This window comes from Arthrospira sp. PCC 9901, from assembly GCF_059013425.1.
Genome location: NZ_CP102296.1, coordinates 57,672 through 115,342, shown reverse-complemented (window position 1 = coordinate 115,342; position 57,671 = coordinate 57,672). Strand labels below are relative to the sequence as shown.

Below are 57,671 nucleotides of genomic sequence, written 5' to 3'. Positions count from 1 at the left end.
CCGAGGGCGGCAATACGTCCGCGAATTTCTGCTTCTGAACCTAATAAGGTAATATCTGCGACTCCCCGCCGCCACAAAATCTCAGCGGCTTGTAAAATCCGATCTTCGCGTCCTTCGGGTAGAACAATATGCTGTCGATTAGCTTTAGCCCTTTGAATCAATTGATACTCAAACATGATCGGAGTCATGCGAGAGGGACGGGAAACCTGTATGCGCTCCTCAATTTGACCCAAGTTGACATGAGTTTCAAATAACCCCAAAGCTGAGGCAATTTTGCGATCGTTGTCCGGGGTAATAGCACCATGTACCCGGTCTACATTCATGGCAGTTTCGTAGGTATCAGTCTTAACTGTGATCATGGGAACTGCCCAATGGGGACATCCATCGATGAGGCTTTGGATAGTGGCTGGTAGTTCCAGACCGCCACTAAGAATAATTCCGGCAATATTAGGATAGTTCTCGGAAGTAGCGGCGACGGCGCAGGCGAGAATAATATCAGCCCGATCGCCTGGGGTAATAATTAGGCTACCTTCTTTGAGGTATTTGAGGAAATTGGGAACTTGCATGGCGGCGACGCGCAAATCAAAAACCTCGCGGTTAAGGCGATCGTCGGATGGGCCATAGATTTGTTGACCGCCGAGTTTCTGGGCAATTTCGGCGACTGTGGGTTTAGCTAAAATAGGTTCTTCTGGAATGACAAATAGGGGATCTGGAAATTTCCAGAGAGTTGTCAACTGTTCCATAATTCCTGGAACATTGTGGTTATCGACACGGTTAACTACAGTAGCGGCGATCGCGCAACCTTCTTCAATAAAGGCTTCCCGTTCGGCTAGTAAGGCACTCATTAATTGATTGGGGGTTTTACCGCTACCGCTGGCTACAATCAAAATGGGACAACCTAGGTGGTTAGCAAATCGGACGTTAAAATCAAACTCGAAGGCGGAAGCGATATCAGTAAAATCGGTTCCCTCGCAGACTACAAAATCACAATCTTGCTCAACGGCTTTATATTTTTCGATGACTTGCTTAATGACTTCATCATAGCGACCCTCACCAATCAAATTTTGAGCTTCTTCGTGGGTGAGAGCATAGTAAGATTCATAGGGTAGGGCTTGGTGTAGGCGACTGCGAACTAATTGGATATCTCTGTCAGGAGTGGTGTGACTACGAATAATGGGACGGAAAAATCCCAATTTTTGAATTCGTTTGGAAAGCAATTCTATGATTCCGAGTACGACTAGGGATTTGCCACTCCCGGGTTCAATGGTAGCAATGTAGAGATTCTCAGCCATTCGTTTTTCACTCCTAGTTATCTCCTTCGCTCCCATGCTACACCAATGAAAACTTACCCGATCTGTGGGGGGATAAGGACCGGGTGAATAGGAATTATGGACTGGGCGCTAGTGGGTTAAGTTTAGCGCCATTTGGCGATCAGTTTGCCGGGTTTACTGGGGTCTCCGCTCAATTCTACTCCTCGGTCATTAGCTGCTAAGTGACGCAGGATTTTATATAGGGTTTCTACCTGTTCCTGGGCATCTATTTTGGTGGCTAAGTCGGAGATAGAAATACCTTGGCTATGGCTGCGTAAGGCTTGTAAACTTTGGTGTTGTAACTCTAGGACTTGGGCGGCGGCTTTTTTCCCGGCTTCGACTCCCGGTTGGTGATAGGCGTTGATGTTGACTAGGGAAGCATATAGACTGACAGCACGTTCATAGAGAGCGACTAGAGCGCCTACAGTGTATGGATTTACTTCGGTAATAGTTACGGTAATGGAGTCTCGTTGGTTGTCGTATAGAGCCTCTCGTGTGCCTTGTAGGAAGCCTGAGAGATAGTCTCCGGCGGTGACTCCGGGTTCGATTTCTGGGGATTGTCCTTGGCGATCGCGTAGGACTTCGATAAAGGTGGCGAAGAAGTTAGGAACCCCATCTCGAAGCTGTTGGACGTAGGCGTGTTGGTCTGTGGAACCTTTGTTACCGTAGACGGAGATACCTTGGTTGACGATGTTTCCATCTAGGTCTTTTTCTTTTCCCAAGGATTCCATGACTAATTGTTGCAGATAACGGCTCAAGAGTATGAGTCTGTCTTTGTAGGGGAGAATTACCATATCTTTTTCACCTCGGCCACCTCCGACGGCATACCAACATAGGGCCAGCAGGGCGGCGGGGTTGGTTTTGATGTCGGGTTGGCGGGTGGCTATATCCATGGTTTGAGCCCCTTGGAGTAGGGCATGAATATCTATGCCTTGTAGGGCGGCGGGAAGTAGTCCTACGGCTGACATTTCCGAGGTGCGACCACCGATCCAGTCTTCCATGGGGAAGGTTTCCAACCATCCTTGGCTGGTGGCTTCTTGGTAGAGTTTACTACCGATTTGGGTAGTGGCGATCGCTTGATCGGGAAAGTGGAGGTTTTGCTTGAGTAAGGCTTGTTTAACTTCCATCATGCCGTTACGGGGTTCTGGGGTGCCGCCGGATTTGGAAATTACTAAGATTAGGGTACTCTTTAGGCGATCGCCTAGTCGTTGCAGAATCCGATCTATGCCATCGGGGTCACTATTATCGATAAAGTGAATGTTGATCAGTGGGTAATCTGGGGCTAAAGCATCAGCCACAAATTGTGGTCCTAGGGCTGATCCTCCAATACCAATGGAGAGTAAATCTGTAAATTTTTCGGCTTGGGGGGGTTTAATCTCACCCTTATGGACTTTAGCGACAAAGGTTTCTATTTTGTTAACTGTGTCGATAATTTGCTGTTTGATTTGGGGAGTAGGTGCTAGATCCGGGTTTCGCAGCCAATAATGGCCTACCATTCGCTGTTCATCTGGATTGGCGATCGCCCCACCTTCGAGGGCTTCCATGTCTCGAAATGCCCCGTCAAACTTGGGCTTCATGGCTTCCAGAAAAGCCTGATCAAACCTAATCCGACTGATATCGAGGTACAGTCCTATTTCTTCGTGGTAGTACAGCCAGTCTTGGTATCTTTGCCAGAGTGTAATGGCATCCATAATCACTGTTTCCCCGTTATGTACAAGTTGCCAGTCCAGAACATCTATGAGGGTTTAACCGCTTTTACCCTTCCGCAATTCATTGATAGAGCCTTATCTATCAGCACATATTCTACAACAGTTGTCAAAACTTAAACATGGGGTTTAGGCAGAATTCTCAGAAACTTGACGATTTGGCCCGTAATCTCTAGGCCGATTAAATAGCGATCGATGGTGAATCGATAAAAAATACCAGTCGAACCCACCGCACGAAATTCCGGTAATTCTTGTAAGCGATTAATTTGGGGAAACTTGACGAAAACGATTTGATAAACTCGCCAATAGGCATCCGTGTCTAAGGCAGTTAAGTCTTGTAAAAAAGAGCGTGCATAACGAACTTCAACATTCACGTAAACCTCTTGGGAGCGTGGAAGCCCCGTGTCTTTAGACCGGGGAGGAAACGCGACAGGGGGACTTTAGTCCCCGTCAATCTTTCAAGCATAGGCGTAACCATCCTTCCTGTGAATGGGTTGGCAGTATTTGTGGCTGATGCCTGCCACCCGTACAGAAGCGGTGGTAATATCAAAACTACCAGACGCACGGCAGAGAACCCGTCCTAGATATGAGCCAATTTTCTTCCCCGCTGTGACCGTAGCCGTCACCATGTCGCCAGTCTGAAAGCCTTTATGAATTTGCCTCCTGGAGCGGTGACGAGTAGGGAATCCGTACTTATTCGTCCCGCACATCTGACGGGTTCCATGCCCCTTTGCTAAAATCAGCAACGGTTTTGAAGTCAGAACTTCGAGTGATTCGACTGGTCCAACACAGGCAGCATCAAGCCAGTGAGCTTTAGGTAGGTTGAGCCTCAGTCGATTGAACTTCGTTTGTCCGCCCGTTCCTGTGGTAACTGGGAGTCCTGTTGCTTTCAAAGCATTGAACAAAGCCCATCGGGTCGAGTTAACGGCTGCTGCATCTTTAAGCGGCGATTTTACCTGCCTGAGAAGACGACTCAGTACATCAGGCTGGCTCGATAAAAAATCCCGAATGTCCCCATTGCCTTTGGCTTGATTGCATGAGTGGCAAGCCATCGTCAGGTTAGAAACCCGGTCAGAGCCACCCTTAGACCGAGGCTGGATATGCTCAACTTCGAGTGGTACATTTTGAGCCCCACAGTAAGCACAGGTTCTGCCCCACTTCTCCAACAGGTATTCCCTGACTTCGTAGCCTTGTAATGCTCCCTGCTGATACTCAACACCTGATATCTCAGGGTTTTCCATCAATTGCAGGTCGAACCGTACTAGCTCTTGAGCAATGCTGCCAACTGGGGCAAGTCTACGAAATCGGTGAACCCAGGTCATTAGAGTATCTACTCGATGCTGCCAGCTGGGAGCTAACCAACCTTCGGGACGAGTCCGATTCAAGAACCGAGCTGGTCGATATCGGGTCTTGCGGTTTCGTCGAGAACGTCGGAGTTGACGACGAGAGAGCAATGCTTCTTTAATCTGCTGTCCTCGGTGCTGCAACTCGGCAGCAAAGATAATATGATTCCCTTGCTTTAAGGCAATTCCAGTGACTTTAGAGCCTGGGTCTAATTTTAGTTCGAGGAGTTCAGGATTAGCGTCAACCTCCTTGTTTAGAATAATGGTGAATGGGTAGCGTCGAAATACCGATGCTTTCCCGGCTTTGAGCAGTGATCGTGCTACCCCTGGCTTGCACGGTGTCAGGGGCTTGCGGTTGGTATCTAAAACGAAAATATGGTTAGACATTGTTGCGTCTGTTCTGATTGCTCGTAACGTTTGCGCTTGCGCTAACGCGCACGCTGCGCGAACGCTAATGTTCAGAGTCGGTACTTTCCAAATCGCACTGTCTTAACCCCTTAGAACTGTTTAACGATTTGGTTCTAGGGCCTGGAACTAGCACGCATTCCAGGGTAGGAACTTTAACTCTTGCTCTGAACGTAGCCAGTTAAGGCTTAAGCTGGTCAGCTACCTGAAAGCGGGGGGCACGAAGCCCCCGTGCTTCAGCCGGGGGTGCTGACGACATAACCAATATCAAATGCTTTCTATATCGGGATTCAATCCATGGGGGGCTAGGGGGACACGCCCATAATCAAAATACAGCACTTGTAGGGCTTCTTCTCTCGTCAAGGCATCTCCTGGCCTTAATTTTTGATGGGCATTATCAATGGCTTTGAGCATGAAAGCATCCTCATAGAGGGGGGTCAGAAACTCCCAGGCAGTTTTCAGGTCCTCGTCTGATATTCCTTCTATTAAACGGTGTAGTTTTTTTCTCAAAGATATCATGACTGTGGCCTCCCTTTCCATGATTTCAATCTACCAGAAAACTATGAAAGTTGATCATAATATCAGCCCAAACTAGATGCCCACACTACCTGAGTAGTTCTTGAATTATATTGTAGTGGGAGCATCAATTAACAATTAACTATAAAAACTGCATCAGGAAACTGGCAAGGCCCTTAGCACCTTTGGGTAATACCCCGCAATGAATCCATCAAGTTCTGATATTCAGGAGGATTAATCAACCCTGAACTGTAAAACTGTGCTAGACAGCTATTTAGGGCATTAAATGCTGTTTCCTTATCAATCCAGGACTTGCCCCCAAGCAGTGCCTCTTCTGGAGTGGAGTAGTCGTTATTGGAAGTTAGATGGTCACCGTAGGGCAGGATGATCTGCCACTTCCAACGGTGACGGAAACTGAGACTTGATATCAGTAGCCCATAATAATCCTTGTGCATTGATTTTTGTTACCTAGGCGACAAAACTTAATTTTTATTTAACAATTGTATTATATTTTCTAATCAATATCAAGTTTGGGCGGCGTGATACCAAATCTTCACGAGTCGGTCAGATCCGCCACTAGCTATGGTTTTGCCGTCAAGACTAAATGCTAGGGATAATACGTCTGCTGAATGGGCGGCGATGGTTTCTAATAATGTGCCGTCGCTGAGTTGCCAAATGTCGATTTGGCCTTTACTGTTGCCAGTAATTAACTCTGTACTATCGGGTTTAAAGGCGATCGCAAATATATCGGCATCATCAGCCCGCAGGGTACGCCATAGCTTCCAGGTCTGGTCTTGTTGATGCCATAGACCGATGGAACCATCCCGACATCCTCCGGCTAACATTTGACCGTTAGGACTAAAAGCAACGGTTCTCACCCAGTCAGACCAACGGGGTAGGCTTCCTAATTCTTGTCTTTGCTGTAGGTTCCACAGGCGGACAGTTTTATCCCTAGAGGCGCTGGCTAGGGTCTGACCATCTGGGGAAAAGGCGAGTCCATAAATGCGATCGCTATGACCATAGAGAGTGTAGGAAGGCTTCCCTTTTTTGAGATCCCAAATTTGTATGGTTTTGTCCCGGGAGGCGCTGGCTAGAATATCTCCCTGGGGGGAAAAGGCCACCTGTTCCACAGCATCTTGATGACCAATGAGGGTATACCAGCGTTTACCTTTTTTGAGATCCCAAATTTCCACAGTCTGATCACGACTACCACTAGCTAAAATGTCTTCCTTCGGGGAAAAGGCGATCGATGTTACCCAATTTTCATGACCAGTTAGCGTGTACCAACGTTTCCCAGTTTTGAGTCTCCAAATTTCTATAGTCAGATCTTGGCTACTGCTGGCCAGTATTTCCTGATCAGGAGAGAAAGCTACACAGGTGACTTGATTACGGTGTCCTGTCAGCGTATGTAGAAGTTTCCAGGTAGGTGATGACCGTTGAGGTTGAACACGGCTAGGTTTTGGTGGAGTGGGTGGCTGAGAAGTTCTAGCCGTGGGTGGTGGGGTGATTTGCTGACTGGTTCTAGCTGTCCGTGGTGGCGGTGGGGGCAGTGGTGGCCGCGGTACTCTCACCGATGCAGCCGGGCTAGGGAGTGCCGTATTATCAAAGTTATTAATATTAATGTTGTGCAGAATCGTCGGGGGTAGTCCACTAGGATGCAGCGCCCTCAGTACATTCAGCGGGGAATTATAGCGCTGGGAAGGTAGGGAAGCCACCATTCTATCTAAAACTAAGCCCAGTTTATTACTAACCGTATTTTCCTGTAAATAATCTCGCCAAACCCATTTATCTTGGTGAATATCATAGAGGTCAAAGGGCGAGATTTGGGTGAGTAAATATAAGCAAGTCACCCCCAAACTATAAATATCACTAGCATATATGGCTTGACCCCTAGTTTGTTCTGGAGCCACATATTCAGGACTGCCGATAATAGTTCCTGGTCCTGATAAGTTGGTGCTTTGTACTACTTTCGCCGCCCCAAAGTCCACTAATACCAACTTACCCGATGTCGAGCTATTTACTACTGTTTGAGATTGAATAATATTGGCGGGTTTAATATCCCTATGAATGACGTTATTTTGATGTATAAATTCTAAAACTGGCAAGAGTTCATCAAGTAGTTGAATGATTTGAGTTTCGTTAAAAGTTCCCTGGCTAATTACTAAGTCTTCTAAATTGGGGCCGTTAATATATTCTTGGACTAAGTATTGATTATTGTCCTGTTGAAAATGTGCCAGCAAATCTGGGATGTGGGGATGTTTTCCTAGTTCATCGAGACGTTGGGCTTCTTGGTGGAATAATTCCGCCGCTTTGCGAGTAGTTTCTACCCCTTGGGTTTGGGGGAAAAATTGCTTAATGACGCAGGGGGGATGGGAGGGTTTATCGTGATCAACTGCCAAAAATGTTTTCCCAAATCCGCCATGACCAATAGGTTTAATAGCCTGGTATCTCTCCCGTAGAAACAGTTTAGCACCACAGGTGAGGCAGAATTTAGCATCATCTGGATTTTGGGGATGAGAACATTGGGGATTGAGGCAATAACTCATGGTAGAAAATAATTACCAGGGGACTAGGTTGGGGTTTTTATTCTGTTTCTAAGCGGAAGGTTTGACCATTATGATTGGTGCGGTAAAGCCAATGGCGCTGACCATCAGACACTCGGACCCGCCAGCCATCTACTAACATTTGACCACATAATTCGTCTGGCTGGGCGAGTCCTAAACAGGTATTTGGCCAAGTCTGTCTTTCGGCGGCGAGGATTTCGATTTCATCTGGGGAACTTCCAGTGCGATCGATGACATCTTGGCGCAATTTGGTGGTAATTTCCGGGGGGAGATCGGCTAAATTTTGGGAGGTTTCATCCATGATCATCACGGCTTCAGGGTTTTCTACCATAATGGGGTCTGGAGTAGCAGAGTCGGTTTTGACTAAAACCACATAGGCGACTAGGGCTAACACGCCTATCAGTAGGGCGAAGATGACCCGGGGAGGTTGTAGGTAGATGGGTCGGTCTGGCTGGTCTTGGTTGGCAGAATCCTGGGGCTTAGGTTTCATAACTAGGACTCGCAAAAACTAGATGATGACGCTTGGAAATATTATAGCTTAATAATTATGGGGGGGAAATGATACAGTATTAAATTAAGTACAATTGTGGGGGGTTGATGTATGGATGTACTATTAGAGGGGGGTGCAGTCCTGGAAAAACGGGATTATACCTTGATTGTGGATGTCAGCGAGAGTATGGCAATGGCTGGCAATAAAAAGGGGCAGTCTCGCTGGGAGTTAATGCGACAATCGATTTTAGAGTTGGCAACCTATTGCGAACATTTTGACCCGGATGGGATTACTTTATATTTATTTGCTGAAGAGTTTAAGCGCTACGATCGCATTACTTCTGACCATGTGGGAGAGGTTTTTGAGAATCATAAACCAGCCGGAAAAGCTGATTTAGCCTCGGTTCTCAAAGATGCCACTGATAGTTATTTTGCTAGACGGGCGACGGAACAATCACAGCCTAATGGTGAAACTATTTTTGTGGTGACGGGTGGGGAGATTATTAATCCGTTATTGGAGGTTAAACGCATCTTGATTAATGCTTCCAATCAATTAACCCATGAGGAAGAGTTGGCTGTGGAAATGATTAGGGTGGGCTCTAGTGAAGAGGCTACGGCGTTTTTTAAGGTGCTTGATGATGAGTTAACGGCGGCGGGCGCTCGTTACAATATTTGTGATACAGTGAGTTTGGAAGATATGGAAGAGATTAGTTTGACGGATGTTCTATTGCGGGCAATTACTGATTAGATTTTAGGGGATTTCCTGGAAATAGGCAACCATTGGGGTTGCCTTGATTGATGTTATTGCGGATGCCATTTGATATTGCAACCAATACTGGGTTTTTGGTCGCTGTTGATGGGTTTGTCGGCGATAATGGCATCTAAAGCCGCCCGCAAATCTGCCCCGGTGACGGGTAAGTTATTCCCGGGGCGACTGTCATCTAATTGACCGCGATAGACTAATTGGCGATCGCTATTAAACAAGAAGAAATCGGGGGTACAGGCTGCTGTATAGGCTTGGGCTACTTCTTGGGTTTCATCGTAGCAGTAAGGGAAGGAAAAACCTACTGTTTCCGCTTGGTTTTTCAGGTGTTCGGGTCCGTCTTGGGGATGGGTTTTGATGGAGTTGGCGCTAATGGCAACTATTCCTATTCCTAGGGGTTGATAATCACGTCCTAATTGGGCTAGTTCATCTTGAATATGTTTAACGAAGGGACAGTGACAACATATAAACATGACTAGCAAGGCTTTTTTATCCTTAAATGTATCGACGGATATCATTTCCCCAGAGGTCACGTCTGGGAGTTGAAAATCTGGGGCGCGCGTCCCCAAACTTAACATGGTTGATGCTGTTAAAGCCATGATTCAAGATTCCTAATTTCTACTATTGGATAACATCTGTTATCATTATAGCTGATCATTCTCGACTCAGGTTAGGTAACGCCATGGCTGATAACTAGGATGTTTGGGGGTGGCGGGTAAGTTGACATGAAGGGAATGTGATATGATCTCAAATAGCCACCCATAAAATGGAGAGAGCTATTATGAGCGATATCATATCCCTAAATACTTCAACGGCTATTAAGTTGGATGATTATATCCAATATGCGGAGGGGGGAATTGTTAGCCGGGTTTTGCTGAAAGATGCTCACTGTCAATATACCCTATTTTGTTTGGGGGCTGGCACGGAAATTTCGGAACATACGGCTACCAAAAACGCGACGGTTAACGTTTTGGCAGGTCGCGGAATTTTAACTCTGGAGGGGAAAGAGATTACCTTAGAGGCGGGAGTGTTTGTATTTATGAAAGCCAACGCACCCCACGCCCTGAAAACTGAGGAAAATCTGGCATTTTTACTGACTCTTTCGGCTGGTAATGAGTAGGGAAATTAAGTGACTTTAGCGCCTTGGGTATCAATTGCAAGCGATCGCACATCTACCCCGATGTTATAGCCCCTCCAAGCCTCCCTCATGGCAGATACACATAAGTGGGTGTGGGGGGGGTCTGTGAGGGCTAGAAGGGTCGGTCCTGCCCCGCTAATGGCTAATTCGTAAGCGCCTGCATCTAAGGCGGCTTGTCTGACGGTATCATAACCCTGAATCAGAGATTGGCGGTAGGGCTGATGGATTTTGTCAGCCATAGCCACGCGCAACCAGTCTCCCTGTCCGGTTTCTAAGCCTCGGACTAATAAACCTAGGTGGGCGGTGTTGAAAATGGCATCGGCGCGGGTATAATGGGAGGGGAGGACGCTGCGGGCTTCGGCGGTGGATAGTTCAAAGTCGGGAATAGCGACGACGGGGACTATATCTTGATGCCAAGGAATTTCGCAGATCTGCCAGCGGTGGTTATGGTCGGCTACTGATAACTGACAGCCCCCCAACAGGGCGGGAACTACGTTGTCGGGGTGTCCTTCTATGGCGATCGCCATTTCCATAATTTCTGTTGGAGTTAGGGGGTTTCCGGCTAGGGTATTTGCGCCCACTAAACCCCCCACAATTGCTGTGGCTGAACTTCCTAAACCTCTGGCGAGGGGGACTCCTAGTTTGATGTGAATTTTGACGGGAGGGGGAGTTTGATTGATGTGATGGTAGAATTTGAGAAAGGCTTGATAAACTAAGTTGCGATCGTCTGTGGCTACGCGATCGCTTTCTAGTCCTTCGGCAGTAATTTGGTGGGGTTTTTCTGTATCTGTTAAAGGTGAAAATTCTAGGGTATTATATAGGCTGAGGGCTGCACCAATACAATCAAACCCTGGTCCAATATTGGCGGTGGTGGCGGGGACGGTAACGGTAATTGGGTGAGACATTGAAAATGATGAATATGGGCTAATTTTGTGGGAAAATTAGGGATTTTATCCCTGGCTTGTAGTTATGCAGACCATGGCTAGTTATTCTGGGTCTTGGTTGGCTGCATTTTCGCCAATATTGAGATTCTTTTTAGACTCTTTTAATTCTTTCCAGAGTTGTTTGATTCTTTGGTAAGCAACTTCGGAACTCAGTTTACCATTGGTTTCTAACGCACAGATATAGTTAATCTTATGTGCAAACTCTTGAAGGTTAGAGTTAAACATCATATTTTGGGGGCTAAATTCTCCACGATAACGGGTTTTTGGGTAAATAAATTCGTCTTTTTCGTTCATATATTTAGGCTGAATATGTTAGTTGGTATCCTGGGGGAAAGCTACTACTAACTCCCTCAAAAAAAATGCTATTCTGGCTACATTTTTAGGTGCTAGTAATATCATTAATGAAAATCAAGGACTGACACTTAGGGGGTAGCTGGGTTTAAGTCTGACCGTGGTGATTATAGTATTTCAGGCGGGTTATACAAGGGAAAGGATTATATTTTTGACCAGTATTTATACTGACTCAATCCGATTAAATGATTAACTAAATCCGGGTCAACTTAGCTGAAGACCATATAGCATTATGTATTATATGTTAGGCGATACCAAAAGGGGAGTCAATATGTCTATGGGTTTAGACAAACTCCCCATGGTCAAAGAGGTTTCTAGCCTATTATAGGTTATTGTGGCGCACCATATCCCCCGCCGCCGGGAGTTTGGATGGTCAACACATCCCCTATACCCATAAGGGCGATCGCCGTACTACCGAGATCTTCAACAGTCCCATTTTGGCGAGTAATGGAATTACGCCCCACCATACCCGGTTCACCCCCAGCCATACCAAAAGGTGGAATGATGCGATGTCCCGATAGGATAGTGGCAGTCATTTCCTCCAAAAATCGAATTTGGCGGATAATACCATTACCACCGCGATAGTTTCCGCCGCCGCCGCTGTGGGGGCGAATAGCAAAAGCATCGATCAGAACTGGATAACGCCATTCTAACACTTCTGGATCAGTTAGGCGAGAATTAGTCATGTGAGTATGTACCGCGTCGGTCCCGTGAAAATTTGGACCTGCGCCAGATCCGCCGCAGATGGTTTCATAATACTGATAGCGATCGCTTCCAAAGGTCAAATTATTCATAGTTCCCTGGGAAGCCGCCATAACCCCCAAAGCGCCATATAAAGCATCAACCACAGCCTGAGAAGTTTCGACATTTCCCGCTACTACAGCCGCCGGAAATTTGGGGTTAAGCATACAGCCTTGAGGGATGACAATTTCCAAAGGTTTTAGACATCCAGCATTGAGGGGAATACTATCAGCCGCCAAAGTCCGAAATACATACAAAACCGCCGCTTTACAAACCGCCTGGGGTGCATTAAAATTACTGTCCAATTGTCGAGAAGTTCCGGTGAAATCTATTTTGGCGCTGCGGTTTTGGCGATTAATGCTAATCGCCACTTGAATAACTCCCCCATTATCCAGAATATAAATAAACTGACCATCCCGCAGAACATCAATAGCCTTTCTAACGCACTCCTCAGCATTATCCTGGACAAATTTCATATAAGCCTGGACTGTAGCTAACCCATATTGTGCGACCATTTTCTGTAATTCCGTCACCCCTTTTTCATTAGCCGCAATTTGTGCTTGTAAGTCAGCAACATTAGTCTGAGGGTTCCGCGCCGGGTAGGGATGATGAGTTAATAATTTCAGCACTTCTGCTTCTCGGAATTTGCCACTATCAACTAACTGGAACTTATCGATTACAATCCCTTCTTCCAAGACTGTTTGACTATGGGGCGGCATAGAACCGGGTGTTATCCCTCCCAGGTCAGCATGATGACCGCGAGATGCTACATAAAATAAAATGTTTAATCCGGCGGTATCAAATACTGGAGTAATGACGGTAATATCAGGTAAGTGAGTCCCGCCATCATAGGGATTATTTAGCATATAAACATCCCCAGATTTGAGAGTTTCGGCTTTGGCTTTAATTAGGCTGCGGACACTTTCTCCCATAGAGCCTAAATGTACAGGAATATGGGGAGCGTTAGCTACGAGTTCCCCCAATTCATCGAAAATTGCACAGGAAAAATCTAGGCGTTCTTTAATGTTAACTGATGATGCGGTATTTTGTAGGGTAATTCCCATCTGTTCAGCGATAAACTGAAACAGGTTTTTAAAAATTTCCAGACGCACGGGATCTGGTTTATTGGTCAAGGTATTGGTGTCAATGGGGGAGGTTTGGGGCTGGGAAATTTTGGCTAAAACTAAGTGATTGCGTTCGGTTAATTGGGCAGACCAACCTGGTTCAACAATATTAGTTCCGGTGGCTTCAAGAATAATCGCGGGTCCGATTACTTCATCTCCTGGCTGTAAAATCTCTCTGGGAAATACGGGGGTTTGTTGCCATTTCTGATTAGCAAACATAGGGACGGTAGCAATAGGAGATGGGGGTTGATCATTTCGACGAGATAATATGGTTTCCGGGGGATTTTCCATCTGGCGGACTACTTCGACGGATACAGATTCAACTATTAATTTTTTGTCGGCTTTGACAAAACCATAACGGGTGCGGTGTTCGGTTTCAAAGGCGGCTTTCATGGGTTCGACTTGGGGGGAAAATGGGACGGTTAGGGTGGAGTCAGTCCCCTGATATTTTAAATTAGCGCGATAAAAAACTATGTCGTTGGGGGAATTGTGGGGGTCAAGTTCCGATCGCATTTCGGTTTCTAAATCGGCTAAAACTGGGGTGATATCTGCTAATAAATGTTCGTTTAGCGTGGCTTCTATGGCTTTCTCGCGGATGTTACCTACATCTGCTAGGGCCATGCCATAGGCAGATAAAACGCCAGCGTAGGGATGAATAAACACCCGTGTAATGCCTAATGTATCTGCGATCGCACAGGCGTGTTGACCTCCTGCGCCGCCAAAGCAACAGAGGGTATATTCGGATACGTCATAACCCCGCTGTAGGGATATTTTCTTAATCGCATTAGCCATATTTTCTACGGCGATCGCAATAAAACCCGCCGCCACTTCTTCCGGTTGGCGAGGGTCTCCGGTGGCTTGAGTAATATCTGCGGCTAACTGGTTAAATTTGGCTTTAACTACTTCTGCATCAAGGGGTGAATTGGCTTGGGGTCCGAATACTTGGGGGAAAAATTCGGGTCTAATTTTGCCTAACATTACGTTACAGTCAGTAACTGTTAAAGGTCCCCCACCACCATAGCAAGCGGGACCTGGATCAGCACCCGCAGACTCTGGACCGACACGATAGCGGAAACCGTCAAAGCATAAAATTGAACCTCCCCCGGCTGCTACAGTATGAATAGAAAGGATAGGCGTTCGCATTCTGACTCCCGCAATTTCGGTCTCAAATTGTCTTTCATATTCGCCATTATAATGCGCGACATCTGTGGATGTTCCACCCATATCAAAGGTGATAATTTTGTCAAAACCTGCCTGTTTACTGGTTTTCACTGCGCCGACAATGCCGCCAGCAGGTCCTGATAAAATGCTGTCTTTTCCTTGGAAGTTTTGGGCGTTAGTTAAAGCACCATTGGACTGCATAAACATTAATTTAGGCAGGTTTTTTGGCGGGCTAGATACTGCATCTTTTGAGGGCTGGTTGCCATATAATTCCTGGGCAACTTTATCAATATAACGCCTTAAAATGGGTGATAGGTAAGCATCCACTACGGTGGTATCTCCCCGGCTGATTAGCTTCATTAGGGGGCTAATTTGGTGGGATGCGGAAATTTGGGTAAAGCCAATTTCGGCGGCGATTTCGGCGATTTGTTGTTCGTGTTTGGGGTAGCGGTAGCTGTGCATTAGGGCGATCGCACAACTGCGAATTCCGTCTTGATAAGCCTTTTTTAGGGCGATTTTTAAGGGTTCTAATTGGAGAGGTTGCAGTTCTTCCCCTTGGGCGCTGTAGCGTTCTTCTGCTTCGATTACCCTTTCATATAGCAAAGATGGTAAAATGATTTCTTGGGCAAAAATATCGGGGCGATTTTGATAGCCAATGCGGAGAGCATCTTTAAAGCCTTTGGTGATGATTAATAGGGTGCGATCGCCTTGGCGTTCCAGGAGTGCATTGGTTGCTACTGTGGTTCCCATTTTTACCTCAGAAATACAATTTTCTGGGATGGGTTCATGCAAACCAATTCCTAAAATTTCTTTGATACCAGCTACCACAGCATCCTGATAACGTTGAGGATTTTCTGATAGGAGTTTATGGGTCACTAAACTACCGTCTGGTTTGCGCGCGACAATATCTGTAAATGTACCGCCTCTATCTACCCAAAATTGATATTTATTTCCTAAGTTTTCAGCCATTGAATAATTCCCAATCATGTGAATTGTTGACAGTTACTCTAGTCCCATTCTATATAGCCATTCTCAATCAATACAGAAATCAGCCCCCACCCCCCCACCTTCTCACCTTCTGGGAGAGGGTGGTTAGGGGGTTAGGTGATCTGGTCTTATTTATGAGACAGTTGCTTTAGTCTTTGGTCGGGAGGTATGACTATATATTCACCATAAAAGAGACTAAATTCGATGGTATTGTGTATCAGTTTGATGAGACGATCGCCCCAAAGATGCGATCGGGATAATAACCGATGATTTTGCCAATTCTGTTGTTTCACCATAAAAACCCCCTGAATCAAAAATTGGGTATAAGTAGGGTCTAACCTACTGACAGACTCAATAGATATCCCTCAGATATTGGGTTGACAAATAAACCCCGGATTATTTACAATAGCGGGATTCTAACCAAATTCTGACATCTTGTTCCGTATAAAAACGTTGATTGCGCCGAGTGAAAGGGTCATAAACATCCCAGACTAAATCACCATCTTGATCATAACTTTCAGAGATTCTGATATCCCCGCCACCCAGCAGAAAATTACACAATAAACTAGGTATTTTTTGCCACCAATTAACAATACCTTTTTTGGGGTAAATGCCGGAATAATTAACCAAAGCATTACCCGTCAATGGCATGGTACTACAAGCAGTTCGTTCCGTTGATTTCATCGCCACAATTCCTCCATGAATATTCAGTTGTAACAAACCATAAAGTAGAGGAGATGCTAACTTTAAACTCCCTTATTTATCGCGGTTCACATAAATAAGCGATCGCCAAAATAAGTAAATTTCGATCACTCTATAAAAAGTATGACCTACCCTAGCCAAAAATAACAGATGCAGTTATGATAAATTGTAGCCATAACAGTTTAATTTTTAGCAACTGTTATGGTAAGAAAATCAGCAACTGTATCCTTGTAAGGGATTTGGAGGTATGACCATGAAAGCCAGACCCGTGGAAAAGTCTCCCGGAGTGAATTTGTATGAACAGGTAGCCAACCGCATTCAGTCCCTCATTAAAGAAGGGACCCTGAAACCAGGCTCGCGCATTCCCTCAGTCCGCAAAATGCACCAACAGATGAGTGTTAGCATCACCACAGTATTAGAAGCCTATCGCCTCCTCGAAGACAGAGGGCTAATTGTCGCGCGTCCTCAGTCGGGGTACTATGTTCGCCATATTCTGTCACTTCCACCCGCAGAACCCACCTCCTCAGCCCCTCCGGGACTAGCCTGTAACGTAGATACCTCAATAGCTTTTAAGATCAATAAAGTCCTACGGGAACCAGGAATGATTAAACTCGGTGCGGCCGTCCCTGACCCGGAACTATTCCCCCTCGCCGCATTAAATCGACTGATGGGACAGGTAATGCGTCAAAACCCAGAAGTCTGTCACTCCTATAACGCGCTACCAGGGTTGGAACCTTTACGCGATGAAGTAGCCAGGAGATTAATGGATGCGGGTTGTTCCCTCACCCCAGACCAAATTTTGATTGTGAATGGGACGACAGAGGGGATGTATTTATCTCTACGCGCGATCACAAAACCGGGGGATACAGTGGCGATCGAGTCCCCATCCTATTATGGATTGTTAGAAATTTTGCAATCTCTACACCTAAAAGCCTTGGAACTTCCCACCCACCCGCGATCCGGCTTATCATTACCAGATTTGGAAAACGCCCTGAGTCAAGGTCAGGTGGCTGCTTGTGCGATCGTTTCCAATTTTAGTAATCCCCTGGGAAGCTGTATGGAAGATAGCAAGAAAAAAGCCTTAGCGGAAATTCTGGAACGCTACGATATTCCTTTGGTGGAAGATGACGTTTATGGAGATTTAGGTTTTGATGAGATGCGTCCGAAGGCGATTAAAGCGTTTGATAAAAAGGGTTTGGTTTTATATTGCTCTTCTTGTAGTAAAACCATTTCTCCCGGTTTGCGGGTAGGTTGGGTGGTCGCTGGTCGTTATCAAAACACCGTCGAACAACTCAAATTGTTTACTAACATTGTCACAGCGGCAGCTAATCAATTAGCGATCGCTGCCTTTTTAGCCAATGGAGGTTATGACCGCCATCTCCGACACCTACGACGGGCTTATGGGGAACAGGTTTTACGAATGACTCAGGCAATTTGTGATTATTTTCCCCCAGAAACTAAAGTAACGCGCCCCACAGGAGGTCACGTCTTATGGGTAGAACTTCCACCCCATTTTGATGCGATCGCACTTTACCAGGATGCCTACAAACGCCAAATTAGCATTGCTCCTGGAACCATGTTTTCTGCATCAGGAAACTATCAAAACTGCTTTCGCTTAAATTGTGGTTTACTTTGGTCTCCCAAAATTGAGATGGCTATGAAAACTTTAGGAGAATTAATTGCCAATCAAGACTCTGATAAGACTCGGTTACGTCCATTGTTTTTGGCTTGATATAATCCCCTGTCTGCACTTAAAATCAGGTCTTCTGGTGATAAATCATCCCCAATAATTTTAGTGGCAACTCCCGCACTTAGCGTAATACATGAACTAATCTCAGACCCGCAGTGGACAATGTTTTTACCCAAAACATTCATGCGAATTTTGTTCGCTACATTCAGGGCTTCTTTTAATTTAATACCCGGTAGGATAATTGCAAACTCTTCCCCTCCGTAGCGGGCGGCTAAGTAGGGCTTCTGCTGATGACAAGCCGTGATAGCCTCTTGAATAGCATTGGCGATCCGTTGCAGACATAAATCCCCCGCTAAGTGACCATAATTATCATTGTAGGGCTTGAAAAAGTCTATGTCTAAGAGAATTAAAGAGATGGGTTTTCCTTTTTGGGTTTGTAAAGTATGTTCCATATAAAGATAGAACTTCCGTCGATTGGCTAATTGCGTTAAATCATCCAAAAAAGCTAGTTCTTTCAGCTTTCTGTTTTCTTGCTGTAGCTGCCGAATCCTGATATTTTGATAGTAAATCTTACGATATAGTTTCCGCACACTTAGAGCAATATTGTGGAGGATGTTAATGGGATATTGATCAATATTCTCCATGGTATTACTATCAACTAAAATGTCCTGAACTATTGGGCGATTTAGGATGTCAATATTCATGGTAGTATTCTCTTGATATTTCCGCGAAAACTGGGGATGTTCATGATGCAAGTTTTGGTGATTATTTAAACCCAACTTGCTGACCATTTTAGTTAAGATAACTTCCAGCTTGGACTTCAGATTAATTTCCTGGAAATATCTTGACTTTTCGACGGAAATAAGATTTAATAGTTGTGGGTTCAGAATCACGGTTAACTTACCTATCTCTCGGTTTCAACAATATCGATTATTGACGATCTGCCGGAAAATTGCCGTGACGACTATCCGCCGATACCGTGATAATCCTGAAAAAGTCTCGTGATCGGCTATTGATGGTGATTGTGATCATTTGACCAAATTTATGTGACTGTGATCACAATGGGCTAAAAACCTGTCTGAGGGTAGATACGGAGAAATTCCCACCCAAAATGGCGAAGCAGGTTAATATTGTGGTAGACACTCATGAGGCAATCAATATATGTCACCTTGGCCAAGCCTAATCACTGCATCTGCGCTTATCCTATACCTGGTTGTTACCGTCAACGTAGGTAGGGCTAGAATGAAATATAAGGTTATGCCTCCTGACATGACAGGCGATCCCAACTTTGAAAGAGTTTTGCGGGTACAGCAAAATACCCTAGAACAGTTAATTATTTTCCTTCCGGCTTTGTGGCTGTTTTCTGAGTTTGTCAGTCCCTTAGTGGCTGCGGGTTTGGGTGCAGTATGGATAGTTGGGCGCATTCTCTATGCGTGGGGATACTATCAGGTGGCGGAAAAGCGGATGATTGGCTTTGGGGTCAGTATCTTATGCTTATTTGCCCTACTGGGAGGGTCTCTGGTCGGAATTATCATCCCCTTGGTTAAACAACTGGTCTAAACTGATGGAGTAAAGGACATGGCAAAGAGTCAGCCAGAAGAGCCGATAATGTTTAGGATCAGCGATCGCCTCTTTCAACAATTAACCGAATTTACCGAAACCCTAGAATCCGAGGATATGAACCCGCGTCCCAATTCCGAGGGCGATCGGACAGTCAACCCGCCACCGGACTTAACCAGTTTACCGCTACCCTCGGAGTCCCCCAATTCCCCATCTGAATAACTTAATTAACGAATGGCTGATCTCGAACAATTAAAATCTGCCTTGGTCAGGACTAAAAATCCTAACCAAATATCTGCCCTAATTGTTGATTTCACCCACCAAGAAATACTTAGTGTCTACCATCAACTACCGTCCCAAAAGCAGCAACGAATTTGTCAAATTTGGGCGATCGAATTTGAATCAGGGTGACAATTAGTAAGGGTAAAGTGCATCCATGTCAGAACCCAACAATCATCCTTCACCATTACAGTATCAAAATGAATCTCCCCCTGATTCCTCCGCTTTCACAGAGGAAGAAAACGAGATACCTACAGTCACCGACTCCGAATCTTTATTTAATCACACATCAGGCTTAGTTCCCTATCTGGGTTGGGTGAGTGTTTTCTCATTAATTGTCGCTATGGTCATGTTTGGAAATGACCTAGGGGCGATCGCGATTATTTATGTAATTATCACCATTTTCTGTGCGGCTTTATCCTACCGATATCCCCGCCAAGGATTATGGGGTTTACTGATTTATTTACCTTTGGCGGGGACGATCGCCTATTGGGTAGGGGATGATCGACCTATTTTTCACTTACTGAAAAATATATTATTTTACATTCCCGCACTCTTAGGAATGCTGGTTGTTCTAATTCGTGAAGGCAAAGAAATTCTGATTAATAAAAATCTCAAAATCCCCCTATTAATCTTTGTGGGGATTGCTTTAATTAACCTAATTATCGTCAATGGAGGGCAACATTTTAGTGATGACCCTAGGGGAATTCCCATAGTTATGGGGATTTTCGGATTAGCCATCTTAATCGGATATATCCCCCTAATCACCTGTGGATATTACCTGATCCGTAAAAGTCAAGATGTCTATTTCCTCAATCGTTTACAGGTAGTTTTAGCCATAGTATGTTGTCTGCTAGGTATCGCTCAATTTTGGTTAGTCATCACAGGCGTTTGTCCAGACAATAGCGGCTTAGAACCCCATCTTTTACTAACAGCCAACCTACAGCGCAAGTGTCTAGTTGGGGGTTCTTTGGGCTACCTACCAGAAGCCAATTTTATCCGACTTCCCGGAACCTTTGTCTCCCCATGGCATTGGACATGGTTTTTAATTTCCAGTGCCTTTTTTGCTTTTCTAACTGCCCTCAATGACCCGAAAATAACTTGGCAGATAACTGGCGGATTTTCCCTATTCTTAATCATGATAAATGCAGTAATATCAGGTCAGAGAACCGCCTTTTTGGGCGTACCTGTGGTGCTGATATTATTAATGGTTGCCACCAGTCATATATCCCGTTGGAAGCGATTATTAATTAGCTTTTTAGCCATCGGACTATTTTTGTTAACTACCCTCGTCATATTTCCCAATCTAGCCGAGGGACGAATTGAAAGTTTGACCGGACGCTGGACAGCATCTCCCCCTCCCGAATTTGTCATAGATCAAACTCAGTGGACTCTCAGAAATAGCGGAGGCTTATTAGGTAATGGACTCGGACGAGGGACTAATGCCACCCGCAGTCTAGGTAGCACACGGCTACTAGAAACCTATTATTCTAAACTCATCTACGAATTAGGCATCATAGGAGCGATCGCCTTTTTAATATTGGTAACCACCCTGATGATCGAAGGTTTCAAATCTTATCATCAAGTCCGCAATTCTCATCTGAGAAATGATGGTATTGTCTTCTGGATTTTTATGATCATCATCGGTTACAACCCCTACTGGTATCCTCTTGATACCGACCCCGTTGCCGTTTATTACTGGTTGATTGCTGGGGTGATGTTGAAAATCCCCAGCCTAACCGAATAACCGTTGTTGCTTGTTTAAATCAGCTTCTCCCAGATAAATTTGGCGCTGACCTTTGGGAATAGTAATCCAACCCAAATCTTGTAGGCGGTTAGTCAGATTAGAAATACTCACCCCCAACTCATCCCTAATACTGTAGAGATGAGACCACTTACTGAGATCGCGACCCGATCGCTTTTCCTCTAAAATATGACGAGGCATCAGCAGACAACTGGCAAAATATTGAGCCTGCCATTCAATGGAAGCAATTTGAGAGGAAACCGCACCACTGCGACAGACAAATGGTTCCTGGGCTGTTGAGGATGACCAACCGTAATTTCCCAGATTCAATTCTAACTGTCGAGCTACCCCGTCCACCTCATCCTGATTAATATGAAGGACCCAGTGTCCGATTTCATGGGCGATCGTAGACTCGATAAACCCTTGGGGTTTTTCTAAAATCTCTTCGTTAATCTCAATTTGTCTAGAGGCGGGAATAATGCGGGCGGCGATCGCCCCTTGTTCGTCCGCTGGTATGTAATCCCATACTACCCCCAAATCCAAAAAGTCCGCCACCAAACTCGACTCAAAAGGCCACTGAGGAGCAAAATTAGGGGTAGCCGCCATGCGCTGAAGAATCTGATCAGCGCGACGTTCAATAGATTCTTTCGCATAAAAGCGATAGGGTTTGAGAATACTCACTTATCTTTCCCCGAAGCTGCATCAAATACCTGTTTAGCAAAATTAGGGTTTTCCTGAAGTCGTCGAAATAGCGCTGTGATCTCCCGGTTATTCTGTTTGAGGAAATTCTCGTAATGGTGGGGAATGCGTCCCGCCAAAAAGATTAACTCCTCCTCATCTATGCCCAAATTTCGCGCTAAACCTCGGATTACCTCCTCTTTGGGGGCATAATCAGCGCGATCGTTCTCTAGCTTTGATAGATAGGTAAAGTCCACACCAAGCAACCCCGCCAGTTCTCGCTGGGAGTAGCCCCTATCCTTGCGAGCCTGACGGATCAATTTACCAAAAGTTTGTGTTTCGTCCACGGCATTGTCCTCCTGGTCTCTATTATAGGACACCTTGAACAAAATTTCAACTGACCACTTGACGAAACCATCAACACTTGTTAGTATAGATGTAGTTGAACAAAGCATCAACTGCCAAAGCTCTACTGATAGCGCTCAACTGTCAATAAAACCACATTATGCCATAGATGTAGAGTCTAAGGCTTCCAGATGTTGGGTGAAATGGCGAACCGGAGGACAGATCCCATGCTCAGGACTTGGACTGATACCCATTACCAACTAAATGATCACGACTGGCTCTATATTGCCACCCATGAGGAACTAGGTTCAGCGTCCCTAGTCTGTCCGGGTTATACGCGCGACGGTACAGGATTTAGCATTCATTTTACTGCCGCTCACACGGACACTTTAGAGAAACTGATCGCCGCCTTAAAGATTTTGAAAGCACAACCCCAACCATTATCTACTTATCCCGAACCAGAAAAAACAGTTTCTGTGATTCGCTAAACGCTGATTTTGTCCAAATTTTCACGAGCTGGAGAAACCATGAATAAAACTAACGAAAAACCCACAATTTCTGTATTTGGAAGTAAGCACAAAGAAGCGATGCTAGTGCCGGAAATGCCGATCGCTGTCCGTAATAATTGCCAATCGGGAAAATGGATGATTGGAGATGAAGAATATGGCTCTAAATGCTCGATGACGATTATCAAATTTAGCAAATTTTTTGGCAGTTTAGGGCAAACTAACAACACATTATGGGGACAAATTTGGTTTGTAGCTGAATCGGGAGAACTCCCCCAAGGTGTTGTATTGGTCACTTATATTAAAAGTCGCTCTCTCAGTGATTTTAACCGGTTGGTGGCTTCTGTACAAAGCCAAGGTGTAGAACCTGCTATGGGGATTTTTGTGCCGGAATTTGTCCGCCATTCTGGTCAGAAACCGGATGAAAATGGAGTGGTAAAACCGATTAATTACTATAGTTTAAAGTGGTCTTGGGTAGAACGTAGTGATTGGTCGATTTTAGAACAGGCGGCGGCGGTTTTAGCTGATCCGGCTAACCTGTCCCGTATGATTGATTTGGAAGGAACCCGACAAATGATCTGTTTGGATAATTTGTCACCCCATGAAGTGGCTTGTTTAATGGCGGCTCATTCTCCCTCAGATCGCGACAATGAGATGATGTTACCTCCGGTTAATGATCAACAAGTTCCGGTAGCAGTGTCTTAGGGATTGAATCGGATGGATAGCTTAACTCTCCTCTTACCGAGGGGAGGGTTAGCCAGTTGAAATTTAGAGGGTATCTGATGAAAAATGTAGTCCGGTTAACGCGAAAGGATTTGTGGGAACGTCAACTGCTGGAAAACTTGAGTTTAAGCGATCGCCTCCGAAATCATACCCTAGAAGATATTTCCAGTCTATCTGATGATTTGCAACATATTAGTTTTGTGGTAAAATCAATTCAGACAAACTATCAGGCTGTTCTCGAAGAAAATCAACGTTTGAAGTCTTTGCTAATCGGATTAATGGATGGTTGCTATTGCTGGGAAGGTAATCGCTGCCCCAATTTCCGCGCCATTTTAGCAACTTTAAACCCGGATAAACCCGCTAGAAGTGAGCATCAAAACAACTCAGATATAAGTATCGCTAAAATCCGGAGATTTGTCGATACCCAAGAGAGTTAAGTTAGCCATTTTTGGGGTATTTTCTGACTCTAAAATTAGCATTTGAGGTGAAATAATGAGCAAATTAGCATCTTTAGAAACCCAGTCTCAAATTATGGCGGCGTTCTCTAAAATTATTAGCGATCGCCAAAATATAGTTTCCAAGGTAGCCACGAAAGAAGAACAAGCCGAACGGGAGAAACGGAAACAGGTTCTGGAACAGGCGGCGACTTATACGGTTGATAGCCTGGTGAAAGGATTAGCAGATTTACAGCTAGATTTTAGTGGTGTAATCACGGAACTCTCGGAAAAACTGGAAACCGAATCTGCGAAATTAGATGCGATCAAACGGGGTATTAGTATTCAATCTCAGCAACTGGAGGAACTCCAGAAAATTCGGGTTGTGGCTGATGTTCTGCATCTTTTAACCCAAGAACATCAAGAAAAGATGAACTTGTTAGAGGAACAAGCCAGCCAACGCCAAGAAAGCCTGGAAAAAGAGATAGCTAGGGAACGTAAGTTATGGGAAAAAGAGGAACAGGACTTTGAAGCGGCTGTGGCTGAATATCAAGAAAATACTGCTAAACATCGTCAGCAGGAAGCGGAGGATTATAGCTATAATTTACAGCGCCAGCGACAAATTGAAACTGATCAATATGAGGAAGCGAAACGTCGCATAGAACGTGGGATTCAAGAAACCACTAAAGAGAAGCAGAAAAATTGGCAGGAAAGGGAAAAAGTGTTGAATGCGGAACAGGCTAAATTTGAGAGCGATCGCCAACGGGTGGCGACCTTTGAGGAAGAGTTAAAACAGGCTTTAAATAAAGCTAAAGAAGAGGCGATTCAAGAAGCTACTCGCGAGGCGAAAGTGAAGGCGGATCTGTTGGCTAAGGAATGGGAATCTAACCAACAGGGATATCAATTACAAGTGGCATCTTTAGAAGCGACTATTGAGCGACAAAATGAACAAATCACGAATTTGTCGGCACAATTACAGGAAACCATGAAACAGGCTCAAGATTTGGCAATGAGAGCGTTTTCTGGGAATCGTAACAATCAATAATTTCGGAAATATTAAACTCGCAAAAATCGGAGATAAATGATCATGGCAAAAATTAGCGATCGCAACACAAAAGCCGAAATTTTAGCAGCCTATCATGAACTGCAAAAAGAACAGGAATCCCTGAAAGCAGAGATTAGTAAATCCCCCGCCGCCGCGCCACCGCCGCCGCCTACACCCCCAGCAACTACACCCGTGAAGACGGTTACACCACCCGCACAACCTCCTAAGTCCAATAAGTCAAAATTGCAATCTACCCTAGATAACTTAACTATACTTCAGTCAACTTTTGGGGGGGTAATTAGTGAATTATCAGACCAGTTAACCTCAGAAGCTACCCGACTGCAAGAATTACGAAATGGGGTAGCAGAGGCGGAACAGCATTTGCTAGAACTGCATAATATTGAGTCAATAAGTGATGATACTTTAGATGTTTTAATTGAGCAGTATCATCAGAGTTTTAAAGAATTTGAGGAGGAATTAAGCGATCGCCGAGAGACTTTAGAACAGGAATGGCAAGGACAACAAGCCACCTGGAAGAAGGAAAAAGAAGAACATCAACAGTTAGTTAAAGAACGCAATCAGACGGAGACTAAAAACCGGGAACGCGACCAGGAAAGTTATCAATATAACCTCCAGCTTGAGCGAGACTTAGACGAAGAACAATATCAACAAAATCAGGCGGAACTCTACCAACAGCTTGAGGAATTGCAACAGCAAAAGCAGCAAGAATGGTTAGAAAGAGAAACAGCGATCGCTCAACGGGAACAAGAACACTTAGAAGTTAAAACTAAGGTGGCAGAATTTGAGAAAAACCTAGAAGATGCCATTAAAAAAGGTAAGGAAATGGGGCGGAATATCGGCAATTATCAAGCTAAAATCAAGGCGGATTTATGGGGTAAAGAAGTGGAAGGGCAAAAACAGTTCGTAGAACTGCGAGTTAAATCCCTCAGCGAAACCATTAGCAATCAAGAAAATCGCATTCAAAGCATCTCCAAACAACTAGACTCCGCCCTAAAACAAGTTCAAGATTTAGCGGTGAAAGCGATCGAAGGTTCCTCTAATTCTAATTCATTCCAAGCCATGAAAGAAATCGCCTTAGAACAGGCGAAAAATCAACAAAAGGGTAAATAGTCCCATAGGGGCGGGTTAACTAACATGAATCAACCCGCCCTAATTACTGTAGGCAGATATAATTATGAATTATGAATTAATCAAGGCAGTTTGATTATCTATTGTTGAATATCAGATATAGTTTGTGTTCCCTGACTGGAAGTTACATAACCCAAAAATGCCTGGACTGGTGGACTTGCTGGATTTTTGTAAACATAAGATAATGGTCGCTGATAGGGATAGTTAGTAGCTTCTGGTGTCACCCCATCAATAGCGACCACCCGCACAGTTTGCTGATTTACCACCTGAGAGTAAGTAGCATAACCAATACCATCATTATTAAGCTGTCTTAGCATTCCAGTAGTTTCGTCACGGGGAAGAGTAGTGATATTAGATGTAGTGCCAAAATTCTGACCTTGGAGAGCAATTTCTTGGAACATTTGATGAGTTCCACTAATGGGAGGTCGGTTAATAACTCGGATAGTTGCATCAGGACCACCAACTGCTGACCAATTAGTTATTTTTCCGGTAAAAATCTGCTGAATTTGGTCTGAGGTTAACCCCCGTCGGAAAGGGTTATTAATAGACACTACTACAGCAATTTGATCTGTAGCAATGGGAACCTCAACTAACCCTTGATTTTTCTCTTCAGAAGTCAGGGGACGAGAAACCGCAGCCAGGTCAATTTGTCCGGCCATCAATGCTTGTATACCTTTCTCAGTTCCGGTAGCTTGGGTATTAACTATGCTTCCGGGAAACTGTCTTTCAAAACTTGATTTTAAGCCTTGATTAAAAGCGACCATTGCGGTAGAACCATCTATGCTGATAGTTGTACCATTAGGAACTGATGTCGGTAGGCTAAAGGTGGTATTATTAGAGGTTGGTGGAGGGGATACGGTGGAAGGTGGGGACACTGTGACTGTAGTTAAATTATCAGGTTGTGGAGAGGAGTTTTGGCTCAAATACCAATAACCTACACCCCCAATGATGATAAAAATGACAATGTAAACAACGGGAGGCGTACCAGTTCGTTTAGCCATGATTTTGGGTAATAGTTAATTATGATTAATGGTGGTTAACTGTCTAATCTTTTCCAACTTTCGGAAATAGTTGTTTCCCCAGAGTCTTGGTTGTTGCTAGTGGCTAGTTTCCCAGCCTTTGACTCTGAGGATAGTTCACTCTCGGCCGATGGTTATAGCGATCGCCATTGTACCGGACTACTGATAATCCCCCAACATAACCGCCATCCTGATTTTGTCTTAGGTTGTTTAAATCATGGTTAAAAGCAGGTTAATTTTCGCTGGTGGCTTGAGTGGCCATGGTCTGGCTGTAATTGTAGTTATTGTAATAGAGAACAGCCCGATCTTGAGCAGTTAGATAATTAGGGTCATCAAAGGAGACTTCCTGCATGAGTTGGCTGGCGAGCTGCCAATTTCGCGCTATGGTTTCCCAGTCCTGTTTTGATTGAGCAGTTTGGGTTAAATTGGCTGCTTCTATGGCTTTGCGGACGGCTTCACCAAAAGGATCTGAATTAACTAGGGGTTCTGTGGGTGGGTCTATCTCTGCTGCTGGTGCGGGTTCTGTGGGTGGGTCTATCTCTGCTTGTGGTGCGGGTTCTGTGGGTGGGTCTATCTCTACTTGTGGTGCGGGTTCCGTGGGTGGGTCTATCTCTACTTGTGGTGCGGGTTCGGAATTAATTAGGGGTTCTGTTGTTTGTTGGGTTGTGGTAGCGATTAGACTTTGGGAATTGGCGACAATATTGGTCACTATAACTTTGATGTATTCTAAGTTCCTATAACCTATGGGCAAGCTAATCATAATGATACATGAAACGGCGGCAATGGAGGCAAATTTTAAGATTTGTTGGCGAGAAATGTGCTTTCTGATTAAGAATTCCGCCTGATATAAATACAGGGTTGAAATAAAGGAAACTAACATACCTGAACTAACTACCAATTCGGCTGATTCCCAATATCTTACATGACAATAAGAGCTGTATATGGAACAGCTTTCAGGATAAAAAGGCACAACAACTATCAGAAAGATTAATGTAGCTATCAATAAGACAATTACAGCTAGTATGCCTTCCCAAATACTCTGTGAACCGGGATATTTGGAGAATTTGCGAGGTTTTTTAAAAGCGGATGTTATGAAATGATGGCTATAGGAAAAAACGGCAATTGCTGCAATTAAGCTAATGGCTAAAATCAACAATGCTAGGTGATGATTATTTGATATGTCATAGATAAAAGAACTCCAAAAGCCCCCCCATCGCGCGAAAATAGTCAAGACAATAAAAGCCCATAAAAATAAGCAAGTTGCCCTTAACCAGGAACTAGGATAAGGGAACCATCGCGGCCATTTAAAGCGATATGCTGATAGCTTGGGTGGTTTATGAGGGGGGGTTTGAGTGATGTCAATACATTGAGTCCATGCGGGGTTAAATTGCCCTAATTCTCGACCTTGAACGACAATGTTGGTAATATGCTGAGGCTGAATTTTACTAACAATTTGTTTAAGTAAATGAACGGAATAATCCTGAGGAGGAAGTTCTGGAGATTCTAGGGTGATTTCGAGATAATCATTTTTGAGCTGGGTGTAAACAGTGGTATCCTCAAGGGGGAGGAGGTGTTGAATTACGGATGCGATCGCCTCCGGATCACCCAGCCTAGCTTGTTTAATGGAAGGTTGATTTTGCATAGCCCCTGATTGCCTGCTATTAGGGGTCGAGAATAGGGTCGCCTCTATCCCCTCCCATTCAGAACCGTGCGTGAAAGTTTCCCTTCACACGGCTCCTGGTTAGACTGCTCCATTGTTAGGGATACAGCGTTGGCGTTGTCTAGCGCCGTTTTATCATCGTGACAATGGCGATGCAGTAGTTGAAGGTTTTTGTATTCATCCTTTCCACCTAGGCTTCGAGGTACATTGTGGTCAACTTCAACTAGGTCTGATGGGGTAAAGTATTGCCCGCACCAGGCGCATTTGCCTTTTTGCTTTTTAAGTAGTTTTGCTACCCTGTTTGGCGTGTCGATTGCTTGTCCTTTTCTGGTCGCCCAGTAAGTCCAGTTTCCGTCGTATGGTGTTGCGTCGGGGCGTACTAGGGTGTGTCTGACAATTGGAGTGTAGTTATGCTTCCATAATCTATGTCCATCCTTGGTACAGAATGACCAAGTTTCATGTCGCTCTTTCCCATTGCTAAGTTTTACCGTTCCATTTCTGAAATAGTTTCTTAGTTTTTCGTAGTCCGCCTTTCCACATCTTGAGACTGTCCATGCTCGTAACATTTGCCAGATTATATTATCTAGCTTTTGGAAGGTTTCCATCGAAACTACTCCTGAGTAGTAGTTTGACCATCCCCGTATTATCGGGTTGAGTTTACTAATCAAGGCTGATTGAGGTGCTGTTTTATGTTGTTTTATTGCACCTTTAATCACTTCTGTGTGAGCTTTTACTGCCTTTTTGCTGGGTTGTATGTGGGTTTTATGACCGATTAATCGGCTTGCCATTCCACCTGTTTTTCCAGATTTATATTTTCCTACTGGATATTGCCTGATATTGAATCCTAGAAAATCAAACCCTGGTTCTTCTGTTTTGCCATCATATTCAATGGGTTTGAGCGTATGGCAGATTCGAGTCTTTTCAGGTTTAATTTCTAATCCTACAGGTTTTAACCATTCGGAGATTGCAGTTTTGCACTGTTCAATGATTTTGAGTGATGGTGATATGACAACAAAATCATCGGCATATCTGATTATTGTGGCTTGTACCACGTTTCTCTTTTTGGGATACATTGTTTCAATTAACCTAACCATACCATCCAGTGCGATGTTGGCTAGGAGTGGACTTATGACCCCTCCTTGAGGTGTCCCTGCTTCTGTATCCTCAAATATACCGTTATCTAGCACACCCGCTTTGAGCCATTGTTTCAGGTCTTTCTTTAGGCTGCTTGGACAATGAATTTTGGATAGTAGGTAATCATGGTTTATTCGGTCAAAACATTTTGCTATATCAGCATCCAACACATAGTAACTATCATGCTTGATACATAGATAGATTCGTGCTATTGCATCTTGGGCTGACCGACCAGGTCGGAATCCATAGCTTGTGCCTTCAAGTCTTGATTCCCATTCGGGTTCAAGCGCCGATTTAACCAAGGCTTGCCTTGCTCTATCTTGGATTGTGGGTATTCCTAGGGGGCGTTTTTCGTCCCTTCCAGGTTTTGGTATCCACACCCGTCGCAGTGGTTTTGCTTTGAGGTTATCCTTGATGTTCTCAGCGAGTTCAAACCTTTGTTTTGGGGAGATTACTTTAACTCCATCAATTCCAGCCGTTTTTTTGCCTTGATTATCTTGGGTTACTCGCCGTACTGCTAAGAGTCGGGCATAATATGATTTCACCAGTAAACGTTGCAACTTTCTAGCCTTTGCATCTTGTCCCGATTTAGCTGCTTGGAATATTCTCTTTTGGAGCTTAAAGACGTATCGCTGGACTTTTGCCCAGTTGATACCTCTCCATACATTCGTAGTCTTAGTAGGTCTTCTTTTGTCGAAGCCTTTACCTTCTCTCGATTTCGTCATTTTGACCCCTACTTGGCTCTATCCTTACAATCAAACCGTGACCCGTTAGCATATCCCTACCGTTACAGTCGGGCTTTGGCTTCTGGTCACATCTCACATCCTCTGGGACTTGCGGTTACACTTATCCCTACTGATATCTCGACCAGATAATCAGAGCCCTAGAGGACTTAAAACGTTCCGTTTATATGGGCATTCTATCCTTAGATTTGTCCTATCCACCGGGGTACTTTAAAGGTCTGTGTAGGTGTCCAATCGATGACCCTACTTTTCCCCTTACTCTTTTGAGCGCAGCGTATCAACCTGTTTCGCTGCTTAATCGTTACGATGGTTCACGCCGGACATTCGGTTTCCCTAATCATAGATAGTTGGCAGTGGTCGGATTATTGGGAATAGGTTTCCCCTCACGCCTTCCGTTCCCCGCTTCAGTCCTAAGTTTGTGATTCCTAAACCTGGGGGTGGCTATCGCCGTTACTCTCACCCTGATTTCTCTTCATTCCTGTGCGGTTTCCCGTCTTTCCTTGGGTTCGGTTTCCCGTTCCTTTGATTGTTAAGAAATGTTAAGAATTGTTACAGAGCTTGTTGACCTTGAGTTCCCTGCCTTGTTTTGTATATTTCTATACCAACGTTGGGACATATAAACAGTTATGGGGATGGTCAGGAGTGCGCTCCTTTTATTCAACCAGGGGGCTGAAGTCCCCATCAGGCGGTTATTTCAGCATTGCAGCCTTATTTCATGCCTGAACGTCTCGCACCGATCATCCAATTATAACAAGGTCAGCACCCCCGGCTGAAGCACGGGGGCTTCGTGCCCCCCTTTCAGGTAGCTGACCAGCCTAAGCCTTAACTGGCTCCGTTCAGAGCAAGAGTTAAAGTTCCTACCCTGGAATGCGTGCTAGTTCCAGGCTCTAGAACCGAATTGTTAAACATCTCTAAGGGGTTAAGGACGTGCGATTTGGATAGTACCGACTCTGAACATTGGCGAAGCAAACATTACCCCGCAAGGGAGTCGGAGCCAACCATAGCTCCATGGAGGGGCAACCATACCCCTCCACCCCGCAAGGGGGTGCTGGCGGCTAAAGCCGCTTGAGTCGGTTTTCCTCTCCGTGATCAATCACGGAGCTTCCAACCCTCCCAGGAGTTTTACGTGATGATGCGGGGTGATCATGGAAGTGGGAAAAAGTGGTTAGAGTAGGCTTTGCATTGTATCCCAAGTCAATCCTCGTTGAATATATTTAGGGTTGGCGGGGTCATAGGGACTGACGAGGCGATCTATCTCCAAAATTTCGGCATGGTCAGGTAAAACGGGAATATCCGGGTCAAAAGCAGTAGGTCGCATGAGAGAACTAGAAAAACCCTTAAAAATGGCAATCTCATCTAATTCGCCGTCAACTGAGACCCGCACGAGCAAAACTTCCCCAGGATGTTTTTTGGTGTAATTTTCCAAGGTATCTTGCATCAGATTAATTTCCGGTAGCAGAACGTCCCTGTCTTCCGAGACGAATGACAACAAAATAGGCAAAACATCCGACATAAATTAAGAGGCCGACAATTGCCAAAAAGCCCAAAAATGGGGGATTCCAACCGGGATGAAAAATCTCTTTATACATCCAAGGGGGGTCAAGCCAAATTCTACAGCCGGGGTCAGCCAATAAATCCTCAGCGCCTAAAAAAGCACATCGGAGGGAAGGGAGAAAAATCAAGGCCCCGATCGCATTATAAACAGTAATAGCCCATCGCCAACTGGTGAGGGTCAATTTTAAGGGGGAAGGCTGCATATCCTCGATTTCCTCATTGAGATCGACCCAAAACCATAAACTAACTGGAATGAGGATACGAGAAGCGATCGCACAAATAAAACCTATGGGGATAGCGGCGATCATCAGATAAAGGGTAATCATCAACAGACTAGCGACCCGCCAATAGATAATCAACAGGTGAGTAATAGCTTCCAGCTTTTCCACCAGAGCCCAAATCAGTAAAATTAGGGGAAGGATAATCGTAAATATAACCGCGAGTCTGTAATCCATCCAAACCCAAGTCTCCAGACTTGACGGAGTAGCAGCTATGGATATGGGGTTTAACATTATATCTTGATAGAGAGTGCTGAGACAGTGCAGGAGCGACCCAAAACAATTTTGGTTAGTTTTTTCCCAAAACCGAAAAAATATGACCCATTATGGGTCAGGGATGCCCCTAGCATGGCGATTTAGCCAAGGCTAGGGGAGTTAGGTAAACCAGGGGAAGTTAATCGTCGTAAACCCGGCACTCTGCGGCTTCTGGGTTATTGTCACAATAAACCTCAAAAGAGCTTTTCTGGGGTTTTTGCTTTTTATGAGCCGCCGCCGCCTGAACTTCTTCTACAGCATCCCAAGCCGCCGCACACTCTGGGGAGGTTCCGCCTTGGGTATCGCAGACGTTACGGGCTTCTTCCCGTTCTTTTTCGATGATTTCGTCAATGTTGTTGTTCATATAACTTCTTGTCCAATCTTACAAATTTTACCAAAAGCCTGACCCAATCAACTATGATAGCAGGCAATCATTGAGATAGTTCCCTACATCAGATCGATTTAGGCTGCCCATAGTTTGTAATAGATCACTCGAAAGCGTCAACCCAAAATCGGAAGTAATCTTTTAATATTTCTCGTAACCCACCATAAATCAAGTCAGCACCCCCGGCTGAAGCACGGGGGCTTCGTGCCCCCCTTTCAGGTAGCTGACCAGCTATAGCCTTAACTGGCTCCGTTCAGAGCAAGAGTTAAAGTTCCTACCCTGGAATGCGTGCTAGTTCCAGGCCCTAGAACCGAATCGTTAAACATCTCTAAGGGGTTAAGGACGTGCGATTTGGATAGTACCGACTCTGAACATTGGCGTTCGCGCAGCGTGCGCGTTAGCGCAAGCGCAAACATTACCCCGCAAGGGAGTCGGAGCCAACCATAGCTCCATGGAGGGGCAACCATACCCCTCCACCCCGCAAGGGGGTGCTGGCGGCTAAAGCCGCTTGAGTCGGTTTTCCTCTCCGTGATCAATCACGGAGAGGAAAACCCTCCCAGGAGTTTTACGTGATAGCAACTTTAGGATAATGATAAATACAACAGGACCCATGGAGTGGGTCAGCGCGATTTCCACTCGTCCATCGTTAGAAGCAGCAGTGACGGAGGTAGTTAAACAATGTCAAGAATCGCTGAAATCGTCGCCAGATCTAGGTTTGGTGTTTATCTCTTCGGCGTTTAGCAGTGATTATCCCAGACTCATGCCATTATTAGCGGAACAGCTTTCGGTGCGGGTGCTAATTGGCTGTACAGGTGGCGGTATAGTTGGTATGCAGACGGAAACACAGGTAAAAGAAATCGAGGGTAAACCCGCATTATGCTTATGTTTAGCCCATCTTCCGGGGGTTGATATTTTTCCGTTTCATCTAAATACCAATGATCTACCTGATTTAGATAACCCCCCAGAGGACTGGGTAGAATTAATTGGGGTTCATCCCCAAAATGACCCTCAATTTATTTTGTTGATTGACCCGTTTTATGGGAAGATTAATGATCTACTCCAAGGGTTAGATTATGCCTATCCAGCATCGCCGAAAGTGGGAGGATTAGCTAGTTCTGGGATGATGGGTCGGGCGACGGCTGTATTTTGTAACGGCGAGATGTACTCTGCTGAAGCTGTGGGAGTGGCCTTAACGGGAAATATTGTCTTGGAAACTATTGTCGCCCAGGGATGTCGTCCCATTGGGGAGCCTTATCGGGTGAGTGAAGGGGAAAGAAATATTATCTTGACGGTGGAGAAATGTTCGGAAACTGATGGTCTGAATATTAACGATCGCCGTGAAGTTGCGCCTTTAGAAGCACTACAGGAATTGATAGCGGAATTGGGGGAAGATGACCGCAAACTGGCTCAAAATTCGTTATTTGTGGGTGTGGCGCGCGATGAGTTTAAAGCTAAATTAGAATCGGGGGATTTTTTAATTCGTAATTTGATGGGAGTTGACCCCAGAGTGGGGGCTATGGCTATAGGCGATCGCGTTAGACCAGGACAACGCATTCAGTTTCATTTGCGCGATAGTCGCACTTCTGCGGAAGACTTGAAAGGCTTGCTAAGTGGTCACCAGAAGCTGACAGAAACGACGGCACCAGTGGCCACTGAAGGGGCGCTGATATTTTCCTGTTTGGGACGGGGAGAAAATCTTTATGGTCAGCCAGATTTTGACTCGAATCTGTTTCGGGAGTATTTTAAAATACCCCTAACGGGATTTTTCTGTAATGGTGAAATCGGACCCGTGGGAAATGCTACATTTTTGCATGGGTATACTTGTGTGTTTGGCATTCTGCGTCAACGGTAATATTTGAAGATCACATCATGCAAATCCAAAAAGCGTTAGTAACAGGGGCTTCATTCGGTATTGGTGAAACCTTTGCTAGACAAATAGCAGCCCAAAAGGGCGATCTGGTTTTGGTAGCCCGATCGCAAGATAAACTGGAAAACTTAGCCGGGGAGTTACAATCCCAATATGGGGTAAAAGTCCAGGTAATCAGCCAAGACCTCACGGAAGCCAACGCCGGACAGGTAATCTTTGACCAGGTGGCGGGGGGACCTGAGACGGTGGATCTGCTGGTGAATAATGCCGGGTTTGGGGACTATGGACCTTTGGATGAGCGATCGCTCACTAAACAATTGGCAATGGTGCAACTCAATGTTACCGTCCTGGTAGAGTTGACCCATCTATTCTTGGGGGTGATGAAAGCCCGCCGCCAAGGGGCGATCGTCAATGTATCATCGATCGCCGGATATCAAGCCCTACCCTATATGTCTGTATACTCTGCCACTAAAGCCTTTGTGGTCAACTTTAGTCAGGCTATATGGGCGGAAAATCAGGATACAGGGGTGCGGATTTTATGCCTTTGTCCTGGCCCGACAGAATCGAATTTTTTTGAAAATGCCGAATTTCCCCAGTCCATGAAAAGCGCTGGTAACAATTATGCCAGCGCCGCCGAAGTGGTGAAGGAAACCCTCTCTAGCTTAGACAAAAAAGACTCTACCCTGGTGACCGGAGGCATCTCTAATCAGATTATTGTCAACTTACCTCGGTTAATGCCCAGAGATATCATAGCCAGTTTGGTAGAAAAGCAATTCCGACCCAACGGGTAGCTTGACCCTGTGTTTAGCCTAATTTATCAATTCAATAAGCTGTGGTAGATGTTTTCTGCCACAATGGTTTGTTAAACCGTTTGTGCTTTGTGCAAATCGGAGCAGATTTCAAAAAAACAATTTTGGTTATGAAGCGTTATCGTTCAATTTTGGCTTGTGTTTTGGCATTTGTAACCGCCTTCGTGGTGGGTTGCAGTTCTCCTGTGGCGGTGGAACCTCCCAGCTATAGCAGTATTCAGCTTGAAAAAATCCAGGAGTATAAGTCTAATATCGCGGCTATACGCGATCGCTCCACCACAGAACTAGCAGGTTATATCCAAAAGGGTGACTGGATCAATATCGATAATTTTGTTCACGGTCTCTTTGGTACTGTACTTCAGGAAATGAACTATGTAGTTCGCAACCTACTTCCCAATGAACAACCAGAAGCCCGCAAGTTGTCCCGCGAGGTGTTTGAGCATTTACAGGATATGAGTGAGGCGGCAGCTAAAGCCGATCGCCAACAGGCTGCTATCAGCTATCAGGAAGCCCTGAAAGACCTGGATCTGTTTTTGAGCAAATTTCCCCAAGTTTAGGGAATAGGTAGTTAGGGAAGGCGGTATAGTGGCTTATGACTAGGGTTGTGATTGTCGGGTGTGGAATTATCGGGGCGGCGATCGCCTATGAACTTAGTCTGGTGTCGGGGTTAACCGTCACCGTGGTAGATCGTCATCCACCCGCTACCCAGTCAACCGCCGCCGCTTTGGGCGTATTAATGGGGGTCATCAGTCACAAAACCAAGGGGCGGGCTTGGGCTTTACGGCGGGAGAGTATGGCTCGCTATGAAACCCTAATTCCTGAATTGGAAGCCTGTAATGGGTATGCCATTCCTTTTAACCGCCAAGGGATTTTGATGTTAGGGTTTGAGGGGGAAAATTGGCATCGTTGGCAGGAATTAGCTACTATCCGCCGTGAACAAGGTTTTCATCTGGAGTTAATGGATCAGCCAACTGTGCGATCGCATTATCCCCAGATTGATTGTTCGCGAGTCACAGGGGCTATATATTCCCCAAGCGATCGTCAAGTTAACCCCACAACCATAACTAAGGCTTTGGTCGAAGCCGCCCAAAAAAATGGGGCTACATTTAACTTTGGTGTTAATGTCGAGGGCTGGGAAATTACCCAGTTGGGTCATGGTCAGAAACTCTGTCAGCGCCTAAATACTGACTCTGGAAGCCTTCCGGCTGACTGGGTGGTGGTGGCGGCGGGTTTGGGGACTACACCCCTACTCCAGAGCCAATCTTTGCCCTCTGGGGTAACAATTAAACCCGTCCTCGGACAAGCCCTCAAGTTCCGCTGTCGTGAACCTTTGGGGGGTAATCATCCCCAACCTGTGATTACAGGGGATGATGTGCATATTGTACCTTTGGGGGGTTCTGAATATTGGGTGGGTGCAACCGTGGAATTTCCAGACCCCAGCGGGGAAGTCCAACCCCAACCACAACAACTTGATTCTATTCTCCAAGGGGCGATCGCTATTTGTCCCGCCCTCGCCCAAGGGGAAATTATCCACCAATGGCATGGGCTAAGGCCCCGTCCCGAAGGTAGACCCGCCCCCGTTATCGGTCCTTTGGCGGGTTTTGCTAATGTCCTACTCGCTACGGGACACTACCGCAACGGCGTGTTATTAGCCCCAGCAACTGCTTTAGAAATACGTCAGATGATTAATTGTGGCATTTAGACCGCCAAAAATTCTTTAATTACTTCCCGACTGAGATCTTCGGTTAAGCCAGAGGCAACTATTCCGCCTTTTTGCATGGCATAATAGCGATCGGCTTGGCGGACAAAGTGTAAATGCTGTTCCACCAATAGCACAGAAATTCCCCTAGTTTCAATAATCCGCCGCACCGCTGCTTCAATTTCTAGGATAATTGAAGGTTGAATGCCCTCTGTGGGTTCATCTAAGACTAATAGACGTGGCTTTCCCATTAACGCCCTGGCGATCGCTAACTGTTGCTGCTGACCACCGCTAAGGTCTCCCCCCATACGAGACAGCATAGTTTTTAACACTGGGAATAAATCAAAAATATCCTCTGGTATTTCTCTTTTACCTCTCCCGACTTCCCCAGAGGCTTCTAAGCCTAACAGGAGATTTTCCTGCACCGTGACGCGGGGGATAATTTCTCGCCCTTGGGGAACATAACCAATGCCTAATTTAGCCCGTTTGTGGGTGGGAATTTGGGTAATGGGAACATCGGCAAATTTCACCTGTCCGGTGCGAGGTTTGAGTAGTCCCATGATGGTTTTTAATAAGGTAGTTTTTCCCACACCATTACGACCAATTAGACAAACCATCTCCCCGACCGGAACACTTAAATCAACATCGCGTAAAATGTGGCTTTCTCCGTAATAAACATTCACACCAGAAACCTGTAACATTAGGTTGGGTGGGATAATATGGGGTTGGATATCGGCTTGAGTTGATGTCATTTTACTTACTCCTCTTTTCCCAAATAAACCTCAATCACTCTGGGGTCATTTTGCACCTGTTCCATATTTCCCTCAAACAAAACCGAACCTTGATGTAATACTGTCACCTGACGCGCTATTTGTCGGACAAATTCCATATCATGTTCAATCACAATAATTGAGTGGCTTTCCGCTAAGGCTAACAATAAATTACCGACGTTTTCCGTTTCCTCATCAGTTAGTCCCGCCACCGGTTCATCAACTAATAATAAATCGGGGGACTGTGCGACTAGCATACCAATTTCTAGGCGCTGCTTTTCACCGTGGGCTAAAAATTCCGCTTTTAAATCTCCTTTGGCTGCTAAACCCACCGTTTCCAACAGTCCCGCCACCGTTCGTTTTTCCCCAGAAATAGGGCGACGAAATAGGGTGGGAAACACATTTTTATTTTGATTAACCACCAGATCCAAATTTTCGGCTACGGTCAAATTTAGATAAACTCTGGGAGTCTGAAACTTGCGACCAATTCCTAGCCGGGCGATTTTATATTCCGGGATATTTCGTAAATTCCGCCCCTTAAATTTAACTTGTCCTTCGGTGGGTTGAACTTTTCCGGTGATGGTATCTAAAAAGGTGGTTTTTCCCGCACCATTAGGGCCGATAATTACCCGCAATTCCCCAGCTTTCATGCTAAAGTTAAGGTTATTGAGGGCTTTAAAACCATCAAAATTGACGGTAACATTTTCGATTTCTAAGATGTTCATTGCCAGTCCATTAATCCACTCAATATTAACTCTCAAGTTCTTCGCGTTCTAGTTGCAATTCTGGGTCTTCTTCTAGTTGAGGGTAGGTCATTATGGGCTGTCGGAAACCTAATAGCGATCGCATATATTCCCAACCATCTGTCCGTAACCATCCCACTATACCACTAGGGAGAACTGTCACCACAATTAAGAATAATGCGCCTTGAAAAAACAGCCAAACTTGGGGGAATTGTTCACTGAGGAAGGTTTGACCGAGGCGAACTAAGACAGTTCCCAAAATCGCCCCCACCAGAGTCGCCCTACCGCCAACGGCGACCCAAATCACCATTTCAATAGAAAAGGCTACCTCCATAAAACTAGGGGTGATAATACCACTTTGAACAGTATATAATGCCCCAGCAATTCCGGCGATCGCCCCAGAAATAGCAAAGACCAAAACCTTAAACCCGGTGGGGTCATAGCCGGAAAATCTCACCCTATTTTCATCATCTCGAATGGCTACCAATAAACGCCCAAACCTCCCACTGGTCAGCCACCGACACAGTAAATAAATTAAAATCATCAACAGAATAGACAATTCATAAAATACCAGTTGGGCGGCGGGGGAACCCGCCTGAGTCCCAAAAATCATAGTGGTATCTGTTTTGAGTCCATTGGTTCCGTTGATATATTTTTGTTGACCGTTAAACAGATGAAAAAATACCAGCAAAGCCGCCTGGGTGAGGATGGAAAAGTAAACCCCTTTAATGCGGTTACGAAATACCAAATATCCCAATATTGCCGCCACTATACCCGGAATTAAAAAGATGGCAACTAGGGTAAACGGAAAGGAATAAAAGGGTTCCCAAAACCAGGGGAGTTGTTCAACTCCATACAGCATAAAAAAGTCAGGTATTTGACCTTCTGGAAGCTGTAACTGTAAATACATAGCCAGGGCGTATCCTCCCAGGCTAAAAAAGATGCCATGTCCTAAACTTAGCAGCCCTGTATATCCCCAGATTAAATCAATACCGAGGGCGACAATAGATAGAGATAAGAAACGCCCCAATAGCTTTAATCTAAAGGGTTGCAAAGCTAAAGGCATTATCACACCCAAAATAATAGCGATCGCTATAATTACCCCAATTTCAATGAGTCGCTGTTGTTGCTTCTGTTTTTGTTGGGCGACCCTACCGATTTCCTGATTCATATATATGACCAAATTAACCTTAATTAACCATGGATAAGATGTTGATTTTTCAAGTGTTCGCAAATTCCCATCTACAACTCAGCAGTTCTGCCTTTCGGCGGGAAAATTCCAGCAGGTTTAATTTGCAAAAAGGCAATAATTAGCGCAAAGACTAACACCTTAGACATACTGGTTGTCGCAAAGAAACTCAAGAAATCGACCACAGGCTGTAGAACATCCACAGAGGATAATAAGAACGCCAATGTTCCCGAACCAATCAAATAAATTAAGCTACCAATAACTAAAGCGGCTAACACCGTCCCCAGCAAATTTCCCACCCCACCAACTACCACCACCATAAAGGTATCAACGATATAATTTTGTCCGGTATTCGGTCCAACTGAACCCAATAAAGTAATCGCACAACCTGCTACCCCAGCCAGTCCCGAACCCATAGCAAATGTCAAAGCATCAACCTGGTCTGTAGGGATACCCAGACAAGCACTCATTTGGCGATTTTGAGTTACTGACCTAATCCTTAAACCCCAATTAGAGCGATTAAGAAAGAGGTAAATCAACCCCAAACATATTAACCCCAGAATAATAATAAATACCCGCGCATAAGGAACTTGAAAATTCCCTAGGGCGAACCCTCCTCGTAACCAAGCCGGGGCGGTCACATCGACATTTCGGGCGCTAAACCAGGGTCGAGTCAAAACTTGTCCAGCAGCGTTACCAATCAGAATACTAGCCGTTGTAGAAATTCCGATAGATAAGACTAACAAAACTCCCCTAGCCCAATTGCGAATTTTCTCCCAGTCCTGGCGACGCTTAACCCAGAATAACCCCCCAAAAAACAAGAGGCAAAATAAGCCCAAACCAATTACCATTTGCCAGTTGACACTACGGACAAATTGGCGTAAAATTAGACTAACCCCCCAAGTGGCTAATAAGGTTTCTAAAGGTCTGCCATATAGGTATCGAATCACGCCTCTTTCTAATAACAATCCGACTAAAGCGGCGACAATGAAGGCGACGGGAATAGCCAGGATTATATAGAAATTAAACAGGGGTTCTCCCAGGGGTCTAAAGATATTCTGCACGACAAATGTGGCATAAGCGCCCAGCATCATTAACTCTCCGTGGGCGAGATTAATTACCCCCATTAATCCAAAGGTGATTGAGAGTCCTAAAGCCGCCAGGAGTAAGACGGAACCGATACTGATGCCATTAAAAAAAGCGATCGCAAGTTCTTGCATTTTTCAAGATTTAAACAACATAGATTCAGGCTATTTAGGAAAGGGCAACCCTTTCGAGTTGCCCTTAATTTAGGAAGGTTTAAACCCCTTGCATTCGGAATCTTTCGCCACGGGCGGGGTCAGTCCAATCGCAGGCATAACCCCTGGTGCTAGGAACATACTGATTCCAGGCTAATGGTTCAACCGGACCATCGGAAGTCCAGATAATATCAAATAAACCATCATCACGGATTTGACCAATTCTCACAGTCTTAGATAAGTGATGATTAGGATTAAGAGTTACTAACCCATGGGGGGCTTGTAATTGCTGACCTATTGCCGCTGCCCTAACGGCTTCTAAATCGTCCGCTGTCCCCGCTTGTTCAACTGCTTGTTTCCACAGATAAACCATAGTATAAGCAGCCTCCATGGGGTCATTAGTAACCCGGTCTTGACCATGTTTAGCCTTAAATGCCTCCACCCAAGTCTGATTTTCTGGGGTCTCTACAGTTTGAAAATAGTTCCAAGAGGCATAGTGTCCAATTAGGAACTCTCGGCCGATTTGTCGCACTTCTTCCTCAGCGATACTCACGGACATAACCGGGTATAAATCCGGTGTTAATCCTGAACCCTGTAGCTGTTTAAAGAAAGCGACATTACTATCACCATTTAGGCTATTAAAAATAACTCCGCCGTTGGGCAATGCCTGCCTAATCTTGGTAATGATTCCGGTAACTTCTGTATTTCCTAAAGGTAGATAATCTTCCCCAACGGTAGTGCCACCTTTAGCCATAAGCTGTTCTTTAATAATGGTGTTGGCTGTGCGGGGGAACACATAGTCAGACCCGACCAAAAAGAACTCTCGACCTTTATTTTCTAATAGCCAATCGACCGCTGGTTCAATTTGTTGATTGGGTGCAGCCCCAGTATAAAAAATATTCCGAGAACATTCCTGACCTTCGTATTGCACGGGATACCATAACATATGGTTCCGGGATTCAAACACATCTTTAACTGCTTTACGACTGGCAGAAGTCCAGCAACCAAAAACGGTAACCACTTGGTCTTGGTCAATGAGTTTTTCGGCTTTTTCGGCAAAGGTCGGCCAGTCAGAAGCGCCATCTTCAACTACTGCTTCAATCTGTTTTCCTAACACACCTCCGGCTGCATTTATTTCAGCGATCGCCATTTTTTCCGCTTCCACAACCGTGGTTTCACTAATTGCCATAGTTCCACTTAAAGAGTGGAGAATACCCACCTTAATCGTATCGCCGCTGCCACTTCCAGGAGTCCCAGTTGTGGCATCTTCCGAGGGGGAACCACAGGCTTTTAATAGTACACTAGCACCCAAAGTAGCCGACCCATACAATAAAAACTTGCGTCGCCCTAATCTTCTGTTTATCATATCAATTTTACCAGTTGTAACGGGAACTAATCGCAGCAGGAAATTATCACAAGTTTGACAATTTCTTTTTAATTACTAGCCAATTTCCGAGAGTTGATGCTACTTGAGTAAATTTAAGACCAATTACATACCAAAAAGGTTAGTTTTACCATGGATAAATCTACTCAGGCAAATAGACTTATTAAGCATTTACCCTTAGCTAACTTGGTGACAGAGAAATGGTCTTAACTTTTACTTAACTTTAAGGCTAGTGGTGTATCCTAGGCTAAGTCAACCCCAAAAAATGTAGCTATTAATACAGTTTTCCGGTCAAAAGTGAGTAATGGGGGCTAATCATCAGTTATGGAGGTTAACAACTATGTGTTACCGGAATATGATATTATAGAAAGATTTTGTTTCTGGTTGTGGACATTTTCAGCTAAATAGCGATCGCATGAATGTTGAATGGTTGAGTATTGCCATGTTTATCGTGGCTTAAATAGTGTTAACATTAGGCTATCCCGTGGCTTTTTCCCTGGGTGGTGTCGCCTGAATTTTCACCCTAATTGGCATGATTTTCGGAGTGTTTGACCCCATTCTATGGTCAGCCATGCCACAGCAGATATTCGGGACTATGAACAATTTTACACTGCTGGGAATTCCCTATTTTATTTTCCTAGGTTTAATGCTAGAAAAAACTGGCATAGCCGAAAACCTGTTAGAAACCATGGGAATATTATTCGGAAGAATGCGGGGAGGATTAGCGATCGCAGTAATTATATTAAGAGGACTCCTAGCCGCCACCACCGGAGTAGTCGCCGCCACCGTCATAGCTATGGGCTTAATTTCCATCGCCACCATGGTACGCTACAGCTATAATGCCAGACTCGCCGCCGGAGTAATTGTAAATTGTAGCATCAGGAACCCTAGGTCAAATCATCCCCCCCAGTGTAACGAGCTTTTAGTTTAGTATTTCCGGGACTAGGGGGAGACGACGTAGTTAAAGATATGTTCCTCAATCTTCCTGGGGGTCAAATCGGCTTTTTGCTCATCTCCATGTTAATCGTATTCCTGTTGGGATTCTTTATCGATTTTTTCGAGATCGTCTTTATCGTAGTTCCCCTTTTACTTCCCATTGCTCAAAGCTATAATATGGATTTAGTCTGGTTCGGGGTATTATTAGGCGCTAATTTACAAACCTCCTTCCTCACCCCTCCCTTTGGCTTTGCCCTATTTTACCTACGGGGTGTGGCTCCTGCGTCTATCAGCACCGAAGACATTTATCACGGTGTGATTCCATCATCACCCTACAGCTTATCGTTTTAGGGTTGATAGTCGTCTTTCGCTCCCTGGTCAACTTTTTGCCAGATCTGGCTCAGAACATCGGCCGTTAGAATACATATAGTTAGCAAAATTCCTTATTTGTGCAATTAGATAATCATTATGGCGAAACCCACTCAGGAACAGTTACAACAAGAACTCGAGCAAACTAAATCCGAATTGCGTGATGTTTGGGAGGAATTAGAACGAGTCCAGTCTCAGTTTGAACAGGTATCCGGGGAACTCCAACAGGCTCAGACCCAAATTCCACAGCAGGAAACAGCCTCTGATACTGACTGTCAACAGGAATTAGAAGCGGTCCGGTCTCAGTTAAATCAGGTTTTGGCGGAATTGGAACAGGCTAAGACTCAAATTCACCAGCAGGAAGCGGAAAAAGCACAACTGGAGTCCCTACAACAAGAGCTACAGACTACTCAAGATAGTTTGAACACGACTCGCACCCAGTTAGACCAGGTTCAGGCTCAAATTCAGCAGGGGGAAACGGACAAGGCGGAACTGGAGTCGGTCCAACAGCAGTTACAGGAAACTCAAGCCAAGCTAACTAGCACTACTGAGGAGTTAGAAAAGGCTAAGACTCAAATTCAGGAGGCGCAAGGGTCAAAAGCGGAACTGGAGTCGGTCAAACAGCGGTTACAGGAAACTCAAGCCAAGCTAACTAGCACTACTGAGGAGTTAGAAAAGGTCAACTGTCAGTTTGATGAGGTATTGGGGGAACTTGAGGAAACCCATTTTAAGTTACATCAAATTCAGCAGGAAACAGCCTCGGATACGGAGAGCAAGCAAGAATTGGAACGGGTCAATTCTCAGTTAAATCAGGTTTTGGGGGAATTGGAACAGGCTAAGACTCAAATTCAGGAGGCGCAAGGGTCAAAAGCGGAACTGGAGTCGGTCAAACAGCAGTTACAGGAAACTCAAGCCAAGCTAACTAGGACTACTGAGGAGCTAGAAAAGGCTAAGACTCAAATTCAGGAGGCGCAAGGGTCAAAAGCGGAACTGGAGTCCCTACAAAAAGAGTTACAGACTATTCAAGGTCAGCTAACCAGCACTACTGAACAGTTAGACCTGGCTCAGTGTCAGTTTGATGAGGTATTGGGGGAACTGGAACAGGCTCATATTCAGGCTCAAGAGGCGCAACGGTCAAAAGCACAACTGGAGTCTGTCCAACAGGAGTTACAGGAAACTAAAGAGAAATTTACTAGCATTCAGCAGGAGTTACAGCAGGGTCAGTTGAAGTTTGATGAGGTATTAGAGGAACTAGAACAGGCTCATATTCAGGTTCAAGAGGCGCAAGGGTCAAAAGCACAACTGGGGTCTGTCCAACAGGAGTTACAGGAAACTAAAGACAAGCTGAATAATAAGACTGAGGAGTTGAAACAGGCTCAGTTTATGCAAAAAGAAGCGGCTGAGGAAGTTGATAAGACTAAGGCTGAGTTACAGGAGGCGCGACAAAATCTGCAAACACTGCGATCGCAAAACGAGGAGACGGAGGGACTTTTACGGAAGTGTCACGCTCAACTTCAGGAAACTATGGAGGTATTAGAGTCCTCCCACAGTCAACACAAACAGACTCAAGAGGAATTGGAACAATTGCGATCGCAAAAAGAGGAGACGGAGGGACTTTTACGGAAGTGTCACGCTCAACTTCAGGAAACCATGCAGGTATTAGAGTCCTCCCACAGTAAACAACAACAGACTCAAGGGGAATTGGAAAAATTGCGATCGCAAAAAGAGGAGACGGAGGGACTTTTAGAGAAGTGTCACGCTCAACTTCAGGAAACCATGCAGGTATTAGAGTCCTCCCATAGTAAATACAAACAGACTCAAGGGGAATTGGAACAATTGCGATCGCAACTACAAGACAAGCAACAGGAATTGACAAATCATCCGGTTCAAGTCTCACCAGTTCCAGCTTCCCCCCCAGCACCTGTAGCAGTAGCAGCAATCGACTGGGAAACCTTTTAACCCATCATCTGATTGTAGCATCCGCCAGGACTATATGGAGGGTTACCAAATATCCTGGCGGCGGTTTTCCAGTTAATTTAAGTCATCAGAAATCAGTGATTTTTATTCCTGTACCCAAACAGATACAGAACCCCCGTCACAGGAAAAGTGACCCCATCCCCATTCATTGGTATAAACAGGTTCTTTGATGTGTTCTGTCAGGTCAATAAACTTAGCATTAGGTTTACAAACTTCCATCCATTTTTGACCAGGAATGTTATCACTCATAATCACAGCCATACCTTGGGGGTGTTCTTCATCACCTAAACGAGTCCAACCGATGACATTGTAGTTGTCGAAGTAATCGTATTGTTCCCCGTAGGAGTAATGATGTCGCGCATATAATAACTTATCAATTATCCAACGGTGGGAGGGTAAAACAATTTTATAACTGTTACCATCTTTTCCATAATCTTCGTATTCTGCGCCATAATAGTCAGCATAGAAAATACAGGGATAACCTTCTCGTCGCAGTAGAATAATCGCATAAGCCAACGGTTTAAACCAAGGTTCAACGGGTGCTTCTAAGGCTTGTAAAGGTTGAGAATCATGATTTTCTACAAAGGTGACCGCATTAATGGGGCGTTCCTGCATAAAAGTGCGATCGAGAATAGTTCTCATGTCGAAGTTACCCCCCGACTTACTGGCATAATAAAACTTATAGTGTAGGGGAACATCAAACACAGACATTCGACCCCCCACCGTATCTACATACCAATGTAGAGTATCAATGTCATTATACCAATATTCCCCTACCATAAACAAGTCTTTACCGACGTGATTTTCTAGGGTTTCTATCCATTCTGGGAAGAACCAAGCCGAAATATGTTTAATGGCATCAAGGCGGAAACCATTAACCCCCGTAGCATCAAGATACCATTTAGCCCAGTTAGTGATTTCGTCCCTAACTTCTCGGCTTTGGAAATCGAGATCACAACCCATTAGATAGTTAAAATTCCCCTTTTCCAACGACACATAATCATCAAAAACCTTACCTTCAAACAGATAAATGGTCGAGGAATCTTTAGTAAAATCATCATAATCAACCGCATCAAAATGCCACCAATGCCATTGAAAATCAGAATGTTTGCCTTGACGACCGGGAAAAGTAAAATGAGTATAGGCTTTAATCTCTCGCATTTCCCCAATCGGATGAATCCGATTATTCATAGCAAAAGGAGTAGCTTTAACCACCTCAGTTTCATCAGCCCCCATGCGATGATTAACCACCACATCAGCGTAAACCTGAATCCCGGCACTTTGGGCGGCATGAATAGCATCTAAATACTGTTGATGATTGCCATATTTGGTTCTGACAGTTCCCTGTTGATCAAACTCCCCCAGATCATACAAATCATAAACACCATAGCCCACATCATATTTACCTTTCTTCCCTTTATAAGCTGGGGGAAGCCAGAGGGCGGTAATACCAGCATCGGCTAATTCTTGGGCGTTTTCTTTAAGTTGATTCCATAAAATCAAATCGGGATCGATGTACCAATGGAAGTATTGCATGATTACGCCATTAATCATCTAAATTTCTCCTGTCTGAGTCCCAAAAAATATATTTCAATTATAGGATGGTTTTCCGAAACCGATAAGAATACCAGACAAAGCCCCAAGTTGCCGGCTGGTGTGAGGACAGGGGAGAGAACAACCTCCAACCCGATGACTTTCCCCCTAATCATGGCTGAGGTGGGGGGCAGCTAACATAATCTCAGGCTAAACTATACAGTAATGGTTAGATTCAAAGATACAGCAACAGCAAAGGTAAATGTGAATATGAAAAGTTCCTGGATCAACAGATTGGGACAACCAGTTAAATCATCAGCCATGTCCAAAAAGCATTTGTGGCGGATTTTGGGAGGTTGGGTGATTTCCCAAAGTATCCTTTTGGGGACTCCAGCTTTGGCTAATCGTGATTCTGGGTCGATGAGTTATACAGACTTGTTGCAGAAAATCGAAGCGGGACAGGTCATCAGAATTCAAGAAGACCCATCACGACAACTTGCTAAAGTCACATTCACAGACGAAGCCAACGGACAACAGATTAGGTATGTGGCACTATTTGACCATAACCCGGAACTGATGGCCGCGCTGCGGGCAAACCCGGTAGACTATGAGGTAAGACCTTCGGCAGACAATAGCGTGGCTATGGGTTTAGTGGTCAATGTTTTGGTGATTGTGGCGGTCTTAGCATTTCTGCTGATGATTCTGCGGCGGTCTTCCCAGTCTTCGGGAAATGCGATGAATTTTGGTAAATCTAAGGCTAGGTTCCAAATGGAAGCGAAAACCGGGATTATGTTTGATGATGTGGCTGGTATTGAAGAAGCTAAGGAAGAATTGCAAGAGGTGGTCACATTCCTAAAATCCCCGGAAAAGTTTACCGCCATTGGTGCGAAAATTCCTAGGGGGGTGCTATTGGTGGGACCTCCGGGAACTGGGAAAACCCTGTTAGCTAAGGCTGTAGCGGGGGAAGCGGGGGTTCCGTTTTTCAGCATTTCTGGTTCGGAATTTGTGGAGATGTTTGTGGGGGTCGGTGCATCCCGGGTGCGGGATCTTTTTAAAAAGGCTAAGGATAATTCCCCCTGTCTGATTTTTATTGATGAAATTGATGCTGTCGGTCGCCAACGGGGCGCGGGAATTGGCGGCGGTAATGATGAACGGGAACAGACCCTTAACCAATTACTGACGGAAATGGATGGATTTGAGGGTAATCCGGGAATTATTGTGATTGCAGCCACTAATCGCCCTGATGTTTTGGATACAGCCCTATTGCGTCCGGGACGGTTTGACCGACAGGTGATTGTTGATTTACCTGGTTACAATGGCCGTTTAGGGATTTTACAGGTTCATGCGCGCAATAAAAAGCTGGCTGATGATGTTTCCCTAGAGGCGATCGCCCGCAGAACACCAGGATTAGCAGGGGCGGATCTGGCTAATTTACTTAATGAAGCGGCGATTTTAACGGCTAGACGACGCAAGGAAGCGATTACCCTCTTAGAAATTGATGATGCTATTGACCGCATTACTATTGGTTTGGCTTTAACTCCCCTTCTCGACAGCAAGAAAAAGCGACTGATTGCTTATCATGAGGTGGGACACGCTTTGCTGATGACTCTGTTGAAAAATTCTGATCCTCTTAATAAGGTGACAATTATTCCCCGGTCTGGAGGAATTGGCGGTTTTGCTCAACAGATGTTTAATGAGGATATGGTTGATAGTGGTCTGTATACCCGCGCTTGGTTGATTGATCAAATTACTATTGCTTTGGGGGGAAGGGCTGCTGAACAGGAAGTATTTGGTGAAGCAGAGGTGACTATTGGCGCTAGTAGTGATATTCAGATGGTCAGTAATTTGGCGCGGGAAATGGTGACTCGTTACGGGATGTCTGATTTGGGATTGGTGGCTTTGGAAAGTCCCGGAGAACAGGTATTCTTGGGGCGAGGCTTTCCTAGTCAATCGGAATATTCTGAGGAAGTGGCGACTAAGATTGATCATCAAATTAGAGCGATCGCCTTTCGCTGTTATGATCAAGCCCGCCGCCTTATCCGTCAACACCGAGTTTTGCTAGACCAGTTGGTAGAACTTCTCTTAGAAAAGGAAACCATTGAGGGGGACGAGTTCCGCCGCCTAGTCTCGGAATATACTCCTCTTCCTGAAAAGCAAATGGCGATTATTCTAAACAAATAAGCTACATACAGCTTGTTCACCAGTCGCTGAATACATTGCCCTCACCCTGAATCTGGATCCCAGAGATGGAGAGGGACTTTGAGAGGTGATCAGATGATTTCTGAACAGGCTGTATCAACTACCAAACAGTTGTTAGGGGGCGGTAGGGGGGGAGTCTATCCCCTTCCCCACCAGCCCTTAATCATTTTTTGTGCTGATTCTATGCTGGTTGTGGAACACCCCGCAGAATCCGCAAAAACTGTCCGGCTTGCTGGCGACCATTACTCATCAATTTCTGAATGAAAGCATCATCCCGGTTGAGTTTAGAAGAATAATCAAGTTCTTCGGCTAGGTCATGACTCATACTGATCCAGCGAATATCAATGGGTTTAATTTCATCAGCTAATGGTGTCCCCTCAAAAATTCCCGCCCGAATCCACTTGTTAACTAACTCAATGAAATTAACTTCTTGATAGAGGGACAGATTCCCGGCTAATTCATTGCGTCGGTCTAGGATATCTTGGGCGGTTTTGGGTTCAGAACCACGGGTTTTAGGGTTAATTTGAATAATCCAAATCTCGTCAGGTCTTCTGACCATATTTTCTGTCAAAAATTCGGTAACTGGGGGATTTTTAGAAAATAGACCATCCCAGTAAGCATCTTGACCAATATGAACGGCTGGGAATACATTAGGAATAGCAGCAGAAGCCATCACGGCTTCTACGATAATTTCCCCTTTGCGAGAATCAAAGGCTTTAAAATCACCAGATAGAATATTGACTGCACCTAACAATAGGGTGGGACTCGATGAATTAACTAGGGTTTTAATTTCATCAAAATCAATGTGATTTTCTAGGAGTTCTCGCAGGTTAATATACTCTTTGCGGGGAGATATCATGGTGAGAAAATCCACAATCCATTGATTAGCATAAGGATTGGGGGGATAGCTGGGAATTATGCCAGAATCCTGCAAGTGGACTGTGTTAATGACAAAGTTATTTAAACTTTTTTCCCAGACACTTTGAGTAGAGTTATCTTCCCAAATTTTGACTAACCATTTATAGGGGGGTTCTTTTGAACCGGCTGCATATTTGAGTAAACCATACCAAACTGCGGTAGCGCAGATCGCGCCGCCAGAAGTGCCGCTTAATTCGGTAATATTGTATTCTTCGTGAACTCCCTCTAGTAGTAAGTCATGGAGAACACCAGCAGTAAAAGCTGTATGACTACCGCCACCTTGACAAGCGATCGCAATATTTTTTTTGCTCATAATACACATTACAATTAATTACAAAAAGCTGGTCGATTTTACACTACAATTTTTTCCTGTTTTTTGACCGAAAATTCGGCGGAATAACTGTAGTCAATATTTAGCCAAAACTCCCCACTTACAGAGCCTCTGGTTTCAATCTGAATAGGGCGAATAGTGGTGGTGGGGACAGGTTCAATATCTGGGTTATAGGGGTTGATATCGCCAAAATAAATCGGGGTATTTGGCTGTAAGAGAATGGGGGGAATTTCGTCAGGTAAATTGGGTACAGGAGTCCGTTCATCAATGGTGACGGCGGACAAGAACACGGTCACATCCCGAAAGGTGATGTTACTGTACTTATTGGTAACAGCGATCGCCACAGTTTCCACCTGATTTGCACCTAGGCTAGGTTGAGAACAAATCAACTCAAAAGAGGGAGCATACTTATCTATTTCTAGGTAAGATTCTGGCGTAAAACTCGCCGCTACGACCGATAATAAAGCCGACGACCAACCCTGATTATCTAGGGGATGACTAAATGATAATCCCCCCGTTTGTGTGCTGATGGCTACATCATCTCCCGAAGATTGTCGATAACTATGAACTGTCACCACGGCAGACTTAGCGGCGGCGATCGCTTTTTCCCACTGGTCTAAATTTAGTGATTCATTATCCGATGAAATCCCCAATTCTCCCAGATAAAAAATCGCCCTATTTGCGCCTAAACGCCAGTCAAAGTGATTACATACATCGGCGATCGCTCCCGCGCCATCCCGCCGCGCCGGGTCATTCCTTCCATTACTACGGGTAACCTTTAACCCAGTCAATTCGGACTCATTTACCCCACCATTAATTAAATAATTACGCAGGGTACGACTAAAGGGGGTTCCGTGCCAAATTCCCTCTATTCCCAACCAGGTAATCTGCAAATCACAGGGATAGCTTTCCCTGACATTTTCGATCACGTCTTCCGCCACCTTACTGATAGTATCAGCATCATCACGCAGTGGGGAACTGGTATCGATAATTACCACCAGGTCAACTTTATTGATTGTATTTGTCTGACTCATATCGTCATCCTCTTGGAGGTATTTTTTCAGGTATTTTAGGGTAAATCATCTCCCTTATTTACCGTAAACTTTAAGCGATCGCGACCTCGACCACTCACCGAAACCCGACCAGAGTATTGTATTTTCACCGTTTCTATTTTAGCCGGTTCATCTTCAGCATCTAGGATAATTTCTCCCGTCAGCTTAGACGGTTCACTATCCTTAGCGGGTAGGTTTCCCAGAGAGAGAAATTCTCCCTCTTCCAAAACTTGCACACTTTCACCTGGCGAACTAATTACCTCCGCTGCAACTACCCGAAAATCCAGAACATCTGCATTCAGATAACTATTGGTTACTTCCAGGCACAATTTTGACCTATCCTCGGAAGTGGTTACCGCAAAATTTAAACCATCTAAACTGTCGGGAAGTTCCGCCAGCAATGGCTGACTGGTTACCGTCTTCTGGGAAGTTTTACCCCCGAAAGAGACAGGAGTTTCTGACACAGTTGCCGATGAGACACCCGCAGCCAATTTGAACTCATAAATACGATGCTTACCCTTACCTTTAGCGGTAGTTAAAGTTATCGTATGTTCACCTTCACTCAGGCTTCCCAGTTGTAGTTCAGTTTGACGTTTCTGATTTTCTCCTGCACCCCAAATGCGGATTAATAGGATACCATCTAGGAATAACCAATCCTCTCCCAAACCATCGCGGTGGTAAGATAAAGTTAATTCCCCTTCCTGATAATCCCTATACAGGCGGAAGTGAATATTCAGGCGATCTGTTGATGCCACTCCCGGCGGTTTTTCCGCATCAGGAGCTGTTATAATTGTCGGTAAGCTAGGGTATTTAATCGGGTCAGCATCACTACCGATATAATAGTTATATTCGGGAGTCCAGACACCTTGGGGAGAAACCTTTAGCCGTTTGGAAGATGTGCCAATTTGCCATAAAATCGCTGGGTCAGATTCGGGAATATCTGAATTGATATTAACCCGACTTTCTGGGTAAAGTATATCCTCTAAATCTCTGGCATTTAACAGGGGTTCTACGAAAGAATCAGCCTGTGCAAATCCCACCGATATCAGGTGGTTAATTAAACTAGGATGCCGGTCAAATTTAGAGGCATAGTCTAATCCTTCTAAATGCGATCGCTTAATTTCTAACTGGCGAACTTGCACCGGACTAATTCCCGCTAGATCTCCATTTAAAAACCCCTTTTGTAACCAGCGATTAGTTTTTTCGATCAACTCTAAACTTTGATACAGAGAAAGATTCCCTGATAGTTGATTTCGCCGCTCTAAAATCTCTGGCGTAGTCCTAGGTATACTGTCACAGGCGCGAGGGTTCACCTGTATAACCCATAATTCATCCGGCCATTGTTCCGGGGGAATAATTTGTTCATCTACTAGGGATAAAATTGGCGGATTTTCTGCAAATAAACTATCCCAATAAGCAGCATCCCCAATTTCCACAGCTTTGAATAGGGTGGGAATAGCCGCCGAGGCGAGAATGGCATCAATTTCAATTTCGTTTTGGCGAGAGTCAAAGATTTTTGATTCCCCAGATATCACATTAACCGCACCTAGAAATAATCGGGGACTGCTACTATTAATCAGCCTAGGAAGTTGCGAAAAATTGATGTGCTTTTCCAGCAGTTTCTTCAGGTCTAAATATTCTCGTCTCGGCGTGACAGATTGCCAAAATTCCTGAACTCCTCCCCAGGTATAGGGATTAGAAATGTAGCTAGGAATAATCCCCTTATCGTAAAATCTACAGGATTGAACCGTTAAATAATTTAGGTATTGTTCCCAAAGATGGTTGGCTGAGTTATCTTCCCAAAAATCAATTAATTGGTGATAGGGTTCTCTCGCCGTTTCCTGTTGATTTTTGACTAAACCATACCAAGCTAGTAGACTACATAAACCGCCGCCAGAGGTGCCGCTTAAACTCACAATTTCATAGCGATCGCATACATCACTTTGCAGAAATCTCTTTAAAACTCCCGCCGTAAATGCCGCGTGGCTTCCCCCTCCTTGACAGGCGATCGCAATTTTCGCTTTTTTCCGCTTACTCATTTTTTCGCTTCCTAGTAATGGGTGAATAATTCTTTAGTCAACCTCCAGTTTTAATTGGTTTCAGTCACATCAACTCTCTTTTCTCATGATTATCACTTCACCAAAATACAGCCCAAAGCTAACGTTTGCGGTTGTTTCAACGCCAACGCCAGTATTTTTTGAATCCTTTGTATCGCGCTATGTAGTTGATGCTAAACGGGTAAACCTCCCAATTTTATAGGTGAATTTTTTTGGGGCTGTACCTTATTATTTTATAGAATTTCTCCAAAGGACTCAACCCCCTGACAAAACCTTTATAAAATTTTAACATTTCCCCCAAACGAATGACCCATAAAATTAATCGGTTTTGTTGTGGATAAAAAGCCCAGTTCGATTTACAATTACCAAAGAAGAAGCTAAAATCTGGGTAGCCTTTTTTGTTCTCAGTTTCATGTTTGAGGGAACGCCAGAACAGGAGAAGCCAAAATTACAGCTTCACACGAAGAGCATGATTTAATCTCAAATTAGGTTAATATTTTAGGGCAATACGGTATAATAAGCGAGAAGAGTTGAGGATAAACCTATTGCCAGATATGTCAAACCCAAGGAAGCGGCCCAAATCCTTGGAGTCCATGAAAGAACACTCCGCAGATGGGACGAAAATGGCTCAATCGAGACCATCAGAACCCCCGCTGGGCAACGACGATACAACGTTGAGTGATATACTGCTGCCATATCAGGCAGTGACAAACGCAAAGTCGTTATCTATGCCAGAGTTAGTAGCCGCGCCCAGCAGTCAGACCTCAACCGACAGGTGGCCGCACTGTCCAACCTCTACCCCGAAGCAGAAGTCGTCTCAGAAATCGGAGGCGGGCTCAACTTCAAGGGAAAGAAAATGCTGGCCTGACTGGGACATCATTGGTCAGGAGATGTCGGCATAGTTAAGGTCGATGGTTTGCGATTTTCCCTGAACCAGTTGCCGTTACCCCAACTGAAGCGAATGGCGTAATTGCATTAGACCCGGGTGTGCGAACTTTCATAACTGGGTTTCTGGAATTTGGCTCCGGGGATATAGGACGCATTACTAGGCTATGTCAACATTTGGATGATTTGATGAGCAGAATCGCCAAGGAACCCTGTCGTTCAAGGAGGCGACGGATGAGGCAAGTGGCTCAACGAATGAGAACCAAAATCCGCAATCTAGTTGATGAAGCCCACAAACAAATTGCTCACTACTTGACTCACAACTACAGCCTAATTTTTTTGCCCACCTTCGAGACTTCCGATATGGCCAGTCAGGTGAAGCGTCTAATCAGGTCTAAGACTGCCCGCGCCATGCTGACATGGGCGCATTATCGATTCAAACTGACCCTGAGACATCAAGGGGAAATAACTGGAACCACAGTTGTAGATGTGACGGAAGAATACACCAGCAAAACCTGTACTTACTGTGGTCATGTGCATTCCCAGCTAGGTGGCTCAAAAGTGTTCCGATGTCCTGAGTGCGGGTTCACTCTACCCAGGGACTGGAACGGTGCTTTTGGAATCTTTCTAAAAGCTTTGCGGGATACCGCCTCTGTTACCTTAACGGGTAATAGTGCTATCGTCGCATTGTCAGGCAATAGCCGGATAAATGTCGCGTAAATGTATCAGGTATAGACAATGGAAAACGAAACAAATCCGTGGAACGAAATGGCCAATCAATGGGTAAACACCTGGACTCAGACCGGAAATGACATCTGGAAAAACTGGTTTGATCTGATGAGTGGGTCAGGAGTATCTGACACCGATAAAAATGGCCAGTCCCACTCCGGGGGAATAACCGAACAAATGGCAAAAAATCAGGCCTCATTGATGCGTTTTCTACAATTTTCCTTTGAAGCCTGGAAAGATATATTACCAAAAGTTGAATCTGGTGCGAATTGGGAACAAACCCTAGAAAACTACTCCCAGCAAATTCGCCAGCAAATGGAACAATATATGAGTGTTCCCACTAAGATGACCGGAAGCGGCACGACCCTGGGGAAACTCTACATGGAACAAATGCAGAAGTTTAACCAAATGTGGATGAACTACAGCGGCGCGGCTATGGTTCCCATGGGTGAAGCCATGATGGGTAAAAGTGAAGCATTAATCGAGTTAAATAACCTCTACTGGGAACAACTGTATCAACCCAGCCTAGGAACCCTGCTACAAAGTCCGATGTTTGGTATTAGTCGCGAGTTGAATAGTACCATGATGAGTCATTTTCAGGCTTGGATAAATTTTTATCGCGCTAGTAATGATTATCAGGTAGTTTTAGCAGATATCCAAGTCCGCGCCTTTGAGAAGTTAATCGAAAAATTAGCGGCGGGAGTTAGCAAAGGCGAAAAAGTCGAAACTTGGCGGCAGTTTCAGCAGTTATGGAGTGTGGCTATAGATGATGTATTTGAGGAAACTTTCTGTTCCGAAGATAAACTCAAAATTAGGGGAAGGTTTATTAACTCCCTCAACGCCTATCGACTAGAACAACAAAAGTTGATGGAGATTTCTATGCGATCGCTCAATCTCCCCCTCCGCAGCGAAATTGACGAAATGCACAAAATCATTTACGAACTCCGCAAAGAGGTTAAATCTCTCAAAAAACAGATATCCACCATGACAGCATCTTCACCCAAACCCGAGTCAATTCAAGAAGTAAGTTGAGAGAAAGTTACTCCTAATATTTGTCTCAACAGTCTGACTCAATTCGTGATCCAATTTAATATGTCTTTGCTTGGAGGACATCAAGCTATGTTACCTTTCGCCTTACAAATGGGTTTAGAAGACTTAACCCAGGAATATGCAGACCTCACCGAAAAAATTGTTCATGGTATGGACAACCTTAGCAGTTTACGGGAGGAAGAAATTATCGTTGGGGTCACACCCAAAGAAGCAGTGTATCAGGAAGATAAAGTCACCCTTTATCGTTTTGAACCCAAAGTCAAAAAAACCCTTTCTGTACCCCTGCTAATTGTTTATGCTTTAGTCAATCGTCCCTTTATGGTAGATTTGCAAGAGGGTCGTTCCTTAGTTGCTAATTTACTCAGTTTGGGATTAGATGTCTATTTGATTGACTGGGGATATCCTACCCGTAGCGATCGCTGGTTAACCTTAGATGATTACATCAACGGTTATATTAATAACTGTGTTGATTTTCTGCGTGATCACTATGAACTCGATAAAATCAACCTCC

The 57,671-nt window shown here is 44.8% G+C and carries 55 protein-coding genes and 3 pseudogenes (2 of these 58 cut by a window edge); 25 read left to right on the top strand and 33 right to left on the bottom strand.

Annotated elements, in window-relative coordinates:
- The 8 genes from pta to NLZ44_RS00570 form a co-directional block, all read right to left on the bottom strand.
- Positions 1 to 1,292: the 5' portion of a phosphate acetyltransferase gene (gene pta, locus NLZ44_RS00605; protein WP_006668848.1), read on the bottom strand. The gene continues 817 nt to the left of window position 1, outside the view; 1,292 of the gene's 2,109 nt are visible here — the first part of the coding sequence; the start codon lies at positions 1,290 to 1,292; its stop codon lies off the left edge, out of view.
- A 122-nt stretch (positions 1,293 to 1,414) separates the two neighbouring features.
- Entirely contained in the window at positions 1,415 to 3,001 is a 1,587-nt protein-coding gene (locus tag NLZ44_RS00600) for a glucose-6-phosphate isomerase (protein ID WP_493751551.1), read from the bottom strand.
- Positions 3,002 to 3,132: 131 nt separating this feature from the next.
- A complete protein-coding gene (locus NLZ44_RS00595) occupies positions 3,133 to 3,390 on the bottom strand; it encodes a cytotoxic translational repressor of toxin-antitoxin stability system (RefSeq protein WP_493751550.1) in 258 nt (85 codons plus the stop codon).
- A gap of 84 nt (positions 3,391 to 3,474) precedes the next feature.
- A complete protein-coding gene (iscB, locus tag NLZ44_RS00590) occupies positions 3,475 to 4,746 on the bottom strand; it encodes an RNA-guided endonuclease IscB (RefSeq protein ID WP_493751549.1) in 1,272 nt (423 codons plus the stop codon).
- A gap of 285 nt (positions 4,747 to 5,031) precedes the next feature.
- Positions 5,032 to 5,283 (bottom strand): hypothetical protein, encoded by a 252-nt coding sequence (locus NLZ44_RS00585; protein WP_006668846.1) that lies wholly within the window; start codon positions 5,281 to 5,283, stop codon positions 5,032 to 5,034.
- Between the two features lie 173 nt (positions 5,284 to 5,456).
- Positions 5,457 to 5,735 carry a hypothetical protein gene (locus NLZ44_RS00580; protein ID WP_493751548.1) on the bottom strand — a complete coding sequence of 93 codons (279 nt, stop codon included), beginning with the start codon at positions 5,733 to 5,735 and terminating at the stop codon, positions 5,457 to 5,459.
- A 69-nt stretch (positions 5,736 to 5,804) separates the two neighbouring features.
- On the bottom strand, positions 5,805 to 7,826 hold the full coding sequence (locus NLZ44_RS00575; protein ID WP_493751547.1) for a protein kinase domain-containing protein: 2,022 nt from the start codon (positions 7,824 to 7,826) through the stop codon (positions 5,805 to 5,807).
- Positions 7,827 to 7,863: 37 nt separating this feature from the next.
- On the bottom strand, positions 7,864 to 8,334 hold the full coding sequence (locus tag NLZ44_RS00570; RefSeq protein WP_315639963.1) for a DUF8738 domain-containing protein: 471 nt from the start codon (positions 8,332 to 8,334) through the stop codon (positions 7,864 to 7,866).
- Between the two features lie 111 nt (positions 8,335 to 8,445).
- On the opposite strand from NLZ44_RS00570, the gene NLZ44_RS00565 reads away from it, so the two are divergent.
- On the top strand, positions 8,446 to 9,081 hold the full coding sequence (locus NLZ44_RS00565) for a vWA domain-containing protein (protein ID WP_493751546.1): 636 nt from the start codon (positions 8,446 to 8,448) through the stop codon (positions 9,079 to 9,081).
- Between the two features lie 53 nt (positions 9,082 to 9,134).
- On the opposite strand, the gene NLZ44_RS00560 is transcribed toward NLZ44_RS00565, so the two are convergent.
- A complete protein-coding gene (locus tag NLZ44_RS00560) occupies positions 9,135 to 9,695 on the bottom strand; it encodes a thioredoxin family protein (RefSeq protein WP_006621848.1) in 561 nt (186 codons plus the stop codon).
- Positions 9,696 to 9,877: 182 nt separating this feature from the next.
- Here NLZ44_RS00560 and NLZ44_RS00555 point away from each other — a divergent pair, with 182 nt between their 5' ends.
- The gene (locus NLZ44_RS00555) at positions 9,878 to 10,216 is read left to right on the top strand and encodes a cupin domain-containing protein (RefSeq protein WP_493751545.1); all 339 of its coding nucleotides are present in this window, start codon (positions 9,878 to 9,880) and stop codon (positions 10,214 to 10,216) included.
- A gap of 5 nt (positions 10,217 to 10,221) precedes the next feature.
- Here the strand turns inward: NLZ44_RS00555 and thrB are convergent, their stop codons facing one another.
- From thrB to NLZ44_RS00530, 5 genes are all read right to left on the bottom strand, one after another.
- The gene (gene thrB, locus NLZ44_RS00550) at positions 10,222 to 11,139 is read right to left on the bottom strand and encodes a homoserine kinase (RefSeq protein ID WP_006621846.1); all 918 of its coding nucleotides are present in this window, start codon (positions 11,137 to 11,139) and stop codon (positions 10,222 to 10,224) included.
- 81 nt (positions 11,140 to 11,220) lie between these two features.
- Positions 11,221 to 11,472: a DUF7219 family protein gene (locus NLZ44_RS00545; protein ID WP_493751544.1), complete on the bottom strand. Its 252-nt coding sequence runs from the start codon at positions 11,470 to 11,472 to the stop codon at positions 11,221 to 11,223.
- Between the two features lie 386 nt (positions 11,473 to 11,858).
- A complete protein-coding gene (locus NLZ44_RS00540; RefSeq protein WP_493751543.1) occupies positions 11,859 to 15,524 on the bottom strand; it encodes a hydantoinase B/oxoprolinase family protein in 3,666 nt (1,221 codons plus the stop codon).
- Between the two features lie 146 nt (positions 15,525 to 15,670).
- Positions 15,671 to 15,838: a hypothetical protein gene (locus NLZ44_RS00535; protein WP_155839093.1), complete on the bottom strand. Its 168-nt coding sequence runs from the start codon at positions 15,836 to 15,838 to the stop codon at positions 15,671 to 15,673.
- 100 nt (positions 15,839 to 15,938) lie between these two features.
- Positions 15,939 to 16,226, bottom strand: coding sequence for a hypothetical protein (locus tag NLZ44_RS00530; RefSeq protein WP_493751542.1), 288 nt, complete (start codon positions 16,224 to 16,226; stop codon positions 15,939 to 15,941).
- A 271-nt stretch (positions 16,227 to 16,497) separates the two neighbouring features.
- On the opposite strand from NLZ44_RS00530, the gene NLZ44_RS00525 reads away from it, so the two are divergent.
- Complete coding sequence (locus tag NLZ44_RS00525; protein ID WP_493751541.1) at positions 16,498 to 17,976, top strand: aminotransferase-like domain-containing protein; 1,479 nt, start codon at positions 16,498 to 16,500, stop codon at positions 17,974 to 17,976.
- On the opposite strand, the gene NLZ44_RS00520 is transcribed toward NLZ44_RS00525, so the two are convergent.
- On the bottom strand, positions 17,931 to 18,827 hold the full coding sequence (locus NLZ44_RS00520; RefSeq protein ID WP_493751540.1) for a GGDEF domain-containing protein: 897 nt from the start codon (positions 18,825 to 18,827) through the stop codon (positions 17,931 to 17,933). The two genes, NLZ44_RS00525 and NLZ44_RS00520, sit on opposite strands and share 46 nt — an antisense overlap.
- Positions 18,828 to 19,095: 268 nt before the next feature.
- Between NLZ44_RS00520 and NLZ44_RS00515 the strand changes: the two genes are divergently transcribed.
- The 4 genes from NLZ44_RS00515 to NLZ44_RS00500 are packed head-to-tail and all read left to right on the top strand — an operon-like array spanning position 19,096 to position 21,520.
- On the top strand, positions 19,096 to 19,494 hold the full coding sequence (locus tag NLZ44_RS00515) for an MAPEG family protein (RefSeq protein ID WP_315639974.1): 399 nt from the start codon (positions 19,096 to 19,098) through the stop codon (positions 19,492 to 19,494).
- Positions 19,495 to 19,512: 18 nt separating this feature from the next.
- Entirely contained in the window at positions 19,513 to 19,716 is a 204-nt protein-coding gene (locus NLZ44_RS00510) for a hypothetical protein (protein ID WP_315639976.1), read from the top strand.
- Between the two features lie 12 nt (positions 19,717 to 19,728).
- Positions 19,729 to 19,905 (top strand): hypothetical protein, encoded by a 177-nt coding sequence (locus tag NLZ44_RS00505; protein ID WP_006621834.1) that lies wholly within the window; start codon positions 19,729 to 19,731, stop codon positions 19,903 to 19,905.
- 25 nt (positions 19,906 to 19,930) lie between these two features.
- Complete coding sequence (locus NLZ44_RS00500) at positions 19,931 to 21,520, top strand: hypothetical protein (protein WP_493751539.1); 1,590 nt, start codon at positions 19,931 to 19,933, stop codon at positions 21,518 to 21,520.
- Here NLZ44_RS00500 and NLZ44_RS00495 read toward each other — a convergent pair.
- Together NLZ44_RS00495 and NLZ44_RS00490 are read right to left on the bottom strand one after the other, a co-directional pair.
- Positions 21,509 to 22,198, bottom strand: a complete 690-nt coding sequence (locus tag NLZ44_RS00495) for a M78 family metallopeptidase domain-containing protein (RefSeq protein ID WP_008056756.1) — start codon at positions 22,196 to 22,198, stop codon at positions 21,509 to 21,511. The two genes, NLZ44_RS00500 and NLZ44_RS00495, sit on opposite strands and share 12 nt — an antisense overlap.
- Positions 22,195 to 22,542 (bottom strand): helix-turn-helix domain-containing protein, encoded by a 348-nt coding sequence (locus NLZ44_RS00490; protein ID WP_006621831.1) that lies wholly within the window; start codon positions 22,540 to 22,542, stop codon positions 22,195 to 22,197. Before NLZ44_RS00490 ends, NLZ44_RS00495 begins: the two co-directional genes overlap by 4 nt.
- A 225-nt stretch (positions 22,543 to 22,767) precedes the next feature.
- On the opposite strand from NLZ44_RS00490, the gene NLZ44_RS00485 reads away from it, so the two are divergent.
- The 5 genes from NLZ44_RS00485 to NLZ44_RS00465 all read left to right on the top strand — a co-directional run bounded on the left by NLZ44_RS00485 (position 22,768) and on the right by NLZ44_RS00465 (position 26,379).
- Positions 22,768 to 23,028: a hypothetical protein gene (locus tag NLZ44_RS00485; RefSeq protein ID WP_048894893.1), complete on the top strand. Its 261-nt coding sequence runs from the start codon at positions 22,768 to 22,770 to the stop codon at positions 23,026 to 23,028.
- 39 nt (positions 23,029 to 23,067) lie between these two features.
- Complete coding sequence (locus tag NLZ44_RS00480; protein ID WP_006621829.1) at positions 23,068 to 23,751, top strand: hypothetical protein; 684 nt, start codon at positions 23,068 to 23,070, stop codon at positions 23,749 to 23,751.
- A gap of 77 nt (positions 23,752 to 23,828) precedes the next feature.
- On the top strand, positions 23,829 to 24,206 hold the full coding sequence (locus NLZ44_RS00475; protein ID WP_008056750.1) for a hypothetical protein: 378 nt from the start codon (positions 23,829 to 23,831) through the stop codon (positions 24,204 to 24,206).
- 55 nt (positions 24,207 to 24,261) lie between these two features.
- Positions 24,262 to 25,248, top strand: coding sequence for a hypothetical protein (locus NLZ44_RS00470; protein ID WP_493751538.1), 987 nt, complete (start codon positions 24,262 to 24,264; stop codon positions 25,246 to 25,248).
- A 42-nt stretch (positions 25,249 to 25,290) separates the two neighbouring features.
- Positions 25,291 to 26,379, top strand: a complete 1,089-nt coding sequence (locus tag NLZ44_RS00465; protein ID WP_493751537.1) for a hypothetical protein — start codon at positions 25,291 to 25,293, stop codon at positions 26,377 to 26,379.
- 98 nt (positions 26,380 to 26,477) lie between these two features.
- On the opposite strand, the gene NLZ44_RS00460 is transcribed toward NLZ44_RS00465, so the two are convergent.
- Entirely contained in the window at positions 26,478 to 27,398 is a 921-nt protein-coding gene (locus NLZ44_RS00460; RefSeq protein ID WP_187758330.1) for a phosphate ABC transporter substrate-binding protein, read from the bottom strand.
- 99 nt (positions 27,399 to 27,497) lie between these two features.
- Here NLZ44_RS00460 and NLZ44_RS00455 point away from each other — a divergent pair, with 99 nt between their 5' ends.
- A complete protein-coding gene (locus NLZ44_RS00455) occupies positions 27,498 to 27,641 on the top strand; it encodes a hypothetical protein (RefSeq protein WP_157234580.1) in 144 nt (47 codons plus the stop codon).
- A gap of 7 nt (positions 27,642 to 27,648) precedes the next feature.
- Here the strand turns inward: NLZ44_RS00455 and NLZ44_RS00450 are convergent, their stop codons facing one another.
- The 6 genes and pseudogenes from NLZ44_RS00450 to NLZ44_RS00425 form a co-directional block, all read right to left on the bottom strand.
- Positions 27,649 to 29,058, bottom strand: coding sequence for a hypothetical protein (locus tag NLZ44_RS00450; protein WP_493751536.1), 1,410 nt, complete (start codon positions 29,056 to 29,058; stop codon positions 27,649 to 27,651).
- A gap of 44 nt (positions 29,059 to 29,102) precedes the next feature.
- A complete protein-coding gene (gene ltrA, locus NLZ44_RS00445) occupies positions 29,103 to 30,935 on the bottom strand; it encodes a group II intron reverse transcriptase/maturase (RefSeq protein WP_493751535.1) in 1,833 nt (610 codons plus the stop codon).
- A gap of 1,183 nt (positions 30,936 to 32,118) precedes the next feature.
- The gene (locus NLZ44_RS00440; protein ID WP_006621822.1) at positions 32,119 to 32,391 is read right to left on the bottom strand and encodes a DUF7734 family protein; all 273 of its coding nucleotides are present in this window, start codon (positions 32,389 to 32,391) and stop codon (positions 32,119 to 32,121) included.
- A gap of 4 nt (positions 32,392 to 32,395) precedes the next feature.
- Positions 32,396 to 32,962 carry a DUF3177 family protein gene (locus NLZ44_RS00435; protein WP_493751534.1) on the bottom strand — a complete coding sequence of 189 codons (567 nt, stop codon included), beginning with the start codon at positions 32,960 to 32,962 and terminating at the stop codon, positions 32,396 to 32,398.
- A 217-nt stretch (positions 32,963 to 33,179) separates the two neighbouring features.
- Positions 33,180 to 33,404, bottom strand: a complete 225-nt coding sequence (locus tag NLZ44_RS00430; protein ID WP_111891900.1) for a Calvin cycle protein CP12 — start codon at positions 33,402 to 33,404, stop codon at positions 33,180 to 33,182.
- A 436-nt stretch (positions 33,405 to 33,840) separates the two neighbouring features.
- Positions 33,841 to 34,037 (bottom strand): annotated as a pseudogene (locus tag NLZ44_RS00425) (hypothetical protein).
- Here NLZ44_RS00425 and NLZ44_RS00420 point away from each other — a divergent pair.
- From NLZ44_RS00420 to NLZ44_RS00405, 4 genes are all read left to right on the top strand, one after another.
- The gene (locus NLZ44_RS00420) at positions 34,036 to 35,277 is read left to right on the top strand and encodes an FIST signal transduction protein (protein ID WP_493751533.1); all 1,242 of its coding nucleotides are present in this window, start codon (positions 34,036 to 34,038) and stop codon (positions 35,275 to 35,277) included. The pseudogene NLZ44_RS00425 and the gene NLZ44_RS00420 sit on opposite strands and share 2 nt — an antisense overlap.
- A 17-nt stretch (positions 35,278 to 35,294) precedes the next feature.
- On the top strand, positions 35,295 to 36,083 hold the full coding sequence (locus tag NLZ44_RS00415; RefSeq protein ID WP_493751532.1) for an SDR family NAD(P)-dependent oxidoreductase: 789 nt from the start codon (positions 35,295 to 35,297) through the stop codon (positions 36,081 to 36,083).
- A 128-nt stretch (positions 36,084 to 36,211) separates the two neighbouring features.
- A complete protein-coding gene (psbQ, locus tag NLZ44_RS00410; RefSeq protein WP_493751531.1) occupies positions 36,212 to 36,658 on the top strand; it encodes a photosystem II protein PsbQ in 447 nt (148 codons plus the stop codon).
- A 35-nt stretch (positions 36,659 to 36,693) separates the two neighbouring features.
- Positions 36,694 to 37,803 (top strand): NAD(P)/FAD-dependent oxidoreductase, encoded by a 1,110-nt coding sequence (locus NLZ44_RS00405; RefSeq protein WP_493751530.1) that lies wholly within the window; start codon positions 36,694 to 36,696, stop codon positions 37,801 to 37,803.
- Here NLZ44_RS00405 and urtE read toward each other — a convergent pair.
- The 5 genes from urtE to urtA form a co-directional block, all read right to left on the bottom strand.
- A complete protein-coding gene (gene urtE / locus NLZ44_RS00400) occupies positions 37,800 to 38,552 on the bottom strand; it encodes an urea ABC transporter ATP-binding subunit UrtE (protein WP_493751529.1) in 753 nt (250 codons plus the stop codon). The genes NLZ44_RS00405 and urtE overlap by 4 nt on opposite strands.
- 5 nt (positions 38,553 to 38,557) lie before the next feature.
- Positions 38,558 to 39,295, bottom strand: coding sequence for an urea ABC transporter ATP-binding protein UrtD (urtD, locus tag NLZ44_RS00395; protein WP_493751528.1), 738 nt, complete (start codon positions 39,293 to 39,295; stop codon positions 38,558 to 38,560).
- Positions 39,296 to 39,320: 25 nt separating this feature from the next.
- Entirely contained in the window at positions 39,321 to 40,484 is a 1,164-nt protein-coding gene (gene urtC, locus NLZ44_RS00390; protein WP_493751527.1) for an urea ABC transporter permease subunit UrtC, read from the bottom strand.
- Positions 40,485 to 40,555: 71 nt separating this feature from the next.
- Positions 40,556 to 41,722, bottom strand: a complete 1,167-nt coding sequence (locus NLZ44_RS00385) for an ABC transporter permease subunit (RefSeq protein WP_493751526.1) — start codon at positions 41,720 to 41,722, stop codon at positions 40,556 to 40,558.
- Between the two features lie 79 nt (positions 41,723 to 41,801).
- Positions 41,802 to 43,106 (bottom strand): urea ABC transporter substrate-binding protein, encoded by a 1,305-nt coding sequence (gene urtA, locus NLZ44_RS00380; RefSeq protein ID WP_493751525.1) that lies wholly within the window; start codon positions 43,104 to 43,106, stop codon positions 41,802 to 41,804.
- Between the two features lie 550 nt (positions 43,107 to 43,656).
- Between urtA and NLZ44_RS00375 the strand changes: the two genes are divergently transcribed.
- The 3 genes from NLZ44_RS00375 (at position 43,657) to NLZ44_RS00365 (ending at position 46,388) form a co-directional block, all read left to right on the top strand.
- On the top strand, positions 43,657 to 44,055 hold the full coding sequence (locus NLZ44_RS00375; RefSeq protein WP_493751524.1) for a TRAP transporter large permease subunit: 399 nt from the start codon (positions 43,657 to 43,659) through the stop codon (positions 44,053 to 44,055).
- A gap of 38 nt (positions 44,056 to 44,093) precedes the next feature.
- Positions 44,094 to 44,411: a TRAP transporter large permease subunit gene (locus NLZ44_RS00370; RefSeq protein WP_493751523.1), complete on the top strand. Its 318-nt coding sequence runs from the start codon at positions 44,094 to 44,096 to the stop codon at positions 44,409 to 44,411.
- A gap of 117 nt (positions 44,412 to 44,528) precedes the next feature.
- Positions 44,529 to 46,388 (top strand): hypothetical protein, encoded by a 1,860-nt coding sequence (locus NLZ44_RS00365; RefSeq protein WP_493751522.1) that lies wholly within the window; start codon positions 44,529 to 44,531, stop codon positions 46,386 to 46,388.
- A 102-nt stretch (positions 46,389 to 46,490) separates the two neighbouring features.
- Here NLZ44_RS00365 and NLZ44_RS00360 read toward each other — a convergent pair whose 3' ends face one another.
- Positions 46,491 to 47,960, bottom strand: a complete 1,470-nt coding sequence (locus tag NLZ44_RS00360; RefSeq protein WP_493751521.1) for an alpha-amylase — start codon at positions 47,958 to 47,960, stop codon at positions 46,491 to 46,493.
- A gap of 249 nt (positions 47,961 to 48,209) precedes the next feature.
- Between NLZ44_RS00360 and ftsH the strand changes: the two genes are divergently transcribed.
- Complete coding sequence (gene ftsH / locus NLZ44_RS00355) at positions 48,210 to 50,120, top strand: ATP-dependent zinc metalloprotease FtsH (RefSeq protein WP_493751520.1); 1,911 nt, start codon at positions 48,210 to 48,212, stop codon at positions 50,118 to 50,120.
- A gap of 199 nt (positions 50,121 to 50,319) precedes the next feature.
- Here the strand turns inward: ftsH and NLZ44_RS00350 are convergent, their stop codons facing one another.
- The 3 genes from NLZ44_RS00350 to NLZ44_RS00340 are packed head-to-tail and all read right to left on the bottom strand — an operon-like array spanning position 50,320 to position 54,478.
- Positions 50,320 to 51,369, bottom strand: a complete 1,050-nt coding sequence (locus NLZ44_RS00350; protein WP_006621803.1) for a patatin-like phospholipase family protein — start codon at positions 51,367 to 51,369, stop codon at positions 50,320 to 50,322.
- Positions 51,370 to 51,407: 38 nt separating this feature from the next.
- Positions 51,408 to 52,421, bottom strand: coding sequence for a hypothetical protein (locus tag NLZ44_RS00345; protein WP_315640187.1), 1,014 nt, complete (start codon positions 52,419 to 52,421; stop codon positions 51,408 to 51,410).
- Between the two features lie 35 nt (positions 52,422 to 52,456).
- Positions 52,457 to 54,478, bottom strand: a complete 2,022-nt coding sequence (locus tag NLZ44_RS00340) for a patatin-like phospholipase family protein (protein WP_493751519.1) — start codon at positions 54,476 to 54,478, stop codon at positions 52,457 to 52,459.
- Between the two features lie 562 nt (positions 54,479 to 55,040).
- Between NLZ44_RS00340 and NLZ44_RS00335 the strand changes: the two are divergent.
- The 4 genes and pseudogenes from NLZ44_RS00335 to phaC all read left to right on the top strand — a co-directional run.
- Positions 55,041 to 55,361 (top strand): annotated as a pseudogene (locus NLZ44_RS00335) (MerR family DNA-binding transcriptional regulator); the annotation flags it as partial.
- Positions 55,362 to 55,402: 41 nt separating this feature from the next.
- A pseudogene (locus NLZ44_RS00330) lies at positions 55,403 to 56,101 on the top strand (RNA-guided endonuclease InsQ/TnpB family protein); the annotation flags it as partial.
- An 18-nt stretch (positions 56,102 to 56,119) separates the two neighbouring features.
- Entirely contained in the window at positions 56,120 to 57,142 is a 1,023-nt protein-coding gene (gene phaE / locus NLZ44_RS00325; protein WP_006621798.1) for a class III poly(R)-hydroxyalkanoic acid synthase subunit PhaE, read from the top strand.
- A 60-nt stretch (positions 57,143 to 57,202) separates the two neighbouring features.
- Positions 57,203 to 57,671, top strand: the beginning of a protein-coding gene (gene phaC / locus NLZ44_RS00320) for a class III poly(R)-hydroxyalkanoic acid synthase subunit PhaC (RefSeq protein ID WP_493751518.1). The gene runs 653 nt beyond the window's last position; only the first 469 of its 1,122 coding nucleotides appear in the window; the start codon lies at positions 57,203 to 57,205; the stop codon falls past the right edge of the window.

Bases quoted from the DNA above. Each gene is read 5' to 3' on its own strand.
- NLZ44_RS00600 (WP_493751551.1), bottom strand. From the start codon at position 3,001: ATGGATGCCATTACACTCTGGCAAAGATACCAAGACTGGCTGTACTAC.
- iscB (WP_493751549.1), bottom strand. From the start codon at position 4,746: ATGTCTAACCATATTTTCGTTTTAGATACCAACCGCAAGCCCCTGACA.
- NLZ44_RS00585 (WP_006668846.1), bottom strand. From the start codon at position 5,283: ATGATATCTTTGAGAAAAAAACTACACCGTTTAATAGAAGGAATATCA.
- NLZ44_RS00580 (WP_493751548.1), bottom strand. From the start codon at position 5,735: ATGCACAAGGATTATTATGGGCTACTGATATCAAGTCTCAGTTTCCGT.
- NLZ44_RS00575 (WP_493751547.1), bottom strand. From the start codon at position 7,826: ATGAGTTATTGCCTCAATCCCCAATGTTCTCATCCCCAAAATCCAGAT.
- NLZ44_RS00570 (WP_315639963.1), bottom strand. From the start codon at position 8,334: ATGAAACCTAAGCCCCAGGATTCTGCCAACCAAGACCAGCCAGACCGA.
- NLZ44_RS00565 (WP_493751546.1), top strand. From the start codon at position 8,446: ATGGATGTACTATTAGAGGGGGGTGCAGTCCTGGAAAAACGGGATTAT.
- NLZ44_RS00560 (WP_006621848.1), bottom strand. From the start codon at position 9,695: ATGGCTTTAACAGCATCAACCATGTTAAGTTTGGGGACGCGCGCCCCA.
- NLZ44_RS00555 (WP_493751545.1), top strand. From the start codon at position 9,878: ATGAGCGATATCATATCCCTAAATACTTCAACGGCTATTAAGTTGGAT.
- thrB (WP_006621846.1), bottom strand. From the start codon at position 11,139: ATGTCTCACCCAATTACCGTTACCGTCCCCGCCACCACCGCCAATATT.
- NLZ44_RS00545 (WP_493751544.1), bottom strand. From the start codon at position 11,472: ATGAACGAAAAAGACGAATTTATTTACCCAAAAACCCGTTATCGTGGA.
- NLZ44_RS00540 (WP_493751543.1), bottom strand. From the start codon at position 15,524: ATGGCTGAAAACTTAGGAAATAAATATCAATTTTGGGTAGATAGAGGC.
- NLZ44_RS00535 (WP_155839093.1), bottom strand. From the start codon at position 15,838: ATGGTGAAACAACAGAATTGGCAAAATCATCGGTTATTATCCCGATCG.
- NLZ44_RS00530 (WP_493751542.1), bottom strand. From the start codon at position 16,226: ATGAAATCAACGGAACGAACTGCTTGTAGTACCATGCCATTGACGGGT.
- NLZ44_RS00525 (WP_493751541.1), top strand. From the start codon at position 16,498: ATGAAAGCCAGACCCGTGGAAAAGTCTCCCGGAGTGAATTTGTATGAA.
- NLZ44_RS00515 (WP_315639974.1), top strand. From the start codon at position 19,096: ATGTCACCTTGGCCAAGCCTAATCACTGCATCTGCGCTTATCCTATAC.
- NLZ44_RS00510 (WP_315639976.1), top strand. From the start codon at position 19,513: ATGGCAAAGAGTCAGCCAGAAGAGCCGATAATGTTTAGGATCAGCGAT.
- NLZ44_RS00505 (WP_006621834.1), top strand. From the start codon at position 19,729: ATGGCTGATCTCGAACAATTAAAATCTGCCTTGGTCAGGACTAAAAAT.
- NLZ44_RS00500 (WP_493751539.1), top strand. From the start codon at position 19,931: ATGTCAGAACCCAACAATCATCCTTCACCATTACAGTATCAAAATGAA.
- NLZ44_RS00485 (WP_048894893.1), top strand. From the start codon at position 22,768: ATGCTCAGGACTTGGACTGATACCCATTACCAACTAAATGATCACGAC.
- NLZ44_RS00480 (WP_006621829.1), top strand. From the start codon at position 23,068: ATGAATAAAACTAACGAAAAACCCACAATTTCTGTATTTGGAAGTAAG.
- NLZ44_RS00475 (WP_008056750.1), top strand. From the start codon at position 23,829: ATGAAAAATGTAGTCCGGTTAACGCGAAAGGATTTGTGGGAACGTCAA.
- NLZ44_RS00470 (WP_493751538.1), top strand. From the start codon at position 24,262: ATGAGCAAATTAGCATCTTTAGAAACCCAGTCTCAAATTATGGCGGCG.
- NLZ44_RS00465 (WP_493751537.1), top strand. From the start codon at position 25,291: ATGGCAAAAATTAGCGATCGCAACACAAAAGCCGAAATTTTAGCAGCC.
- NLZ44_RS00460 (WP_187758330.1), bottom strand. From the start codon at position 27,398: ATGGCTAAACGAACTGGTACGCCTCCCGTTGTTTACATTGTCATTTTT.
- NLZ44_RS00450 (WP_493751536.1), bottom strand. From the start codon at position 29,058: ATGCAAAATCAACCTTCCATTAAACAAGCTAGGCTGGGTGATCCGGAG.
- ltrA (WP_493751535.1), bottom strand. From the start codon at position 30,935: ATGACGAAATCGAGAGAAGGTAAAGGCTTCGACAAAAGAAGACCTACT.
- NLZ44_RS00440 (WP_006621822.1), bottom strand. From the start codon at position 32,391: ATGCAAGATACCTTGGAAAATTACACCAAAAAACATCCTGGGGAAGTT.
- NLZ44_RS00435 (WP_493751534.1), bottom strand. From the start codon at position 32,962: ATGGATTACAGACTCGCGGTTATATTTACGATTATCCTTCCCCTAATT.
- NLZ44_RS00430 (WP_111891900.1), bottom strand. From the start codon at position 33,404: ATGAACAACAACATTGACGAAATCATCGAAAAAGAACGGGAAGAAGCC.
- NLZ44_RS00420 (WP_493751533.1), top strand. From the start codon at position 34,036: ATGGAGTGGGTCAGCGCGATTTCCACTCGTCCATCGTTAGAAGCAGCA.
- NLZ44_RS00415 (WP_493751532.1), top strand. From the start codon at position 35,295: ATGCAAATCCAAAAAGCGTTAGTAACAGGGGCTTCATTCGGTATTGGT.
- psbQ (WP_493751531.1), top strand. From the start codon at position 36,212: ATGAAGCGTTATCGTTCAATTTTGGCTTGTGTTTTGGCATTTGTAACC.
- NLZ44_RS00405 (WP_493751530.1), top strand. From the start codon at position 36,694: ATGACTAGGGTTGTGATTGTCGGGTGTGGAATTATCGGGGCGGCGATC.
- urtE (WP_493751529.1), bottom strand. From the start codon at position 38,552: ATGACATCAACTCAAGCCGATATCCAACCCCATATTATCCCACCCAAC.
- urtD (WP_493751528.1), bottom strand. From the start codon at position 39,295: ATGAACATCTTAGAAATCGAAAATGTTACCGTCAATTTTGATGGTTTT.
- urtC (WP_493751527.1), bottom strand. From the start codon at position 40,484: ATGAATCAGGAAATCGGTAGGGTCGCCCAACAAAAACAGAAGCAACAA.
- NLZ44_RS00385 (WP_493751526.1), bottom strand. From the start codon at position 41,722: ATGCAAGAACTTGCGATCGCTTTTTTTAATGGCATCAGTATCGGTTCC.
- urtA (WP_493751525.1), bottom strand. From the start codon at position 43,106: ATGATAAACAGAAGATTAGGGCGACGCAAGTTTTTATTGTATGGGTCG.
- NLZ44_RS00375 (WP_493751524.1), top strand. From the start codon at position 43,657: ATGATTTTCGGAGTGTTTGACCCCATTCTATGGTCAGCCATGCCACAG.
- NLZ44_RS00370 (WP_493751523.1), top strand. From the start codon at position 44,094: ATGTTCCTCAATCTTCCTGGGGGTCAAATCGGCTTTTTGCTCATCTCC.
- NLZ44_RS00365 (WP_493751522.1), top strand. From the start codon at position 44,529: ATGGCGAAACCCACTCAGGAACAGTTACAACAAGAACTCGAGCAAACT.
- NLZ44_RS00360 (WP_493751521.1), bottom strand. From the start codon at position 47,960: ATGATTAATGGCGTAATCATGCAATACTTCCATTGGTACATCGATCCC.
- ftsH (WP_493751520.1), top strand. From the start codon at position 48,210: ATGAAAAGTTCCTGGATCAACAGATTGGGACAACCAGTTAAATCATCA.
- NLZ44_RS00350 (WP_006621803.1), bottom strand. From the start codon at position 51,369: ATGAGCAAAAAAAATATTGCGATCGCTTGTCAAGGTGGCGGTAGTCAT.
- NLZ44_RS00345 (WP_315640187.1), bottom strand. From the start codon at position 52,421: ATGAGTCAGACAAATACAATCAATAAAGTTGACCTGGTGGTAATTATC.
- NLZ44_RS00340 (WP_493751519.1), bottom strand. From the start codon at position 54,478: ATGAGTAAGCGGAAAAAAGCGAAAATTGCGATCGCCTGTCAAGGAGGG.
- phaE (WP_006621798.1), top strand. From the start codon at position 56,120: ATGGAAAACGAAACAAATCCGTGGAACGAAATGGCCAATCAATGGGTA.